42 protein-coding genes, 1 tRNA gene and 1 pseudogene (1 of these 44 running past the window's edge) are annotated in these 57,671 nt (G+C 72.2%); 14 read left to right on the forward strand and 30 right to left on the reverse strand.

What is annotated here, in order from left to right:
- The first annotated feature begins 281 nt into the window (after positions 1-281).
- Together IT293_08445 and IT293_08450 are read left to right on the forward strand one after the other, a co-directional pair.
- Positions 282-527 (forward strand): addiction module protein, encoded by a 246-nt coding sequence (locus IT293_08445; protein ID MCC6764678.1) that lies wholly within the window; start codon positions 282-284, stop codon positions 525-527.
- On the forward strand, positions 527-814 hold the full coding sequence (locus IT293_08450) for a type II toxin-antitoxin system RelE/ParE family toxin (GenBank protein MCC6764679.1): 288 nt from the start codon (positions 527-529) through the stop codon (positions 812-814). The genes IT293_08445 and IT293_08450 overlap by 1 nt, the downstream gene beginning before the upstream one ends.
- A 74-nt stretch (positions 815-888) precedes the next feature.
- On the opposite strand, the gene IT293_08455 is transcribed toward IT293_08450, so the two are convergent.
- From IT293_08455 to IT293_08465, 3 genes are all read right to left on the reverse strand, one after another.
- A tRNA-Glu gene (locus IT293_08455) sits at positions 889-963 on the reverse strand.
- A 121-nt stretch (positions 964-1,084) separates the two neighbouring features.
- Positions 1,085-1,264, reverse strand: coding sequence for a hypothetical protein (locus tag IT293_08460; GenBank protein ID MCC6764680.1), 180 nt, complete (start codon positions 1,262-1,264; stop codon positions 1,085-1,087).
- A gap of 187 nt (positions 1,265-1,451) precedes the next feature.
- Positions 1,452-2,219, reverse strand: coding sequence for an enoyl-CoA hydratase (locus tag IT293_08465; protein MCC6764681.1), 768 nt, complete (start codon positions 2,217-2,219; stop codon positions 1,452-1,454).
- Between the two features lie 111 nt (positions 2,220-2,330).
- Here IT293_08465 and IT293_08470 point away from each other — a divergent pair, with 111 nt between their 5' ends.
- The 3 genes from IT293_08470 to ltaE are packed head-to-tail and all read left to right on the forward strand — an operon-like array spanning position 2,331 to position 6,003.
- Positions 2,331-3,740 carry an OB-fold domain-containing protein gene (locus IT293_08470; protein MCC6764682.1) on the forward strand — a complete coding sequence of 470 codons (1,410 nt, stop codon included), beginning with the start codon at positions 2,331-2,333 and terminating at the stop codon, positions 3,738-3,740.
- Positions 3,741-3,750: 10 nt separating this feature from the next.
- Complete coding sequence (locus IT293_08475; GenBank protein ID MCC6764683.1) at positions 3,751-4,923, forward strand: acetyl-CoA acetyltransferase; 1,173 nt, start codon at positions 3,751-3,753, stop codon at positions 4,921-4,923.
- 39 nt (positions 4,924-4,962) lie between these two features.
- Positions 4,963-6,003, forward strand: a complete 1,041-nt coding sequence (ltaE, locus tag IT293_08480) for a low-specificity L-threonine aldolase (GenBank protein MCC6764684.1) — start codon at positions 4,963-4,965, stop codon at positions 6,001-6,003.
- An 8-nt stretch (positions 6,004-6,011) separates the two neighbouring features.
- On the opposite strand, the gene IT293_08485 is transcribed toward ltaE, so the two are convergent.
- Positions 6,012-7,340, reverse strand: a complete 1,329-nt coding sequence (locus IT293_08485; protein MCC6764685.1) for a hypothetical protein — start codon at positions 7,338-7,340, stop codon at positions 6,012-6,014.
- 81 nt (positions 7,341-7,421) lie between these two features.
- Between IT293_08485 and IT293_08490 the strand changes: the two genes are divergently transcribed.
- Positions 7,422-8,585 (forward strand): HEAT repeat domain-containing protein, encoded by a 1,164-nt coding sequence (locus IT293_08490; GenBank protein ID MCC6764686.1) that lies wholly within the window; start codon positions 7,422-7,424, stop codon positions 8,583-8,585.
- A gap of 16 nt (positions 8,586-8,601) precedes the next feature.
- Here the strand turns inward: IT293_08490 and IT293_08495 are convergent, their stop codons facing one another.
- The 12 genes from IT293_08495 to IT293_08550 all read right to left on the reverse strand — a co-directional run bounded on the left by IT293_08495 (position 8,602) and on the right by IT293_08550 (position 23,209).
- Positions 8,602-11,550, reverse strand: coding sequence for an Ig-like domain-containing protein (locus tag IT293_08495; GenBank protein ID MCC6764687.1), 2,949 nt, complete (start codon positions 11,548-11,550; stop codon positions 8,602-8,604).
- Positions 11,551-11,717: 167 nt separating this feature from the next.
- Positions 11,718-12,635 carry an Ig-like domain-containing protein gene (locus tag IT293_08500; GenBank protein ID MCC6764688.1) on the reverse strand — a complete coding sequence of 306 codons (918 nt, stop codon included), beginning with the start codon at positions 12,633-12,635 and terminating at the stop codon, positions 11,718-11,720.
- 99 nt (positions 12,636-12,734) lie between these two features.
- Positions 12,735-13,166 carry a CBS domain-containing protein gene (locus IT293_08505; GenBank protein MCC6764689.1) on the reverse strand — a complete coding sequence of 144 codons (432 nt, stop codon included), beginning with the start codon at positions 13,164-13,166 and terminating at the stop codon, positions 12,735-12,737.
- A gap of 63 nt (positions 13,167-13,229) precedes the next feature.
- A complete protein-coding gene (locus tag IT293_08510) occupies positions 13,230-14,423 on the reverse strand; it encodes an efflux RND transporter periplasmic adaptor subunit (protein ID MCC6764690.1) in 1,194 nt (397 codons plus the stop codon).
- 29 nt (positions 14,424-14,452) lie between these two features.
- On the reverse strand, positions 14,453-15,631 hold the full coding sequence (locus IT293_08515; protein ID MCC6764691.1) for an ABC transporter permease: 1,179 nt from the start codon (positions 15,629-15,631) through the stop codon (positions 14,453-14,455).
- On the reverse strand, positions 15,632-16,804 hold the full coding sequence (locus IT293_08520) for an ABC transporter permease (GenBank protein ID MCC6764692.1): 1,173 nt from the start codon (positions 16,802-16,804) through the stop codon (positions 15,632-15,634).
- Positions 16,801-17,532: an ABC transporter ATP-binding protein gene (locus IT293_08525; GenBank protein ID MCC6764693.1), complete on the reverse strand. Its 732-nt coding sequence runs from the start codon at positions 17,530-17,532 to the stop codon at positions 16,801-16,803. The genes IT293_08520 and IT293_08525 overlap by 4 nt, the downstream gene beginning before the upstream one ends.
- 80 nt (positions 17,533-17,612) lie before the next feature.
- Positions 17,613-18,794, reverse strand: a complete 1,182-nt coding sequence (locus tag IT293_08530) for a thiolase family protein (protein ID MCC6764694.1) — start codon at positions 18,792-18,794, stop codon at positions 17,613-17,615.
- An 83-nt stretch (positions 18,795-18,877) separates the two neighbouring features.
- On the reverse strand, positions 18,878-20,137 hold the full coding sequence (locus IT293_08535) for a DUF2142 domain-containing protein (GenBank protein MCC6764695.1): 1,260 nt from the start codon (positions 20,135-20,137) through the stop codon (positions 18,878-18,880).
- A gap of 5 nt (positions 20,138-20,142) precedes the next feature.
- Positions 20,143-20,934 carry a hypothetical protein gene (locus IT293_08540; GenBank protein MCC6764696.1) on the reverse strand — a complete coding sequence of 264 codons (792 nt, stop codon included), beginning with the start codon at positions 20,932-20,934 and terminating at the stop codon, positions 20,143-20,145.
- A gap of 36 nt (positions 20,935-20,970) precedes the next feature.
- Entirely contained in the window at positions 20,971-21,564 is a 594-nt protein-coding gene (locus IT293_08545) for a hypothetical protein (GenBank protein ID MCC6764697.1), read from the reverse strand.
- Positions 21,565-21,685: 121 nt separating this feature from the next.
- Positions 21,686-23,209: an aldehyde dehydrogenase family protein gene (locus IT293_08550; protein MCC6764698.1), complete on the reverse strand. Its 1,524-nt coding sequence runs from the start codon at positions 23,207-23,209 to the stop codon at positions 21,686-21,688.
- Positions 23,210-23,343: 134 nt separating this feature from the next.
- On the opposite strand from IT293_08550, the gene IT293_08555 reads away from it, so the two are divergent.
- The 4 genes from IT293_08555 to IT293_08570 all read left to right on the forward strand — a co-directional run bounded on the left by IT293_08555 (position 23,344) and on the right by IT293_08570 (position 29,466).
- Positions 23,344-24,201: a hypothetical protein gene (locus tag IT293_08555; protein ID MCC6764699.1), complete on the forward strand. Its 858-nt coding sequence runs from the start codon at positions 23,344-23,346 to the stop codon at positions 24,199-24,201.
- Positions 24,202-24,352: 151 nt separating this feature from the next.
- On the forward strand, positions 24,353-25,390 hold the full coding sequence (locus IT293_08560; protein ID MCC6764700.1) for a hypothetical protein: 1,038 nt from the start codon (positions 24,353-24,355) through the stop codon (positions 25,388-25,390).
- 11 nt (positions 25,391-25,401) lie between these two features.
- Positions 25,402-27,519 (forward strand): alpha-glucan family phosphorylase, encoded by a 2,118-nt coding sequence (glgP, locus tag IT293_08565; protein ID MCC6764701.1) that lies wholly within the window; start codon positions 25,402-25,404, stop codon positions 27,517-27,519.
- A gap of 114 nt (positions 27,520-27,633) precedes the next feature.
- Positions 27,634-29,466 (forward strand): PQQ-dependent sugar dehydrogenase, encoded by a 1,833-nt coding sequence (locus IT293_08570; protein MCC6764702.1) that lies wholly within the window; start codon positions 27,634-27,636, stop codon positions 29,464-29,466.
- Between the two features lie 358 nt (positions 29,467-29,824).
- Here the strand turns inward: IT293_08570 and ftsH are convergent, their stop codons facing one another.
- From ftsH to metH, 6 genes are all read right to left on the reverse strand, one after another.
- On the reverse strand, positions 29,825-31,780 hold the full coding sequence (gene ftsH, locus IT293_08575; GenBank protein MCC6764703.1) for an ATP-dependent zinc metalloprotease FtsH: 1,956 nt from the start codon (positions 31,778-31,780) through the stop codon (positions 29,825-29,827).
- Positions 31,781-31,853: 73 nt separating this feature from the next.
- Positions 31,854-32,537: a nitroreductase family protein gene (locus IT293_08580; protein ID MCC6764704.1), complete on the reverse strand. Its 684-nt coding sequence runs from the start codon at positions 32,535-32,537 to the stop codon at positions 31,854-31,856.
- A gap of 76 nt (positions 32,538-32,613) precedes the next feature.
- Positions 32,614-33,507 (reverse strand): DUF2889 domain-containing protein, encoded by an 894-nt coding sequence (locus IT293_08585; GenBank protein ID MCC6764705.1) that lies wholly within the window; start codon positions 33,505-33,507, stop codon positions 32,614-32,616.
- Positions 33,504-34,895 carry an FAD-binding protein gene (locus IT293_08590; protein ID MCC6764706.1) on the reverse strand — a complete coding sequence of 464 codons (1,392 nt, stop codon included), beginning with the start codon at positions 34,893-34,895 and terminating at the stop codon, positions 33,504-33,506. Before IT293_08590 ends, IT293_08585 begins: the two co-directional genes overlap by 4 nt.
- Complete coding sequence (locus tag IT293_08595) at positions 34,892-35,266, reverse strand: cytochrome c5 family protein (GenBank protein ID MCC6764707.1); 375 nt, start codon at positions 35,264-35,266, stop codon at positions 34,892-34,894. The genes IT293_08590 and IT293_08595 overlap by 4 nt, the downstream gene beginning before the upstream one ends.
- The gene (gene metH, locus IT293_08600) at positions 35,259-38,786 is read right to left on the reverse strand and encodes a methionine synthase (GenBank protein ID MCC6764708.1); all 3,528 of its coding nucleotides are present in this window, start codon (positions 38,784-38,786) and stop codon (positions 35,259-35,261) included. The genes IT293_08595 and metH overlap by 8 nt, the downstream gene beginning before the upstream one ends.
- A 195-nt stretch (positions 38,787-38,981) precedes the next feature.
- Here metH and IT293_08605 point away from each other — a divergent pair.
- Positions 38,982-40,232 (forward strand): annotated as a pseudogene (locus tag IT293_08605) (hypothetical protein).
- Between the two features lie 1,040 nt (positions 40,233-41,272).
- Here IT293_08605 and IT293_08610 read toward each other — a convergent pair.
- From IT293_08610 to IT293_08630, 5 genes are read right to left on the reverse strand one after another with little or no spacing between them, the layout of a single operon-like run.
- A complete protein-coding gene (locus IT293_08610) occupies positions 41,273-43,099 on the reverse strand; it encodes a polysaccharide deacetylase family protein (GenBank protein MCC6764709.1) in 1,827 nt (608 codons plus the stop codon).
- Between the two features lie 8 nt (positions 43,100-43,107).
- Complete coding sequence (locus tag IT293_08615) at positions 43,108-43,308, reverse strand: hypothetical protein (protein ID MCC6764710.1); 201 nt, start codon at positions 43,306-43,308, stop codon at positions 43,108-43,110.
- A 17-nt stretch (positions 43,309-43,325) separates the two neighbouring features.
- Positions 43,326-44,633, reverse strand: a complete 1,308-nt coding sequence (locus IT293_08620) for a glycosyltransferase family 2 protein (protein MCC6764711.1) — start codon at positions 44,631-44,633, stop codon at positions 43,326-43,328.
- 17 nt (positions 44,634-44,650) lie between these two features.
- Positions 44,651-46,804, reverse strand: a complete 2,154-nt coding sequence (locus IT293_08625; protein ID MCC6764712.1) for a tetratricopeptide repeat protein — start codon at positions 46,802-46,804, stop codon at positions 44,651-44,653.
- 21 nt (positions 46,805-46,825) lie between these two features.
- Entirely contained in the window at positions 46,826-48,496 is a 1,671-nt protein-coding gene (locus tag IT293_08630; GenBank protein ID MCC6764713.1) for a response regulator, read from the reverse strand.
- 146 nt (positions 48,497-48,642) lie between these two features.
- On the opposite strand from IT293_08630, the gene IT293_08635 reads away from it, so the two are divergent.
- A complete protein-coding gene (locus IT293_08635) occupies positions 48,643-49,200 on the forward strand; it encodes an alpha/beta hydrolase (GenBank protein MCC6764714.1) in 558 nt (185 codons plus the stop codon).
- Between the two features lie 2 nt (positions 49,201-49,202).
- Here IT293_08635 and IT293_08640 read toward each other — a convergent pair whose 3' ends face one another.
- Complete coding sequence (locus tag IT293_08640) at positions 49,203-50,297, reverse strand: PAS domain S-box protein (protein ID MCC6764715.1); 1,095 nt, start codon at positions 50,295-50,297, stop codon at positions 49,203-49,205.
- Between the two features lie 51 nt (positions 50,298-50,348).
- Positions 50,349-51,377 carry a PIG-L family deacetylase gene (locus IT293_08645; GenBank protein ID MCC6764716.1) on the reverse strand — a complete coding sequence of 343 codons (1,029 nt, stop codon included), beginning with the start codon at positions 51,375-51,377 and terminating at the stop codon, positions 50,349-50,351.
- Between the two features lie 113 nt (positions 51,378-51,490).
- Here IT293_08645 and IT293_08650 point away from each other — a divergent pair, with 113 nt between their 5' ends.
- Positions 51,491-53,731 (forward strand): molybdopterin-dependent oxidoreductase, encoded by a 2,241-nt coding sequence (locus tag IT293_08650; protein MCC6764717.1) that lies wholly within the window; start codon positions 51,491-51,493, stop codon positions 53,729-53,731.
- A 32-nt stretch (positions 53,732-53,763) separates the two neighbouring features.
- On the opposite strand, the gene IT293_08655 is transcribed toward IT293_08650, so the two are convergent.
- Positions 53,764-57,384 carry a hypothetical protein gene (locus IT293_08655; protein ID MCC6764718.1) on the reverse strand — a complete coding sequence of 1,207 codons (3,621 nt, stop codon included), beginning with the start codon at positions 57,382-57,384 and terminating at the stop codon, positions 53,764-53,766.
- Between the two features lie 163 nt (positions 57,385-57,547).
- Between IT293_08655 and IT293_08660 the strand changes: the two genes are divergently transcribed.
- On the forward strand, positions 57,548-57,671 hold the start of the coding sequence (locus IT293_08660; protein MCC6764719.1) for a sensor domain-containing diguanylate cyclase. The gene runs 881 nt beyond the window's last position; only the first 124 of its 1,005 coding nucleotides appear in the window; the start codon lies at positions 57,548-57,550; its stop codon lies off the right edge, out of view.

Below are 57,671 nucleotides of genomic sequence, written 5' to 3' on the forward strand. Positions count from 1 at the left end.
GCCTCGTCGATCGCTGGATCGACCTCGCCACCGAACGCTCCGACCTCCAACTCGCGCAACGCACCGAAGCAGCGAAGCCGATCAAGCGCCGCTGATCACACCCGAGAACCCGGCACTCTCCAGTACCTTATTATTCCCGCCCTTTCGCGTGATTGCGACCGCGAAGCGGGCAGCATGAGGCGCACGGACACGCAGGCTTGCACGTCGTCCGTGAAGCCACCTCGCCGACGGCTACGAGTTCCTCTTGGCTGAGAGAACCTACGCGCGATAGATTCTCGGACGTGACCCAGCCCAAGGAGATTCTCGAAGCCGCCCTCAAGCTCACGCCAACGGAACGCGCGGCCCTCGCTGCCGAGATCCTGGGGAGCCTCGACAGCAGCACCTACGGCGGGCTCGGCGCCGCCTGGGAGGAGGAGATCCAGCGCCGGCTGAATGAGTTCGAGGCTGGCCAGGCGGAACTGATCTCTTCCGAGGAAGTCTTCGCAGGGGTCGAAGCCGCACTTCGAGCGGATCGTGCCTCGCGATAGTGGCACGCGTTCGCTTCTCACGTCAGGCAAGAACAGATCTCAAACGCGCCGCCATTTGGTACGAGAGCCGTCGCTCGGGACTCGGCAAGGCCTTCGTCGACGCCGTGCACCTCGCCGTCGATCTGATCGCGGAGGGGCCTAAACGATGGCCGCTGAGGAACGGTACACACAGGTTCGTATTGCGCCGATTTCCCTACACCATCGCGTATCGAATCACTGACACCGAGGTCGTCGTCCTCGCCGTCGCACACCACCGCATCGATCCAGCGGCATGGGAGAGTCGCTGACTCACGACGAGATCGAACGCTACAGCTCGGCACGAAAGTAGTTGAGGCAACCGTGAGACACGGGAATTTACAAGCGTCCCCGACGGGATTTGAACCCGTGTTACCGACGTGAAAGGCCGGTGTCCTGGGCCGAGCTAGACGACGGGGACTCGGGGTGGAACGGCGACCGCGAGAGCGAGCGCTTGTATCAGCGGCCCCCCGCACCCGCAAGGCGCGCGGGATGATCGTCACGCGCACGGCGCGCCGTGTGCATGGTCGCGGCGATGGTCTCTATCTCTCGCTGACGCGGCAGACGGACGGCGGCTTCTCCGTTGCCGCGGTGACCAGTGCATCGGCCCAGGCGATCACCTGCCGCGGGTCGACCGCGGCGACGGGATCGAACGCGGCGGCCGCGGGGCTCCGACAGACGCCGGGGTCGCCCGGCACGTGCGGTCGCGCGGCGCGCGTCATCTCAGGCGCCTCCCCGTCGCCCGCACCGAGACGACGCAGCAGATACGGAATCCCGAACTCCCCGCTCCAGTCATACGGCTGGTGCGCCTCGCTCGGCGTGCCGACGGCCGCGCGCCGCTCGTTGGAATAGAGCGGATGATTCGTGCCGTCTTCGGCCGGCGCGCCTTGCCCGCCCCGGCGGGTGCGCTCAGCGATACACCGGCTTCCGCTTCTCGAAGAAGGACGCGATCGCCTCGCGGCCGTCCGGCGCGACGGCCGTCATCGCCATCACCTCCGAGGCGTACTCGTACGCGTGCGCCTGATCGAGATCGATCTGCGCGTAGAACGCGTGCTTGCCGGTCGCCTTCGACGCGGTGCTGCCGCGGCTCGCCGCGTGCGCGAGCTTCAGGGTCTCCTCGCGAAGCCGCTCCGCCGGGACGACGCGGTTCACGAGCCCCCATTCCGCCGCCGTCCGCGCCTCGATCGCTTCGCCGGTGAGCAGCATCTCGAGCGCGCGCTTGCGGCCGATGGCGCGGCTCACCGCGACCATCGGCGTCGAGCAGAACCACCCGCCGCGCCCGCCCGGCGTCGCGAAGCTCGCCCCCTCGGACGCGACCGCGAGATCGCAGGTCGCGACGAGCTGGCAGCCGGCGCCGGTCGCGATCCCCTGCACCGACGCGACCACCGGCTGCGGCAGCGCCTGCACGAGCCGCATCATGTCCGCGCAGCGCGCGAAGAGCTCGCGGAAGCCTTGGAGGTCGCGCTCGACCATGTCGCCGTAGTCGTGCCCGGCCGAGAAGACCGGGCCGTTGGCAGCGACGACGACCGCACGCGCATCGCTCTTGCCGATGTCGGCCAGCGCGTCGATCAGCTCTCCGATGTGCTCGCAGGAGAGCGCGTTCCGCCGCTCGGGACGGTTCATCGTGACCACCGCGACGGCACCATCGCGTTCGCGGAGAATGTGCCGGTAGCTCATCGGATCACCTCGTCGCTCGACCCTATGCGTGGCACGCCGCACGAGCAAGACGCACCGGCGGAAGGACCGCGTCGGTTGACCTGCCGGCGTGGACCGGCCAAGTAACCCGCCATGACCGTCGGCATTGCGTCCTATGGATCCTACGTGCCCTATCGGCGCCTGAAGCGGGCCGCGATCGCCGAGGTGCTCGGTATTCCCGCGGGCAAGGGCGAGCGCGCCGTCGCGAGTTTCGACGAGGACAGCGTGTCGATGGCGGTGGAAGCCGCGCGCGACGCGCTGCGGGCGGCGCCGGGTACGACCGTACGGACCCTGCTCTTCGCCACCACCACCCCGCCCTACGCCGAGAAATTGAACGCGGCGCTCGTCGGCGCGGCGGCCCAGCTGCCGCTCGAGATCCGCGCCGCCGATCTCACCGGCTCCCCGCGCGTCGGCCTCACCGCGCTCCTGCAGGCCGCCGACGCCGTCGGCGCGAACGGCGGGTCCGCGCTGGTCGCGATCGCCGACTGCCGCCTCGCCGCGCCCGAGGGCAAGGCCGAGCAAGCCGGCGGCGACGCGGGCGTCGCGTTCGTCGTCGGCGAGGACCCGATCGCCGAGATCGTCGCCTCGGCGTCGGTCACGCGCGAGTTCCTCGACACCTGGCGGGCGCCGGGCGAGCGCTTCGCCCACACCTGGGAGGAGCGCTTCGCGTTGACCCAGGCGTACGGACCGCTCCTCGGCGCCGCCGTGAAGCGCGTTCTCGAGCAGGCGCAGTGCGCGCCCTCGAGCCTCGCCAGAATCGTACTCGACGCCCCGAATCCGCGCGCCGCCGACGAGCTCGCCCGCGGCGCCAAGATCGCCCCCGAGCAGCTCGCCGACCCGCTCGCGTTGACGGTCGGCCAGACCGGCGCCGCGCACGCCCCGCTCGTGCTCGCGAGCGTGCTCGCGGCCGCGAAGCCGGGCGACCTGATCCTCGTCGCGAGCGCGGGCGACGGAGCCGACGCGCTGCTCCTGAAAGTCACGGCGCGCGCGGCGAGCTACACCCAGCCGCGCTCGGTCGGACGCCTCATCGAGTCGAAGGGGGACGTCGCCTACGCCCGTTACCTCAAGTGGCGCGAGATCCTGCCGACCGAGCCGCCGCGCCGCCCCGACCCCGATCGGCCCGCCGCGCCGCCGATGCTGCGCTCCGAGACCTGGAAGTTCGGCTTCGTCGGCTCCAGGTGTACCGCGTGCGGCACGCCGCAGCTTCCACCGCAGCGCATCTGCATCCGGTGTGGAACGCGCGACCGGATGACGCCCCATCCCTTCGCGGATCTTCCGGCGAAGGTCGCGACCTTCACCCTCGACCGCCTCGCCTACTCGCTGAACCCGCCGACGGTGAACGTCGTCGTCGACTTCGCGGGCGGCGGCCGCTTCCTCGGCGAGATGACCGACTGCGCGCCGGAGAAGGTGCAGATCGGCGACGAGGTCGAGATGACGTTTCGCCGCATGCACAGCGCGGGCGGCGTCCACAACTATTTCTGGAAGTGCCGCCCCCGGCGGTAGGAGAAGCGTCATGGCGAGCAATGGCATCCGAGACCGGGTCGCGATCGTCGGCATGGGCTGCACGCAGTTCGGCGAGCACTGGGACAAAGGCCCCGACGATCTCCTGATCGACGCCGCCTACCAGGCATACGAATCGGCGGGCGTCGCGCCGAACGACGTCGACGCCTACTGGCTCGGCACGATGGGGCAGCTCTCGGGCCTCACGCTCTCGGTCCCCCTCAAGATCGACTACAAGCCGGTGACGCACGTCGAGAACTTCTGCGCGACCGGCTCCGAAGCGCTCCGTCAGGCGTGCTACGCGGTCGCGTCCGGCGCTTACGATCTCGCGATGGCGATCGGCGTCGAGAAGCTCAAGGACTCGGGGTACTCCGGCCTCGTCGTCTCGAGCCCGGCGAACGACGGCACGCTCGGCAACATGAGCGCACCGGCGTCGTTCTCGCTGCTCGCCCCCGCCTACTTCAAGAAGTACGGCCTCGACCCCGCCAAGGGCAAAGAGGTACTCGCCCGCATCGCGTGGAAGAACCACCGCAACGGCGCCAAGAATCCGAGAGCGCAGTTCCGCAAGGAAGTTCCCATGGAGGCGATCCTCAACTCCCCGAAGGTCGCCGACCCGCTCGGCGTGATGGACTGCTCTGGCGTCGCCGACGGTTCGGCCGCGGCGATCGTCTGCCGCGCCGAGGACGCGCAGAAGTACACGCGCCACCCGATCTTCATCAAGGCGCTCTCCTTCGTGGCCGGCCCCGGCGAAGGCCCGCTCGCGCAAGACTACGACTTCACGACCTTCCGCGAGGTCGTGGCGTCGGCGAAGGATGCCTACACGCAGGCCGGCGTCAGCGACCCGCGCAAGGAGATCAGCATGGCCGAAGTCCACGACTGCTTCACGCCGACCGAGCTCGTGCTCTACGAGGATCTCGGTTTCAGCCCGCGCGGCACCGCGTGGCAGGACGTGATGAGCGGCTTCTTCGACCTCGACGGCGGGCTGCCGGTGAACCCCGACGGCGGCCTCAAATCCTTCGGCCATCCGATCGGCGCCTCGGGCCTCCGCATGATGTACGAGATGTGGCTCCAGCTGCGCGGCGAGGCGGGTCCGCGCCAGATCGAGCGACCGACCCTCGGCCTCACACACAACCTCGGCGGCGCGCCGGGCCGCTGCGTGAGCTTCGTGTCCATCGTCGGCCGCTGACGCGGCCCATCTCCTCGGCCGCCGATCTGAGCCGCCGCCATGCGCATCGTCGACCTGCGTAGCGACACGCTGACCAAGCCGACCGCGGCGATGCGCGTGGCCATGGCCGCGGCCGAGGTCGGCGACGACGTCTTCCACGAGGACCCGACGGTGAGCGCGCTCGAGGAGCGCGCGGCGACGCTCGCGGGCAAGGATGCCGCGCTCTTCGTGCCGAGCGGCACGATGGCGAACCTGATCGCGTGCAAGCTCCACACCCAGCCGGGCGACGAGGTGATCCTCGAGCGCACCTCCCACCTCTACCGCTACGAAGCGGGCGGCTTCGCGGCCTACGCCGGCGTGAGCACCGCGCTCCTCGACGGCGAGCGCGGGCTCCTCACGCCCGCACAGGTTGACGCCGCGATCCGCCTTCCCGACGTCCACCAGCCGCGCTCCCGGCTCCTCTGGCTCGAGAACACCCACAACGCCGGCGGCGGGAGCTGCTGGCCGCTCGATCGGCTCGCGGCGGTGGTCGCGGCGGGCCGGGCGCACGGGCTCGCGGTCCACCTCGACGGCGCGCGCGCCTGGAACGCCTGCGTCGCGCTCGGCGTCCCGCTCGCCACGATCGCCGCCCACGTCGACGCGCTCAGCTTCTGCTTCAGCAAGGGGCTCGGCTGTCCCGCCGGCTCGGTCCTGATCGGCGACCGGGACTTCGTGACCGAGGCGCGCCGGGTGCGCAAGCAGCTCGGCGGCGGCATGCGCCAGGCGGGCGTCCTCGCCGCCGCGGCCCTCCATGCCCTCGAGCACCACATCGACCGCCTCGCCGACGATCACGCCAACGCACGGCTCCTCGCCGACGGACTCGACGGGCTCGCCGGCCTCCGCGTCCGCCGCCCGGTCGAAACCAACATCGTGCTCCTCGACACGAGCGGCTCGCGGCGCGGACCGATGGAGGTCGTCGGCTTGCTGATCGGCGAGGGCGTGCGCTGCCTGCCGATGAACGCGACCACGGTCCGCCTCGTGACGCACCTCGACGTGTCGCGCGCGGACGTGGAGCACGCGGTGCGGGTCGCACGCGGCGTGCTACAGCCGGCCGATCGCTAACGCGTCGCCTATTCCGGCGTCGCGGTCACGGTCGGCGTCGGCGTCTCGGTCACCGTGGGCGTCGCCGTCTCGGTCGGCGTCGCCGTTTCCGTGGGCGTTGCCGTCTCCGTGGGCGTCGCCGTCTCGGTCGGCGTTGCCGTCTCCGTGGGCGTTGCCGTCTCCGTGGGCGTCGCCGTCTCGGTCGGCGTCGCCGTCTCCGTGGGCGTTGCCGTCTCCGTGGGCGTCGGGGTCTCTCCCGGAGTTTCGGTGGCGATCGGCGTCGCGGTGGCCGTCACGGTCGGCGTCGCGGTCTCTTCCGGCGTCGCCGTGACCGTCGGCGTCGCGGTCGGTGTCGGGAGCGGCGTCACGGTCGGCGTCGGTGTCGGCAGCGCGGCGTTGCACTCGGCCGGATACGAAGCGATGGCGGGTACGCCGGCCGCACCGAGGCAGTCCGCCTTGAAGCCGGTGACGCAGGTGACGCAGCTGATCAGGTCGGGCAGCGTGTCGATCGACGCGGCGCACGACGGCGGTAGGCCCGGCGGGTCGACCGCGGGGCAGCTCGCCGCGAAGCCGATCTCGCCGACGGTGAGGTCGTCGGGGGTGCCGCAGAGGTGATCGGGCCCGCCACAGTTCACGCACATCTTGGTGATCGCCTTGAACTCCGCGATCCGGATCCCGTACGCCGAGCGCGCGTCCGGGCACGGTCCCGCGTAGGAGCCCTTCAGGACGAGATCCTCGCACTTGCTGAGCAGCTGCGACTTCGTCTGGAACAAGGTGCTCATCGCCTTGCCGATCTCCCGCTGGCACTTCCGCGCGGCGTTGCTCGGGTTCGCCGCGAGCGACCCGTACGCCAGGTCGACCACCTGGTCGATCGCCGCGTTGTTGATGCAGAGCAGACAGGAGGAAACGTGCTGGCAGTGGGTGATCGTGTTGTTGCAGGAGCCGTCCTCGAAATTCGGGCACGTGCCGAGATCCCACCCGATGGACGGGAGCGGATCGTTGTCGCTCGTGACGCTGCACGTCTGATCGAGGCCGCCGCACCGGCGAGCGATGGAGCGCTGCAGCTTCGCCGCCGCCATCGAGATGCGCACCGCCGCCTTCGGATCGGGACACGGTCCGGGCTTCTTGCCCGCCACCACGTTGTCCCAGCACTTCTGGACGATCTTCATCTTGGCGCGGCTGAATCGCGCCTCGGAGCGCGCGATCTCGCGCTTGCAGGTCTCGGGCTCGGCGAGCGCGGGAACGGCGCGTCCGAACGTCAGGACGCTCGACATCACCGCGATCGCGGCGAGGCAGCCGCCGCGCCAGGCGCGCGGCGTGCATAGACCTCTCCATCCGGGTGCGGTCGCAGCAACCATGTGATGTCTCCCGACGGGTCGATGCGGGGTCAGGAAAGCCGGCACGGCCCCGCCCCGGAACCATGCGCCAGCGCCCGGCGGATGGCAACCCCGAATTTCGGGTGCTATGGCGGACGCGACGTGCCCCGGCGGAATCCGTCCTCGATTGCCGTGCTCGCGATCGTCGTCGCGCTCACGATGCCGGCCGGCCGGCTCGCGGCTGAGGGTGCCGACCTGCCCGCGAGCCTCCGCAGGCTCACCCTCGACGCGGACGCGGTCGTGCGCGCCCGCGTGGTCGCGACGAGCGCGACGATCGACGCGGGCAGCGTCACCTACCCCCTGGTCCACGTCGAGGTGCTCGCGACGCTGAAAGGCGCGGTCGCTCCGGGACCGCTCGCCTTCGCGAGCATCGGGGCGGGCGCCGCGCGTTACCTCGACGGCGAGAACGTCGTGGTCTTCCTGCAGCACAGTCAGCGCATACCGGCCCTTGCGGCAACGACCCTCCCGACGCGGCTCGCCTGGGTCGCCATCCCCAACGCCGGCGAGAAGCTGGGGAGCGACCCCGCGGTCCTCGACGCCGTCCGCCGCTACGTCGCGCTCGATGTTCTCCAGGATCCCGACGCCCGCGGCGACGCGCTCCGCGCCCTCTCGCTCCAGCTCCTGCAATCGGGCGAGCCGATCCTCGTCACCTCGGTGCTGCGCGACCTCACACCGGGCGGCGACGCCGGCGCGCTCACGCTCGCGGACCTGCCGGCGCTCGTCCCCGTGATCGAGAGCTCGCGCGTGCCGATCGGAACGCGCATCGCGCTCGTCGCCGAGCTCGAGCGCCGCGGCCTCGTGTTCGGTCCGGCGCGCTGGGTCCGACTGCTCCGCACCTCGCAGGGCAGCGACTTCCTCGCGGTGCTTCGCGCCGTCCGCGAACACCCGAGCGCCGGCGTAAACGCGCAACTGATCCCCCTCCTCGGCGACCGCGACCTCGAGGTCGCCACCGCCGCCGCAACCGCCCTCGGAGCGCCCGGCAACGTCGAAGCGGTGCATCCGCTGGCGGCGAGCCTCGCGCGTCCGGACGCGGAGCTGCGCCACGCGGCCCTCGCGAGCCTGACCCGGATCGGCACGCAGAGCGCCCGCCAGGCGCTGGAGCTCACGGCGGCCCGCCATCCCGATCCCGCCCTTCGCCGTCAGGCCACGATCGAAGCCATCGTCCTCGCACGCCGCCACGGCACGACGCTCGCGCCGCTCGTCGGCGTCCCGACCGCCCCCTTCTAGGGACGTTCTCGGGAACTCACGGGGGAGGACAGACGCCGTCGACGAGCGTGCGGCCGACCGCGTCGAGCATCGCCTCGGCGCGCGGCGACTCGAAGCGCACGAGCTCCGCCACGTCGCACTCGTGCTGGCGTACGAGACAGGCGACATAGTCGGCGACCGACTCCACCGCCGGGATGCCGTAGCCCGGACAGCGCGCGACCACGGCGTCGAGGTACGCGCCGGCCGGGTCGGTCAGCACCGCGAACGCGAGCGAGTCGCAGCGCTTGCTGACCGCGAGCGTCACCTTGCCGACCTCGCGTTGCGCCCTCCCGAACTCGCGCTCGCATTTCTGCGTCGCTTTCGCGAGGCAGGCGGCGTTCCCCGGATCGGCTTCGACGCAGAGGAAGACCGCGTCGACACAGCGCCCGATCGAACCGAGCCGCGTGCGCGCGAGTCCGGCGCCGCCCCGCACGAGGGCCTGCGCGCAGCGCTCGACGCCGCGGCCGAGGCCCTTCGGGTCGCCGAGGCCGGCGCCGCCGCCCTCGAAATCGGCGCGGCAGGCGCCGCCGTCGGGCGCGGCGCCGATGAGGCGCATGAACTCGCCGGCGCGCGGACGCTGCAACGCGAACAGCGTCTCGGCGCGGCACGAGTGCTCCGCGGTCAGGCACTGCGCGATGCTCGTGAGATCGGTGAGCGTGCGGTCGAACCGCACGCGGCAGCTCTCCGCGACGTCCTCGTAGGCGAGGCCGTCGCCGCCGAAGAGATCGGCATTGCTGAGGCCGGCGCACCGGCGCAGGATGGCGGCGACGAGCTTCGCCTCCTCGGTCGTGAGCTTGCCGAGCGCCGTCGCGCAGCGAACGCGCACCGCGGCAAGGCACGCCGGGTCGTTCGGCTTGCGCTGCACGCAGTTCCCGGCCGCGCTGCCGCACTTGTCGAGCGTCTTGAGCTTCTTGGCGACGTAGCTCCGCGCCGCGCGCCGGACGTCGCGCTGGCAGGTGGTCGTCGGATTGCCGATCTGGATCGGAAGCGGCGGCGTCGCCGTCACCCGCGGACTCGGCGAGCCGCTGCCCGCCACGACCGTGAAGGTCGCGTCGCCGCCGCTGTCGGTCGACGAGACGCCGCTCGCAGGGTCGAACGCCGAGATCGTCACCGTACCGGCCTCGAGCGGCACGATCCGGCCGCGGTTGCCGTCCTCGTTCGGCGCCTCGGCGACGGTCGGATCGCTCGAGACGTAGGTCACCTTCTGGGTGACGTTCTTCTCGTTGCCGTCCGAGAGCGTCGCCGTCGCGGTGAAGAACTGCGCGGTCCCGACCGGCTTCTGCGCCTCCCGCGGCTTCAGCGTGATCTTCACGATCACCGGCGTCGGGCTCGGCGACGGCGGCGGCGTCTCGGTGGGCGTACCGGTCGGCGCCGTCGAGGTCGGACCCGTGCGCGTCGGCGTCGGGCTCGGCGCCTCGGTCACGGTGAAGACGGCGCTCTCGGCGATCGGGGTGATGACGCCGCTCGCGGCGTCCCTGGCGCGGATCACGGCGACGCCGGGCGCCACCGCGAGGACCTTGCTCTTGCTGTTCGGATCGACGCCGGTCGCGGCGACGGCCGGATCGCTCGAGCTGTACTCGACCTTCTGGGTCAGATTCTTGGTGCTGCCGTCCGAATACGTGCCGTTGACGAGGAACGTCTGGGTCTGCCCCGCCGCCTTCTTCACGGTCGTCGGGGAGATGGCGAGCGACACGAGCTTCGGCGTCGCGGTCGGCGTCGGAGTCGGCGTCTTCGTGCGCGTCGGCGTGACGCCGGTGTTGGTGGGCGTCGGGGTCGGCGCGAGCACCACCTCGAAGGTCGCGTTGCCGCCCGACGCGGTCGTACCGATGCCGGTCGCGTCGTCGACCGCCGAGATCGTCGCCACGCCGACGCCGACGGCGATCACCCGTCCGCGGTTGGTCGGGTCGTTCGGCGCCGAGGCGACGTTCGCGTCGCTCGACGTGTAGGCGACGCGCTGGGTCAGGTTCTTCGTGCTGCCGTCCGAGAACGTGCCGGTCGCGACGAAGTTCTGCGCCGAGCCGATGCCGCGTTTGGTCGAGGTCGGCGAGAGCGCCAACGAGACCAGCACCGGCGTCGCCGTCACCGTCGGCGTGGGGCTGAGGGTGCGGGTCGGCGTGGCGCCCGTGCGCGTCGGCGTCGGCGTCGGGGCGACGGTCACGGTGAACTCGGCGTCGCCGCCGGTGTTCGTGGTGCTGACGCCGCCGAAGGTCGCGGAGATCATCGCCATGCCCGGCCCGACGGCGAGCGTGCGGCCCTTGTTGGTGGTCGTGTCGTTCGGCGCCTGGACGACGGCCGTGTTGCTGCTGACGTAGGTGGCCTGCTGCGTGAGGTTCTTCTCGCTGCCGTCCGAGTAGACGCCGACCACGGAGAAGTTCTGCGTCTCGCCGACCCTGCGCTTGGCGACGAGCGGTGACAGCCGCAGCGTCCCGAGGACCGGCGTAGCGGTCGCCGTCGGCCGCGGCGTCAGCGTGCGCGTCGGGGTCGGGTTCGTCGAGGTGGGCGTCGGGGTCGGCGCTTCCACGACCTCGACGATCGCGCTCTCGTCCGACGCGTTCGAGCTCACGCCGGTCGTCGGCTCGGTCGCCGAGATGGTCGCGATGCCGACGCCGACGGCTTCCACGCGCCCGCGATTGCCCTCGGTGTTCGGCGGGTAGACGGCGGCGAGGTTGCTCGAGCTGTAGACGACCTTCTGCGTGAAGTTCCGCTCGCTGCCGTCGGAGAAGTAGCCGAGGACCGTGAAGTTCTGGAATTGTCCGACCTGCCGCTTCGCCGTTCGCGGCGACACGGCGATCCGCACGAGCGCCGGCGTCGCCGTGACCGTCGGAAGCGGCGTCGCCGTCTGCGCCGCCGCCGGGTCGGCGAGCGTCGCCGTCACGCCGAAGAGGAGCGTCAGCGCGGCGAAGAGGCGGATCACGGCGCGGGGGAGCGTGAGGGGGGACGAGGACATGGATCTCGGGACGTCCAGGTCAGAGCAAACGCGTTGCCACGACGTGGCACGCAACCATCTGATCCTGCAGGAGATTCTCTACCGGAAGCACGCCGCCCCCCGGGCGCCGCTGCGAGAATCGCACCCGTGCAACGGCCCCCGGCGAGAGCGCCGGGGCGCTTGCCGCCTCAGGGACAGGCCAGGGAGCCGTCGAGGCCGGCCGCGAAGCGCAGGACGAGGACGCCGTCGGTCACCGTCACGGCGCCGCTGCCGTCGACGTCGCAGACCGCAGCCGTGCACCCCGTCGGCAGGTCCGCCGCCGCCGACAGCACCTCGACGCCGTCGGTCACGGTCACGGTGTTCGACGCGTTCGGGTCGCCGCACAGGGTCGGCGTCGCGCGCGGGGTCGGGGTCGGCGTCCGGCCGGTCGCGGTCGCGCCGGGCACGCGCACCGTGAGCGTGCCGCTGCCCTCGGCCTCGGTCGCGATGCTGGTCACGGGATCGGTCGCCGTGATGATCGCGGTGCCGACGCCCACCGCCTCCACCCGGCTCTTGTTGCCCTCGGCGTTTGGGCAGACCGCGACGCTCGTGTCGCTCGACGCGTACTCGACCTTCTGGGTCAGGTTCTTGGTGTTGCCGTCGCTCAGCTGCCCCGTCGCCGTGTAGGTCACCGCGTCGCCGACGACGGCGTTCTTGTCGAGCGGCTTCAACGTGATCGCGACGAGCGCCCCCTGCACCGTGAGCGTGCCGCTCACGCCGCCGGCGTCGGTGGTGCTCACGCCGGTCACCGCGTCGGCCGCGCTGATCGTGACGACGCCGGGCTTCAGCCCGTTCACGCGTCCCCGGTTGTCGGCGGCGTTCGGCGCCCCGGCGACGGTCGGGTCGCTCGACGTGTACTCGACCTTCTGGGTCATGTTCTTGCTGAGCCCCTGCGCGTCGAAGCCCGTCGCGGTGTAGTTCGCGAACTCGCCGACCGAGATGGTCTTCGTGACCGGCTTCAGCTCGAGACGCACGATCGTCCCGGGCGTCGGCGTGGAGGTGGGCACCTGCGCACCGGCGACGGCGGCCGAGAGCGCGACGAGGGGCAGGAACGACCAGCGGAGCATCGGCCCCTTCTCGCGCGCAGGCCGGTGGGCGTCAAGCCGCCCGAGCGCGTCGGAGCACGTCCGTCGCCCGGACTTGTCGGCCCGAGCGCATCGCGCCCCTCAGGCGACTTCGGGCGCGGGGTAGTGCTTGAGCAGGTGGCGGATCAGGTCGGAGGCGGTCACGAGGCCGACGAGCCGCCCCTCGCGCGTCACCGGCAAGTGCCGGATGAGCGCGTTCCGCAACACGTCGATCGCCTCCTCCGCGGTCGCGAACTCGTCGATCGACGGCGGCTCCGCGGTCATCGCGTCACGGACGGTCTTGCGCTCGAGCCCCTCGCCCGCCTGGAGGATCGCGACGAGGTCGTTCGTGCTCACGAGCCCGAGCAGGCGCTGGCTCTCGTCCACCACCGGCACCGCGCCGATCCCGTGGGCCGCGAGCTCGCGGGCGACGTCGAGAAGCGGCGCGTCGGGGCCGACCGTGACCAGCTGGCCGTGCATGAGCGTCCGGATGTGCGCCTGCAGAAGCTCGCGTCCGCCCGTCGACCCGCGCATGGAGCGGAACGCTACGAGAACGCCGTTTCGTTGGCAAGTCGGCGGCGCGCGCGGGACCCGCGCTCAATGCCCGCCGGCCGGCTCCGCGGCGCGCCTCACCTCGGCGCCGTCGGCGAGCCCGGCGGCGTCGCCGACCACCAGGGACTCGCCGCCGGCAAGCCCGTCCGCGATCTGCACCTGCTCGCCGAGCTCGGTGCCGACCGCGACCGCGCGCCGCCGCACCCGCGCGCCGTCGACCCACCACACGTACGCGCCACGCTCGTCGCGCCGGAGCGCCGCGCGCGGGACGAGCACGACCGGAGCGCCCGGGCCCGGCGTCGCCTCGGCGAGGAAGTTCACCCGTACGCTCATGTCGGGCAGGAGCCGGTCGTCCGGGCTCGTCACCCGCACCTCCACCTTGAGCGTCCCCTTCTGACGGTTCACCTGCGGATAGCGCTTCACGACCGTCGCCGGGTAGCGCGCGTCGGGATACGCGTCGGGGATGACCTCGGCGGCCTGACCGAGGCGCACCCGCGTGAGATCCGACTCGTTGACGTCGACCTCGGCCCGCATGTCGTCGAGGTTCGCCATCCGGATGAGGTCGCCCGAGCCCGAGAAGCCGCCCGGCACCGCGATCTCCCCCACCTCTTTCAGCTTGGCGAGGATCACACCGTCCCGGGGCGCGCGCAGCACCGTATAATCGAGCTCGACGCGCGCGAGCGCGGCGTCGGCCTCGAGCTCCGCGATGCGCGCGCGGTCGACGGCAACGAGGTTCTGGTTCCGTTCGAGATCCTGCGCCGCGATGATGCCGTCGCGGTGCAGCCGCTCCGCCCGCACGAGCTCGCGCGCGTGCAACGCCAGATCGGCGCGCGCCGTCGCGGCCGCCGCCTCCGCCCGGTCCAGCCGCGCGCGATAGTCGCGGTCGTCGATGGCGACCAGCGGATCACCCGCCTGCACCGACTGACCCTCGTCGACGTAGTAGCGCTCGATCCGCCCGGCGACCCGCACGCCGATCGCGATGTACTTCTCGCCGGTCACGACGTAGCCCGTGCCCGCGAGCACGGCGCCGCGCACCGGCGCGCCCCCCTCGTGCGCCACCGCGGGGGCGACCTGCACCTCGGACACGCGCGGACCGAAGGCGCGCAGCCCGAGCCAGGCGGCGAGCCCGGCGACGATCGCCGCCGCCACCCACCGCCACGGTCGGCGGCGCGGGCGGGCGAGCTCGTCGTCGCCGCGGTCGATGCGGAGGGCGCGGAGGTCGGCGGCTTTGCTCGTCACGGGTCGTCGGTCCTTATCCGCTCCGCGCTTCAGGCCTTGCGAAGCGCCTCGACCGGCCGGAGCCGGGCAGCGCGCCACGCGGGCAGCAGCCCCCCGATGATGCCGATCGCGGCGGCGAACAGGAAGGCCGCCCCGAGATCGCCCGCGCCGACCCGCAGCGCCACGACGTTGGTGGTGAAGGTCGCGGCGGTGAACCCGATCCCGCCGAGCGCCGCCCCGATCACCGCGGCGAGCGCGACCGTGCCGAGGGCGCCGACCACGAACCCGACCATCGCGACCCCGAAAGACTCGAGCAGGAACGCCCGCAGGATCGTCCCGCGCGAGAAGCCGAGCGCGCGCAGCGTGCCGATCTCGACCGTGCGTGCCTGCACCGCGGCGAACATCGTGTTCGCGGCGCCGAGGCCCGCGGCGATTCCCACCGGCGCGGCCAGCACCACGAGCAGGACGTAGAGCGAGCGCGAGCTCTTCGCCTGGTCCGCGTAGTAGTCGGTCTCGGGCTTCGCCTCGAGCGCGTAGCGCGGGTCGTCCTCGATCCGCCGGATCAGCGCCTCGCGGTCGGCTCCCGGCGCGACGCGCAACCGGACCCCCGAGAACGGGAACGGACGGTTGGCGTCGTTCGCGAGCTCGCGGACGTCGACCCACACCTCGCTCTCGAACGACGACCCGGCCGCTTCCATGATGCCGACGACCCGCCAGCGCCGCCGGCCGAACGGCATCTCCTCGCCGAGCCGCGCCCCCTCGTAGCGACCGACGGTCCCCACGCCGAGCACCACCTCGCCGCTGCTCGGCCGGAACATCCGGCCGGCGACGATGCGCACCTGGTCGTGCACGCGAAGCGCCACCGGCTCCACCCCGCGCGCGAGCACGTTCTCGCGCGTGCCGCGCGTCGTCCAGACGGTCGGCTGCACGACCATCTCCGGCGACGCGAGCGGCTGCCCGGCGGCGTCGCGGGCGATGCCGTCGAAGAAGCGGATCGCCTGGTACGCTTCCAGCGTCAGCATGCTGGAGCCGTCGTTGTCCGACCCCTTGCGCAGCACGACCAGGTTCTCGGGCGAGCCGGTCGAGACGAGCGTCCGCTGCAGGCTCGAGATGAGGGCCAGGAAGACCGCGGACGCCACGACCGCGAGCGCGATCACCGCGATCGTGAGCGCGGTGCGCCGCAGGCGGATCCGCACGTTTCGCACGCTGTAGGAGAGCGGCAGGCTCATTCAGAAGACCTCGCGCAGCGTCTCGGCGACGGGCCGGCGGGCGGCGCCCCACGCCGGCGCGATCCCCGCGACGAGGCCGACCACGACCGACAGAGCGATGCCCCGAGCGACGATGTCGCGCGTGACCAGGAACCCGGTGAGCGCACCGAGCTCGTTGCCGCCCATGCTGGCCCCCGAGAGCGCCCGGATCATCGCGCTGAACCCGTAGGTGAGGAGCGCGCCCACGCCTCCCGCCAGGGTGGCGAGCAGCGTCGACTCGGCGACGAGCGTGCCGAAGATGACGCTGCGCCCGAAGCCGATCGCGCGCAGGACCGCGATCTCCCGGCCGCGCTCACGCACCGCCATGCTCGCCGTGTTCGCCGCGATGCAGAGAACGCAGAGCGCCACGAGTCCGGTCACGACGAGGATGATCTGCACGAACGACTGGAGGGAGCCGAAGAAGCTCGCGAAGAACGACTTCTCGGTCTCGGCGTTCACCTCGGCCGGGCTGTTCCGGAACATCGCGACCGCCCGGGTCATCACGTCGTTCACGAGGGCCGGGTCGGCGACGCGCACCCAGATCGTGCCGACCGTATCGAGTTGCCGGCCTTGCGCCTCCATGGCCTGCGCGAGGTATTCGCGCTGGATCCAGAAGTGCGGCGCGCGGTCGTTCGGGATCTCCCCGACGATCCGGAACGTCAGCGTCACCGGCCAGACCGTGCTCACGAGGCTGACTTGCTGCCCGATCCGCCAGCGGTACTTCTTCATCGTCTCGCGGCCGACGATCGCCGCGTCGCGCTGACGCCGGAACTTCTCGAGGGCGAGCGGCTCGATGTCGTAGTCCGGCCACACGTTCCCGACCGCGTCCGGGTCGAGGGCGAAGCTCGGGAAGGTCACCATGCCCTCCTGCTCGTAGGCCCCCCCGAACCACACCTCGGGATTCACGGCGGTCACGCCCGGGATGCTCCGGACGCGCTGCACGTACGCGTACGGCATGTCGTAGACCACGCCGCCCTTGTTGTGGACCGACACGCGGACGTTGCTGGTGACCTCGGAGAGCAGCCGGTCGATGCCGCCCGGCATCGTCAGGAAGAAACAGACGAGCAGGATCGCGAGCCCGATCGCGCCGCCGGTGAGGGCGGTGCGAAGCTTGTTGCGCAGCAGGTTCCGCACGACGAACGGCAGGTACTTCACGGCAGCCCCCCCGTCGGCGCCGCATGGGCCTTCCCCGCTCCGCCCGCGAACGTCTCCTTGAGCACGCCCTTCTCCAGGTGGAAGACGAGATCCACCCACTCGCTCGCGCGCGGGTCGTGCGTCACCATCACGACCGTCTTCTCCAGCTCGTGCGAGAGCTCGAGGAGGATGCGCAGGATCTCGTCGGCATTGCGGGCGTCGAGGTCGCCGGTCGGCTCGTCGGCGATGATCAGGTCAGGGTCGGTGACGATGGCGCGGGCGATCGCGACCCGCTGCTGCTCGCCGCCGGAGAGCTCGGCCGGCACGTGCCGCGCGCGCGCGGCGAGCCCGACGACGGCAAGGGCGAGCCGCGCCCGCGCGAGGCGCTCGCGCCGGTCGAGCGACGTCAGCAGGAGCGGCAGCTCCACGTTCTCGAGCGCGGAGAGCACCGGGATCAGGTTGTAGAACTGGAAGATCAGCCCGACGTGCCGCGAGCGCCAGCGCGCGAGCTCGTCCTCGGAGAGCTCGTTCAGCCGCTTGCCCGCGACGATCACGTCCCCGCCGCTCGGCCGGTCGATGCCGGAGAGCAGATTCAAGAGCGTCGACTTCCCCGAGCCCGACGGGCCCATGAGCGCCACGAAGAGCCCGCCGGCGATCGTCAGCGACACGTGCTCGAGCGCGTGCACGTCGTCGGCGCCGCGCCGGTAGACGCGCGAGACGTCGCGGAGGGTGATCAGCGGCTCGGCCATGCGTCCGGCCCAGATACACGAACGCCCGCCGCCAGCGAAGACGGCGGGCGTTTCCGCACCGGACCGAAAGGCCGCGCGGCTTACAGCGCCTCGAACAGGCCCGCCATGCCCATGCCGCCGCCGACGCACATCGTGACGATGCCGAGCCGCTTGCCCTCGCGCTTCATGTGGCGGAGCAGCTGGCCGGTCATGCGCGAGCCGGTCATGCCGTAGGGATGGCCGATCGAGATCGAGCCGCCCATCGGGTTCAGCTTCCCGTCGGGGATGCCGAGCTCCCGCTGGCAGTAGAGGAGCTGCGACGCGAAGGCCTCGTTCAGCTCGACGACGTCGATGTCGGCGAGCGTGAGGCCATGGCGCTTCAAGAGCTTCGGGACCGCGAAGACGGGACCGATGCCCATCTCCTCGGGACGGCAGCCCGCGACTGCGAAGCCGAGGAACTTGCCGAGCGGCTTGATGCCGAGCGCTTTCGCGCGGTCGCTCGACATGACGATCGTCGCCGAGGCGCCGTCCGAGAGCTGCGAGGCGTTGCCGGCGGTCACGGTGCCGTCGTCCTTGAACGAGGGCTTCAGCTTCCGCAGGCCCTCGATCGTGGTGTCGGCGCGGTTGCACTCGTCGCGCTCGATCGTCACCTCCTCCATGCTGACGTTGCCGTCGGCGTCCTTCACGGCCTTCTTCGTCTTCAGGGGGACGATCTCGTCCTTGTACCACCCCTCGGCCTGGGCCTTGGCGACGCGCTGCTGGCTCTTGAGCGCGTACTGGTCCTGGTCCTCGCGCGAGACCTTGTAGCGCTCGGCCACGATCTCGGCCGTCTGGCCCATGCCCATGTAGATGCCCGGCCACCGCTCGTAGAGCTCGGGGTTTACCAGGTTGTTCATGTTCATCTGGCCCTGCACCATCGAGATCGACTCGGTGCCGGCGCCGATCGCGATGGTCGCGCCCTCGTGCAGGATGTGGTGCGACGCCATGGCGATCGCCTGGAGGCCCGAGGAGCAGAAGCGATTGACCGTGGTGGCGGAGACCGTTTCCGGCAGCCCGGCGACCAGCGCCGCCACGCGCGCCACGTTCGTGCCCTGCGGACCCTCCGGTACGCCGCAGCCGCAGATCACGTCCTCGATCTCCTTCGGATCGACCTGCGGGACCTGCGCCAAGGCTCCTTTGATGGCGTGCGCGGCCATGACGTCGGGGCGCGTGGCGTTCATCGACCCGCGGAACGACTTGCCGAGCGGGGTACGGGCATTGGCGACGATCCAGGCTTCGGGCATGAGGCGATCTCCTCGTTGGTGGGATGGGGTGATTCGAACGCGCGAGGGTATGCGACCGGCGGGCGTATTGGAAGAGCGCGCCCTCAGAGGCAGGGGTGCGCGTGGATCAGCACGAGCGCCCTCGTCGTGGCCGCCGCCAGGAAGAGCAGCCACCCCGCCAGCAGGACGGGGCGCGCGGACACGCCGCCGAGGGCGCACGTGATCGCCGCCCAGAGCGGCACGAGCGTCGGCAGGAGGTAGCGTCCCTGCGGCTGCGCGTCGACCGTCCAGCCGTTCCAGAGCACGAGCGCGAGGGCGGTCGTCACGGCGGCGGCGAGCCACCCCGCGGCGCGCACCCGCGGCGCGCCCGCCGCCGCGACCGCCCCCGCCGGGCGGAGCGCCCTCAGGCCGGCCGCGACGCCGGCGACGAAGAAGCACGCCGCGCCGACGTAGTACGCCGGCGGCATCGGCAGATCGGCGCGACCGAACACGCCGAACGACGAGCGCGCGAGCTCGCGCAGGAAGGGCAGCGCCGCCGTCGCCGGGTGCGTCGTATACTCGGTCGCGACGAGTTCGCGGTACTTCGCGAGGCCGAGGCAGTCGCCCGCGTTGCGGACCGCGTTCACCGCGAGCGCCGGCGCCGCAACGGCGCTCGCAGCGAACGCCGCCCGCCCGAGCGCCCGCGCATCGAGGCGTCCGCGTCGATGTGCGTCGAGCAGCCACACGGCCGTCGGCGGGAGCGCCGCGTAGCCCGTCGGCTTTCCGAGCGCGACCGCCCCGACCGCCGCGCCGACCCAGCCGATGCCGGTCCGGCCCTCGCCCGCTGCCGCCCAGCGCGCCAGCGCCGCCGCCAGCGCGGCGACGGCCGCGACCGTGAACGAGTCGGCGTTCACGTACCCGTTCACGAACACGAGCTGCGGAAAGAGCGCGACCGCGGCGCCGCTCGCGAGCGCGAGGCGGCGCGAGCCGCTCCACGCCTCCGCGGCGAGCGCCGCGAGGACCGCCGTGAGACACCCGAGCAACACGCCGCCGAGGCGGGCGGTCGCGTAGTGGCGGAGCCGCCACCACCGCGAGGGGAAGCGCTCGGACGCCGCGTCGTCGGTCAGGAGCCGGCCGAGCGCGAGCGCCGCCGCGTGCGGAAGGTAGGGGACCGGCGGGTACGCGCTGTAGATCGAGCCGCTCGCGGGCCAGGTCGCGAAGTCGCCGCCGGCGTAGCGCATCACCGTCCAGTACTGGAGCCCTTCGTCGGGCGCGCACTCGCGCGCCGCCGGTGGCCCCGCGAGCGGCAGCTCCCAGGCGACGAAGAGCCGCGGCGCCGCCGCGAGCGCCGCCACGCAACACACGGTCCAGGCCCGGCCGCGCATCGCGGTTACGACGGCCGGCCCGGAAACGCCGCCAGGCGCTCCTCGATCCGGCGATAGAGATCCGCCGTGAACGGCAGCCCCGGGACCGGCACGAGCGGAATGCCGCCGCGCGGATCGTACGGCGCCAGGACCACCTGCACCCGATCGAGGCCGACCTCGGCGACGAGCACGAAGAGGTCCTCGATCGCCCGGTCGCCGAGCGCGAGGCAGCCGATCGAGCGGGCGCCGCCGTGGAGGAAGATGTCGCCGCCGAGGTCCAGCCGCCCGTCGACCGCCGCGACCGCGAGATCGTCGGCGTTCGGATAGTCGATCATCAGGGAGAGATGGAAGCGGCTCCGCGGGTTGAACGCCACGACCCGATAGAGGCCCTCGGGCACCTGCAAGTCGCCGCGGCGGAGCTTCGGTCCGCCGAGGCCGCTCGCCGCGAGGACCGGCAGCGTATCGATCCTCGCCCAGGGCCCGGCCGGATCGTCGCGCCCCCACACCTCGAGGCGCCGCTCGCGCTTGAAGCCGAGGAGCACGAGCTCGGCCGGCGGATACGCGACCCCCGCCGCCCCGAGGAGCGGCTTCCAATGCGCCCGCACGCGCGCGCCGAGCGCGGCGACGACCTCGTCGACGGCGGGGTCGCGGCCGGCCGGCGGTGCCGGCGGCCCGAACACGACGGCGGGCTCCGGCAGCGGCGGCAGCGGCGGCACCCGTCGCGACGGCGTACACCCGCCCCCCAGCGCGACGACCATACCCACGAGCACCACCGCACATCGGCCCCGGCCGACGAACGGCGCTGCGTGCCTCGTCACGCCGGCACGCGCGGCCGGTCGGCGCACCCTACGCGCTCAGCTGCACCCGGCACCGCCGCTGATGCACAGCGAAAAGTCGAACTTGCAGGTGAACGTGCTACACGAGAGGCTTCCGCCGGGCGGACTGCATCCGCGCGTTCCGCACGTTTCATTGCCGACGCCCCCGTCGCACTCCTCGGTGCCCTCGACCGTCCCGTTCCCACAACTCTGCTGGACCGTCGCCGTCGGCGCGGGCGTCGGCGTGAACGTCGGCGCCGGGCCCGGCGTGCCGCCGGGCCGCGAGTCGTCGCAGCGAAACTGGTAGTCGACGTCGGCGCCGCCGGGCGCGAGCGGGTAGCAGCGGCGTTGACCGCTGTCGACCTTGCGGCGGCAGGTGAGCTGGACCACGCACGTTCCCGTGTCGGGATCGACCGTCTGCGTGCACTGCGGCTGGCCGGCGCCCGGGCTGATCGTGACGCTCGGAACGCACGGACCGTCCGGGCTCTCACCGCACTGATCGCACAACCCGCCGTCGGAGCCGCCCCCGCCGCCCCCGCAGCTCGTGATCACCCCCACCGCCAGCACCGCCATCACGAGCAACGCTGCCCCGAGCGAGCGGTACGCCTCGATTCCCCCCGACGTGCGAGCCATGCGGCTTCCTGGCACGGGGCCGGCGCGAATTCAAACCCGGTGCGCGCTGCGCCTCAGGGCCAGACGGGCCGCGCCGACGCGATCGTCGGCGCGGCCCGTCGCGACCCGAGCCCGCCCCGGCTCAGTGCGGTCCGAGGTCGGTCCAGACGGTCTTGATCTGGGTGTAGAGCTCGAGGGCGGCCTTGCCCATCTCGCGGCCGAACCCGCTCTGCTTGTAGCCGCCGAAGGGCGCGGCGGCGTCGAAGACGTTGAAGCAGTTGATCCAGACCGTCCCGGCCTTGAGGGTCCGCGCGAGGCGGTTGGCCTTGGTGATGTCCTTCGTCCAGACCGCGGCGGCGAGGCCGTACGTGGTGTCGTTGCCGGCCTTCGCGACCTCGTCGACGTCCTTGAACGGGATCGTGCAGACGACCGGGCCGAAGATCTCTTCCTTCAGGATCCTCGCATCGGGCTTCACGTCGGTGAACACGGTCGGCTCGACGAAATAGCCCTTGGCGAGGCTCTTCGGACGACCGCCGCCCGACGCCGCCTTGCCGCCCCCCTTCTTCCCGGACTCGAGGAAGCCGGTCACGCGCTCGTACTGCTCGGGCGAGACGAGCGGGCCCATCTCGGTCGCGAGATCCATGCCGGGACCGAGCTTGATCTTCTCGGAGTACTCGACGAGCTTCGGCATGACCTTGTCGTAGGCCTTCGACTCGATGAAGAGCCGCGACCCGGCGCAGCAGCACTGCCCGTGGTTGAAGAAGATCGCGTTGGCGGCGCCGATCGCAGCCGAGTCGAGGTCGGCATCGGCGAAGATGATGTTCGGCGACTTGCCGCCGAGCTCGAGCGAGACGCGCTTCAGGTTCCCCGAGGCGGCGCGCATGATGATCTTGCCGACCTCGGTCGAGCCCGTGAACGCGACCTTGTCGACGTCGGGGTGCTCGACGAGCGCGGCGCCGGCGGTCTCGCCGTAGCCGGTCACGATGTTGACGACCCCGGGCGGGATGCCGGCCTCGTCGAGCAGCTCGCCGAGGCGGAGCGCCGAGAGCGGGGTCTGCTCGGCGGGCTTCAGCACGACGGTGTTGCCGCACGCGAGCGCGACGCCGAGCTTCCACGCCGCCATCAAGAGCGGGAAGTTCCACGGGATGATCTGTCCGACGACGCCGACCGGCTCGCGCAGCGTGTAGGCGAGCATCTGCTGGCCCGGAATCGAAACCGGGATGGTCTCGCCTTCGACCTTCGTCGCCCAGCCCGCGTAGTAGCGGAAGTGGTCGACGACGAGCGGCACGTCGGCGACGCGCGAGACCGCGAGCGGCTTCCCGTTGTCGAGGGTCTCGAGCTGCGCGAACTCCTCGGCGTGCTTCTCGATGAGGTCGGCGAGCTTCCAGATGGCGCGGCCGCGCTCGGACGCGGTCATGCGACGCCAGGGGCCGGACTCGAATGCCCTGCGGGCCGCCTTCACGGCGCGGTCGATGTCCTCCTTCTCACCCGCCGGCACCTCGGCCAGCGGCTCCTCGGTCGCCGGATCGTAGGAGGTGAGCGTCTTCCCGGACGCGGCCTCGACCCGTTTCCCGTCGATCAACATCTTCCGCGTCCGTCCGCCGATGAAGTCTCGCACGCCGGGGGCGACGGCGGGATAGTCCGACTGCAATCTCGGTTGTGCCATTGGTTCGCTCCTTTTCATGCCGCGCCGATGGGGAGTTCACGGCCGATCTTAGTCGAGCCTCGCGCAAATTTGCCACCGAAAAAACCCCGGTTCGGCATTCGACCGCCGCCGTGCGCTCGCGCTACAGACGGCGCATGCTCTCCCGAGTCGACCGCGTACAGCTCGCCGTCCCGGACCGGCGTGCCGCCGCCCTGCCCTTCGCCCGCCTCCTCGACGCCGCCGTGACCGGCGAGGATGCCGTGGCGCCGCTCGCCGCGCGCCGCACCACGCTCGCCGCCGGCCGCGCGGTGCTCGAGCTGCTCGAGCCCGACGGCGCCGGCCCCGTCGCCGATCACCTCGCGAGCACCGGCCCGGGACTCTTCGCGGCCGGCGTCGCGACCCACGAGCTCGACGCGCTCCGCCACCGTTTCGTCGCGCGGCGCGTCGACTTCGCGGACGCCGACGGCCAGCTCTTTCTGGCGCCCGCCGCGACCGGTGGCACGGGGCTCCGCTGCGTGGTGTCGGCGCTGCGCGACACGCCGGCCGCCCCCGGCCTGGTGTCGCATCTCTACGAGGTCACCAACCTGGTCGCCGATTGGGAAGACGCCGCCCGCCGCATCGCCGCGCTCTTCGACCTCGAAGCCGAGCGCTTCTGTCCGATCACGAGCGAGGAGTACGGGTATCGCGGCACGCTCACGATGTTCGACCCGCGCGACCGCCTCGATCGGCTCGAGGTGATCACGCCCGTCGACCTCGGGAAGACGATGGGGCGCTTCATGACCAAGCGCGGACCGAGCCTCTACATGTGCTTCGCCGAGGCTCCGGACCTCGCGCTGGTCCGCGCGCGCTTGCGGGAGCACGCGCCGCACGACTGGACCGGGCCCGCCGACGCCCCGGTTCCCGACACGCTCTTCATCCACCCGAAGGCCCTCGGCGGCCTGATGATGGGGGTGAGCCGGACGAGCGTCGGCTGGACCTGGTCGGGGCACCCCGAGCGGGTCGTCCCGGGCTGAGAGAGCGGCCCCCGCTGTGCCGTCCTGACACGCCGGCCGTGCCGCGGGCGCGCACCTGGCCCGGCACGGCACGCGCAAACCCCCGGCGGACCGAGCGAACGCGCTGGCCCTCGCCTTGCTCCACCCTCCTGCGATGCCCGGAGGTCGAGCCATGCCGAACGTCCACGTCCCCCTCATCCCCGACGCCGCTCGGCGCCTTTCCGCCGCGGCCTTCATCGCGTCCGCGGTCGCGACGATCGCGCTCACCGCGCTCACCGCGCTCGGCGCACGGAGCTGGATCGACCAGCCGTTCGCCGGCTTCTTCCTGCGCGCCGACCGGACGGTCGCGGCGGTCGGACGGAACGCCTGGACCGACGTCGCCGCCCGCGACCTCTACGACCGGACGCTCCTCGCCGTCGACGGGCGCCGGATCGCCGACGCCGACGCGCTCCACCGGCGGGTCGCCGCGAAGCCGATCGGCAGCCCGCTCACCTACACCGTGACCGACGGCACCACCGTCGAGACCGTGACCGTCCGCTCGCGTCGCTTCTCGGCGGCCGACTACTGGGCGGTCTTCGGCGCGTACGCCGGCACCGGCCTCTGCTGGCTGCTCCTCGCGATCGCGGCGGCCTGGACGCTCCCGAGCGAGCGCATCGGGCGGGCGCTCCTGCTGCTCGGGGGCGTCGGCGGCGTCTACATGCTGACGGCGGCCGACCTCTATCCGCCGGCCGGGTCGCTGCGCATGCACGTGCTCGCGGCGGCGCTCCTGCCCGCCGCCCTCCTCCAGTTCGCGCTCGCCGTCGGCGACGCCCGCGGGCGCTTCGCCGCCGGCACGCTGCCGGTCGTGTGGGCCGCCTCGCTCGCGGCCGCCGCTTCGCTGCAGCTCGCGATCGGCGATCCCGCCGCGACCCGCGTGGCGCACGCGACGTGCGACGCTGCCCTCGGGCTCGCGCTCGTCTCGGCGACCATCGGCCTCGCGGCCCGCGTCCGCCTCGCGAAGCCTGGCGCGCCGCTCGTCGCCGCCACCGCGCTCGTGGGCCTCGGCCTGCCCGCGGTCGTCTTTCTCCTCGCGGGCATCGTCGGCAACGTGCCGCACAACGCGAGCGCCACGCTGGCGTTCCTCTTCCCGCTCGGGATGAGCGCCGCACTCTGGCGCCGTGACCTCCCACTCGCCGCGCGCGACGTTGCGCGCTCCCACCGATCACTCTAGGGTCCGACGCCATGTCCGAAATCGTCCCGCCGCTCTTTCGCGAGCTCCGCGAGCTCGCCGACAACTACTGGTGGAGCTGGCAGCTCGATGGTCCCGAGGTCTTCCGCGACATCTCGCGCAGCCTGTGGGAAACCTGCGGACACAATCCGAAGAAGCTGCTCGACGAGACGATCGCGACCCGCCGCACCGAGCTCGACATCGACCCGCACTACCGCACCCGGGCGCAGGACCTGGTCACGCGCTTCCGCGCCGCCACCCAGCCGCCGCGCGAGGCGCTCCCCGGGATCGACCCGCGCCTGAGCGCCGAGCGCCCGATCGCGTACTTCTCGGCGGAGTTCGCGATCCACGAGTCGCTGCCGATCTACGCAGGCGGCCTCGGCGTGCTCGCGGGCGATCATCTGAAGTCGGCCTCCGACGTCGGCCTGCCGCTGGTCGGCGTCGGGCTGCTGTACCGCCAGGGCTACTTCCTCCAGGACATGGACCGCTCCAACTGGCAGCGCGAGCGCTACGTCGACCTCGATGTCCCGTCCCTGCCGATCGAGCGCGTCACGTCCCCCGACGGCCGCCCGCTCTCGGTCACCGTGATCATCCATCGCCGTCCCGTGCACGTCAGCATCTGGCGCGTGCGCGTCGGCCGGGTTCCCCTCTACCTCCTCGACACCAACCGCGACGACAACGAGGAGCGCGACCGCTGGATCACCGGCCACCTCTATGGCGGCAACCAGGACACGCGCCTCGTGCAGGAGCTGACCCTCGGCTTCGGCGGAGTGCGCGCGCTGCGGGCGATCGGGCTCAAGCCGAGCGTGTTCCACATGAACGAGGGCCATTCGGCGTTTCTCACGCTCGAGCTGCTGCGCGAGGAGCTCGCGCAGGGCACGCCGCTCGTCGAGGCGAAGACGCACGTGAAAGCGCAGTGCGTCTTCACGACCCACACGCCGGTCACCGCGGGCCACGACGTCTTCGGCGTCGAGTTCATGGACACCCACCTCGCCGCCTACTGGAACGAGCTCGGACTCACTCGCGACCAGTTCCTCGCCTTCGGGCGGCGCCGGCCGGACGATCACTGGGAGCCCTTCGGGATGACGCCGCTCGCGATGCGCTTCGCGCGCTCGGTGAACGGCGTGAGCCGCAAGCACGGCGAGGTGTGCCGCGAGATGTTCCGCGACTTCACCCCCGAGCGCGAGCCCGCCGCGGTCCCGATCCGCCACGTGACGAACGGCATCCACGTCCCGACCTGGGCCGCGCCCGTCGCGCGCTCGCTCCTCGCGCACCATCTCGGACCGGGGTGGGAAGCGCGCCTCGGGGACTCCCGCACGATCGCGCGCGTCGACGACATCCCGGACGCCGAGCTGTGGGAGATGCGCAACCAGCTGCGCCGCTATCTCGTCGCCGCCGTCCGGGCGCGCGCCCACGAGAGCCGCACCCGCAACGGCGAGGACGAGGATTTCATCGCCGCCGCCGACCACCTGCTCGACCCCGACGTCCTGACGATCGGCTTCGCGCGCCGCATGGCGACCTACAAGCGGATGAGCCTCATCATCCACGACCAGGATCGCACCGCGCGGCTGCTCACCAACGACGAGCGCCCCGTCCAGTTCGTGCTCGCCGGCAAGGCGCATCCCTTCGACAACGAGGCCAAGCGCAACTTCCAGGAGCTCGCGCGCTGGAAGCGGCCGATCGAGCACCTCGGGCGCATCGTGTACCTCGAGAACTACGACGTCTCGCTCGCGCGCTTCCTCGTCCAGGGCTGCGACGTGTGGCTGAACCTGCCGCGCCGGCCGCTCGAAGCGAGCGGCACGAGCGGCCAGAAGGTGATCGCCAACGGCGGCCTGAATTGCAGCATCCTCGACGGCTGGTGGTGCGAAGGCTTCGCGAACGACAACGGCTGGGCGATCGGCGCCGAGCTCGACGACGGCGACCCCGAAGCGCAGGACGACGCCGATGCCGAGGCCCTCTACCGCGTGCTCGAGGACGAGGTCGTCCCGCTCTTCTACGAACGCGACGAACGCGGCATCCCGCTCGGCTGGCTGGCGCGGGTGCGCGCGTCGATGCGCTCGCTGCTGCCGATGTTCAACACCGACCGCATGGTGCTCGAATACGCCCGCGAGGTGTACGGTCCGCCCGCCTGAGCCCTCGTCGCATTGCATGACAGGGCGCACGCGCTCTGACGACCGATTCCGCCGGCGGAAACACGTTGTACCGGAACGCTCCAGCCGCTAGACCTTCCGGCGGGAGGATCGTTCATGCCGTGCCGTCTCCGTTCCCTCGCCCTGGGCATTGCCGCGCTCGCCGCGTCGACCGTCATCGCCGCCGACCATCCGATCGGCGGCGACTACCTGCTGTTGAAGGATCCTCCCGGCAAGCCGGAGAAGCGCTCGGTCAACTTCAAGGCGCTGAAGGATCTCGCGATCGACCCCGGCCAGGCGGGCGACCCGCGGACGCTCGGCGCGACGATCGAGCTCAGCGGAGCGGGCGGCGGCGGCGCGACGGGACCGATCGCGCTCGCGCCGGGCTTCTGGAAGGGCCTCGGCAATCCTCCCGGCAGCAAGGGGTACAAGTACTTCGACAAGGCGCGCGCGACGGGCGTCAAGCAGGTGCTCTTCAAGCCCGGCAGCAAGGGCGGGCAGCTGCAAGTGACCGGCGGCGGCGCGGCCTGGCCGTACGCCGTCACGCAGATGCAGAGCGCGGTCGCGGTGCGGTTCCAGATCGGCGGCGAGACCTATTGCGGCAACTTCACCTCCTTCACCAAGAACGAGGCGGGGCGCGTGCAGGCGAAGAACGCCGTCGCGCCGGCGAACTGCACGCCGCCCGTCTGCGGCGACGGCCTCGCGGCGGGGACCGAGGAGTGCGACGATGGCGGCACGACACCCGGCGACGGGTGCTCGGCGAGCTGCCAGCTCGAGGACACGTCGGCGCTCTGCGCCGGCGTACCGGCCACCGGAGGCACCGCCATTCACTCCGTGCGCGTCGCCTCCGGACTCCAGGCGCCGGTCTTCGTGACCGCCCCGCCGCTCGACCCGAACCGCATCTTCGTGCTCGAGCAGGCCGGCCGCATCCGCGTCATCAAGAACGGCGTGCTCCTGCCGACGCCGTTCCTCGACATCGACGCGATCGCCAACGGCGGTCCCGGCAGCGAGCAGGGCCTCCTCGGGCTCGCGTTCCATCCGAACTACGAGCAGAATGGCCGCTTCTTCGTGAGCTACACGCGCAGCGGCGGCGGCGCCGCCGGCCACAGCGAGGTCGCCGAGTACACGGTGAGCGGCAATCCCGACATCGCGAACGCGTCGGGCACCGTGATCGTGACCGGCGCCGACGATCCGTTCGGGAACCACAACGGCGGCATGATCGCGTTCGGACCGGACGGCTTCCTCTATTACGGAATGGGCGACAGCGGCGCGGGCGACGATCCGAACGACGCCGCGCAGGACGACGCCAGCTTCTTCGGCAAGATGTACCGCATCGACGTCGACGACCCGCCGGCGAACCCGCTCGACGACGTCTTCTCCAAGGGCCTGCGCAACCCGTGGCGCTTCAGTTTCGATCGCTTGAACGGCGACCTCTACATCGGCGACGTCGGTCAGAACGAATTCGAGGAGATCGACTACCAGGCGGCGCCGCTCGCGGCCGGTATCAACTGGGGCTGGGACTTCATCGAGGGCCGCCACTGCCACGCCGAAACCGGCGACCCGGCCTGCCCGCCGGGACCCGCTGGCATGACGGAGCCGGTGTTGGAGTACTGCCACAGCCTCGGCAACGACCCAGGAGTCTGCGGCAATCACGCCCTCGGCAACTCGGTGACGGGCGGCTACGTGTACCGCGGCTGCGCCATGTCGGGCATGCAGGGCGTGTACTTCTACGGAGACTTCAGCGGCTTCATCAACACCTTCCAGGGTGTGAGCGGGGGCGACGCGCAGAACGTCCAGAGCCGCACGAGCGATCTCGATCCCGCGACGGGCGGCTTCTCGATCGGCGGCGTCTCGTCGTTCGGCGAGGACGCGCGCGGCGAGATCTACATCGTCGACTACGGCTCGGGCAGCTTCGACGGAGAAGTCTTCAAGATCGTCCCCGGTCCGTAGCGTCGACGACGCGGTGATCCGCGGGGCGTGGACGGAGGGGCCCGCCGCCGCTCGAAGCAATAAGAGATCTCGCCGCGGCGGGCCCCTCCGTCCACGCCCCGGGCAGCTGCGATCGCCCACGACCAGTGACCAGGCGACGCGCTCGCCGCCGTCACCGTGCGCCGCCCGAGCCGCCTCGGACTCCGGCTGAGAGTGACCGCATGCTCGGACCTGCGTGGCGACGCCTCTGTCATCGCGCAGTGTCGCCGCGAGGGCGGCGTGGGGCGCCGTCTCCCTGCGAGATCTCTTACTTCTTCGAGCCGGGAGGCGGCGCCCCACGCCGCCATGGCACCGGCGCCCCGTGCGAGATGATCAGCAGCTACGACGACGCCGCGCGTGGAGCGGTCACGGGCTCCGGCGTCGACTCGCGGGTGGCGTCGTCGAGGGCGGCGGCGAGCTCCTCGCCGTCGAGCGTCTCCTTCTCGCGCAGACGCACCGCCAGCCGCTCGAGACCCGCGCGGTGGCTCCGCAGGAGCTCGCCGGCGCGCTCGTGGGCGCGCCGGATGAAGCCTGTCACCTCGGCGTCGAGGAGCTCCGCGGTCGCTTCGCTGACCGGGATACCCCGTCCGCCGAAGGCGTCGTTCGGCATCAGATACCGGTTGCCGCCCGGCGCCAGGTAGCTCACCGGCCCGAGCCGCTCGCTCATACCGAGCTCGTAGACCATGTGGCGCGCGATCTGCGAGGCGCGCTCGATGTCGTTGTGCGCGCCGGTCGTGACCTGGCCGAAGATCAGCTCCTCCGCGGCGCGCCCGCCGAGCAGCACGGCGAGCCGGTCCTCGAGCTCGGGCTTGCTCTGCAGCACCCTGTCCTCGAGCGGGAGCTGCATGGTGAAGCCGAGCGCGCCCATGGAGCGCGGGATGATCGTGATCTTGTGAACCGGATCGGCGTGCGGCACGAGCGCGGCGACGAGCGCATGTCCCCCTTCGTGGTGCGCGACGACGTTCTTCTCCTCGGGTGAGAGCACGCGGCTCCGCCGCTCGATACCGGCCGTGAGGCGATCCGCGGCTTCCTCGAAATCCGCCAGCTCGACCTGCTGGTGGTCATGGCGCGCCGCGAGCAGCGCCGCCTCGTTCACGAGATTCGCCAGGTCGGCGCCGGAGAAGCCGGGGGTGCGCGCGGCGATGCGATCGAGCTCGAGCCCGGGCGCGTAGCGGATCTTCTTCAGGTGCACCTGGAGGATCTTCACGCGCCCCCGGACGTCGGGCAGCTCGACGACGATACGGCGGTCGAAGCGCCCCGCGCGCAGCAGCGCCGGATCCAGCACCTCGGGACGGTTGGTCGCGGCGAGCAGCACGACGCCCTTCGACGTGTCGAAGCCGTCCATCTCGACGAGCAGCTGGTTCAAGGTCTGCTCCTGCTCGTCGTGCCGGCCGAAGCCCGCCGGCCCGGCGCTCCGCGACTTCCCGACGGCGTCGAGCTCGTCGATGAAGATGATGCAGGGAGCCTTGGTCTTGGCCTGCTCGAAGAGGTCGCGGACGCGCGCCGCGCCGACGCCGACGAACATCTCGACGAACTCCGAGCCGCTGATCGAGAAGAACGGCACGCCGGCCTCGCCGGCGATGGCGCGCGCGAGCAGCGTCTTGCCGGTGCCCGGCGGACCGACCAGCAGCACGCCCTTCGGAATCTGGCCGCCGAGGCGCTGATAACGCTCCGGCGTCTTCAAGAACCGCACGACCTCGAGAAGCTCGCTCTTCGCCTCCTCGATGCCGGCCACGTCGTCGAAGCGGACCTTGATGTCCTGCTCGCTGTAGATGCGGGCGCGGTTCTTCCCGATCGTGAGCGCCTGGCCGATCCCGCCCTGCATCAAGCGGCGCGACGCGAAGCCCCAGATCAGCATCATGACGCCGATCGGCAGGATCCAGCCGAGCAGCACGTCGCGCCAGAAGGTGCTCTCGATGCGGCCGGCGAAGACGACGCCCTTCCGGATGAGCTCCTCGAGCAGCATCTTGTCGTCGACGCCGGGGATGCGGGTCACCTCGAAGAGGCGCTCGGGCTCCGCGCCGGTCCAGCGCGCGGCGAGGGGCTGGTTCTGCTTGATCGCCTTCTGCTCGTCCTCGGTGAGCGCGGCGCCGGGCTTCACGAGCAGCTGGATGCGGTCGACGCCGATCAGCGCCTCCTTGATCTGCCCCTGGTCGAGCAGCTCGTGGAAGCGGTTGTAGGTCTGGGCGACCGGCCGCGGCCGCAACAAGAGCCCCTGCAGGAGGAAGAGCACCGCCATCGCCATCGCGACGTAGGTGAACGAGAACTGCATCTGCTTCTTCGGGACCCGCGGCATGCGGGGTCGAGTGTGCGCACGCCGCGCGCCGGGCGCAAGGGGGCGGCGTACAGGGTCCGGGGACGCGCTCGGGTCAGCGCGAGCGCGCGGCCCCCCAACGGTCCCAATACGTCAAGGTCTCGACGGAAGCGCGCGCGACGGGGCCGAAGCGGCCTACCGGCCAGCCGATCGGCAGCAGGGCGACGGTCTCGATCTCGGCCGGGATGCCGAGCCGTTCCTTGATCGCATCCTCGTAGTGGAGGTGCAGCGTGGTGAGGGTCGCGCCGAGGCCGCACGCGCGGCACGCGAGGAGCACGTTCTGCACCGCGGGGAAGATCGATGCGTAGAGCGCGGCGGGGCTCGGCGGCCGGCTCTCGGGATCGGGCGACAATTCCATCCGCCGCGGCGCCATGCACACGAGCAGCAGCACGGGCGCCTCGTGGAGGTGCTCGGCGAGATGGCTCGCGGCCGCGACCATCTTCATGCGCGCCGCCGCCGCCTCGGTCATCGGCACCGCCGCCGTCGCGGCGGCCTGCATGCTGGCGACGAGGTAGCGGTCCCAGCCGCGCTTGTAGCGCTCCTGGATGAAACGCTTCGTCTCCGCGTCGCGGACCACCAGGAAGCGCCACGGCTGCACGTTGCCACCGCTCGGCGCCCGCACCCCCGCATCGAGCACCTTCCAGATCAACTCGTCCGGCACCGGATCCGCCTTCAACCGCCGCATCGACCGCAGCGAGTACATGATCTCGAACACACCCGGTTCTTGGTTCGCGCTCATCGGGAAACTCTTTCACGCTACGGCTGTACGTTGAGCAAGCGGTCGAGAAGGGCCGAGCAACGCAGCAGATCGGTCCTTATCGGCCGCTTGCGTCGAGCAGTTTCAACACGTCTCCGGTGAGGTCGAAGAGCTGCGCGCACCCGAGCGTGCCCCCGAGCAGCGCGCCGCTGCGCTTGCGCAGGAGCGCGTCCACCTTCTCCCCGACCATCGACCGCACCCGCGCCTGCGGCTCGTCGCAGAGGCCGAGATACGGCAAGCGCGAGGTCGTCGAGTCGGCGGCGACGATCGTGTCGGTCGCGAGGTCGATCTCGTAGTGGACGTCGAAGCCGTGCACGTCGTCGTGCATCGACGAGAAGAGATGCAGCCGCTCCCCCGTCCGGACCAGGCGCGCGAGCTTGCGGCGCACGAAGACGCGCTCGGCCCCGGCGGTCTGGCTGTAGAAGGCCGGCGGCAGTATCGGCACGACCCGGCGGCTGGCGAGGAGCTTCCCGCCCTCGTCGCTGTACGTGAAGCACGAGTCCGAGAGGTCGGCCCAGCCGCTCATGTCGAGTTGCCGGCACGCGGCCGCGTCGTCGGGCGCGATCGCCGCGGTGACCGCCGCCGGTACCTTCGCCACCTGGCGCGCAAGCCGCGCGACCTCGAAGACCGCGTCGGCGACGAGCGCGGCGCCGGCATGCTCGCCCAGCACGTCGCCGAGCCGCCGCCCGAGCCCGGCGATCATGCGCACGCCCGCGAGGCGCGGCACCGCCGCGCACACCGCGGGCGCGAGCTCGCCGGCGAGCACCCGCACCTCGGCGGCGCGGATCTCGTAGCCGGGCGCGAGGGTGCACGTGGCGCGCAGCTCGATCCCGCCCGCGTCGTCCTCCAACCGGACCGTGTGCGTGAAGCACTCGCCCGGAGCGTCGTCCGACCAACCGACCATGCGGCGCTCGTAGCGACCGCGCGCGTCGAGAACGGCCGGCGGGTTCATGCGCCGAACACCTCGCGGAGATAGCCGTTCAGCATGCGGCCGGCCGGGTCGACGCTCGCGCGCACGCGGCGGGCATCCTCGAACTTCGGATAGAGCGCCGCCAGGTCGGCGGCCTTCAAGGAGTGCATCTTCCCCCAGTGGGGCCGCCCGTCGTAGCGGCGGAGGATCGGCTCCACGAGGTCGAAGAAGAACCGGTGGTCGTCCTTGTAGTAGGCGTGCACCGCGATCGAGCCCGAGAGCCGGCCGTAGAACGGCGAGAGCCAGGCGTCGTCGGCCGCGATGACCCGCGCCTCGACCGGAAAGAACACGTCCGGACAGTGCGCCTCGATCGCGGCCACGACCTCGCGGAGCGCCAGCACCTGCACCTCGAACGGCACGTGGTACTCCATCTCGTTGAAGCGGATCGGCCGCTCGTTGGAGAGGAGCTTCCATCCCTCGTCGACGGCCTCCGTCGGGTGGATGCCGGCGGCGAGCACCTTCTGGGCGATCCCGCGCCGGACGGACGGTAGCCACGACGTCCAGTCGCGCAGGCGCTTCAGCTCCATGAGGATGCCGGCGTCCTCGTCGCGCCCGCGCGGCCGCACCGCCTCGGTCACCTCGTCGACGGTGATGGTGGCGGCGATGCCGGTGAACGGGACCGCGAAGAACTCGACGTTGCGGTGCTTGGCGACGAGGGCAGGCCACTCCTCGAGCACGTCGGCGAGCGGGCGCGGCTCGACCCGCTTCTTCACGCGCGTGAGCGCCGCGTTCTGCAGCGTCACCTGGGTCAACACGCCGAAGGCCCCGAGTCCGACGCGCGCGGCCTGGAAGAGCTCGGGGTTGCGGGTGGCGTCGCAGTCGACGAGCCCGCCGGCCGGCGTCGCGATCCGGAACGCGACCGCGTCGCCGTGCAGCGCCTTGTAGGCGCGTCCCGTGCCGTGCGTCGCGGTCGAGAGCGCGCCGGCGAGCGACTGCTTGTTGACGTCGGGGAGATTCGGCATCTCCTGCCCCAGCGCCGCGAGCGCCGACCCGAGATCGCCGAGACGCGTGCCGGCGCGCACCGTCGCCCGCAGACGTTGCGCGTCGTGCGCGACCACCCCGGTGAGCCCGTCGAGCGTGACGAGCGTCCCCTCGGTCGGCACGAGCGGCGTGAACGAGTGCCCCGCGCCGACCGGGCGAATCGGCGTCGGCGCCCTGCGGAGAAGCTCGGCGACGGCTTCCTCGCTCGCCGGCGCGGACCGTTCGGCGGGATACGAGTGCAGGTGTCCCGACCAGTTGCGCCAGACGAGGTGTCCGGCCGCGTCCTGGACGGGCGGGCTCGGCGGCTCCGCCTCGCCGGCGCACCCCTGCAACGCGAGGCCCGCGCCCGCCGCGACGGCGCCCTTCAAGACGGTGCGGCGGGCGATCATGCCTGCTCGCGGCCGGCGAGGAACCGGATGAGGGCCTCGTAGTCCGCGGGCGTGCACGCGAAGCACTGACCGCCCGCCGGCATGCCGTTCAGGCCGCCGACCGTGCTCTGCACGAGCGCGGGCAGCCCCTTCGCCCAGCGCGCCTCCCACGCCGCGCGGTCGCCCGCGAGCGGCGCGCCGGTGTCCGCCACCGTGTGGCAGGCCTTGCACGACTGCGCGTAGAGCCCCGCGAGCCGCCCGTCCTTCGGCGCGAGCGTCTGCGCGCGCGCGAGCGCGTCGCCGCTCAGGTCCGCCAACGGCGCGCCTCCCGACTGACACCCCGCGACGACGCACGCGAGCGCCGTCGCCAGCACCGTTCGCCCCTCACGCACCGACGGCGCCCTCCCCCGCGCGCACCGCGCGCTCCAGTTGCTCCGCGTCCTGCTCGGTCAGACCGAAGTAGCGCGCCTCGGGATGGTGGAACACGAGCGCCGTCACCGACCCCTCGGGCTCCATCATGAAGCCGTCGGTGAGGTGGACGCCGATCGACTTCTCGACGTCGAGGAGGCGGAAGAGCGGCTCCTGGTCTTCCAGCCGCGGACACGCCGGATAGCCGAACGACACCCGCACGCCGCGATAGTGCGCCTTGAAGAGCTCCTGCTTGGTGATCCCGGCGGGATCGGTGAAGCCCCACATCTCGCGGATCTTCTGGTGTAGCAGCTCGGCAAACGCCTCGGCGCCCTCGAGCGCGAGCACCTGGAGGATGTGCGACTTCAGGTAATCGCCGGCGGCCTTCCACGCGTCGGCGAGCGCGCGGACGCCGGGGCCGATGGTCGTCGCGAGCATGGCGACGTAGTCGACGCGGCCGGAGTCGCGCGCCGCCGTGAAGTCGGCGAGACAGAGCCCGCCGTCCTTCGCCTGCCGGCCGAACGCGAAGCGCTCCTTCACGTGATCGCCCTCCGGACAGGTGACCACGAGGCTCTCGCCGTCGCCGTAGGCGCGGAAGAACTTGTAGACCGCGCTCGCGCGGATGTCGTCGCGCCGGAGCATCTCGTCCTCGACCCGCTCCACCTGGGCGCGCAGCTCGCGCGCCTTCGGATCGCCCGCCGCGAGCGCGTCGGCGAACCTGCCCTTGAACCCGAGGTGGCGCGTGTAGAGCATCACCGGGTTGATGTACGGGAAGATCGCGTCGAGGTCGTAGTCCTCGAGCACGTGCAGCTTCAAGTCCGGCGGCTGCGGGATCGGAAAATCATGCCGCAGCTTCGCCTTCGCGAACGTCCGGCCGGGTTCGATCGGCGCCGCGGCGGCGCCGCCGCCCCCGACGAGCGCCGCCGCCTCCTTCGCGAGCCGGGCCGAGAGATCGGCGCGCTTCCCCTCGTCCTGTAGCTGGTTCGCGAGGTCGAGGCCGTTCATCGCGTCCTTGGCGTACACCACGAGCCCCTCGTACTCGGGCGCGATCCGCGTGCGGGTGAACTTGTTGGTGAGCGCCGCGCCGCCGACGAGGATCGGGCAGGCGACGCCGGCGGTCTTCAGGTCTTGCGCGGTCACGACCATCATCTGCGCCGACTTGACCAGGAGGCCCGAGAGGCCGATCGCGTCCGGCGCGTGCGCCCGGTAGGCGCGCACCAGCTCCTCGGGCGGCACCTTGATGCCGAGGTTCACGACCCGGTAGCCGTTGTTCCCGAGGATGATCTCGACGAGGTTCTTGCCGATGTCGTGGACGTCGCCCTTCACGGTCGCGAGCACGATCGTGCCCTTCGTCGACGACTCGCTCTTCTCCATGTGCGGCTCGAGGTGCGCGACCGCGGCCTTCATGGCTTCCGCCGACTGCAGCACCTCGGCGACGATGAGCTCGTTCCGGTTGAAGAGCCGGCCGACCTCGTCCATGCCCGCCATGAGCGGGCCGTTGATGATCGCGAGGGGCTTGCGCTCGCGGAGCGCTTCGTCGAGGTCCGCGTAGAGCCCCTCCTTCGAGCCGACCAGGATGTAGCGCGCCAGGCGCTCGTCGAGCGGCAGCGCCTTCCAGTCCTCGACCGACTGCTTGCTCTTGCGGTCCCGGAAGTGGGCCGCGAAGGCGGCGATCGGATCCTCGCCGCGCGCCCAGATGAGGTCCTCGGCGAGCCTGCGCTCCTCCTCGGGAATCTCGGCGTAGCGTTCGAGCTTCTCCGAGTTGACGATCGCCATGTCGAGGCCCGCCTGCACGCAGTGGTACAGGAACACGGAGTTCAGGACCTCGCGGCCCGCGGCCGGGAGCCCGAACGAGACGTTGGAGACCCCGAGGATCGTCTTGCAGCGCGGCAGCTTCTGCTTGATGAGCCGGATGCCCTCGATCGTCTCGACTCCCGAGCCGACGTAGTTCTGATCTCCGGTGCCGACCGGGAAGACGAGCGCGTCGAAGATGATGTCCTCGGGCTCGACCCCGTAGGTCTTCGTCAGGATCTCGTGCGAGCGTTCGGCGATCGCGAGCTTGCGCACGCGCGTGACGGCTTGCGCTTGCGCCTTGTCCTCGTCGATGCAGCCGACGACGAGCGCGGCGCCGAACGTGCGTGCGAGCGGCACGACCTTCTGGAAGCGCTCCTCGCCGTCTTCGAGGTTGATGGAGTTGATGAGCGACTTCCCCTGCGTGCGCTTGAGCGACTCGTGCAGGACGTTGGCGTCGGTCGAGTCGAGCATGATGGGCACCTTGACCTTCTTCACCACCATCTCGAGGAACCGCGTCATGTCTTCGACCTCGGGGCGGTCGGGGTCCTGGAGACACACGTCGAGCACGTGGGCGCCGCGCCGCACCTGGGCGCGGCCGATCTCGCTCGCCTCCTCGATCCTGCCGGCCGCGATCAACTCCTTGAACTTCCGGCTGCCGAGCACGTTGGTGCGCTCGCCGACGATCACCGGCCGCGTGTCGTCGTCGATGACCAGCGTCTCGATGCCGGAGACGACCGAACGGCGGACGCCGGACAGCGCGCGCGGCGCCTTCCCGGCGGCGCCTTCCGCGAGGCGCCGGATGTGCTCGGGCACCGTGCCGCAGCAGCCGCCGACGAGGTTCACCCAGCCCTGCGCGACGAAGCGGCCGACCTTCTCGGCCACCATCGCGGGCGTCTCGTTGTACTTGCCGTTCTCGTCGGGGAGCCCGGCGTTCGGCACGCACGCGACCGGGAAGCGGGAGATCGCCGCGAGCGTGCGGAGGTGGTCGGTCATGAAATCCGGGCCGGTCGCGCAGTTGAGACCGATCCACAGGAGGTCGCGGTGCGCCAGCGAGACGTAGAACGACTCGATGTCCTGGCCCGCGAGCAGCGTGCCCATGACCTCGATGCTGCACGAGACCGCGATCGGCAGCTCCGTGCCGAGCTCGGCCTGGGCGCGGTCGACGCCGATCAGACCCGCCTTCAGGTTGAGCGTGTCCTGGGTCGTCTCGAGGAGGAGGCAGTCGACGCCACCCGCGATCAGCCCGAGCGCCTGCCGCCGGTAGTGCTCGGCGAGCTCGTCCCACGTGACCCCGCCGGTGACCGCAATGGTCTTGGTGGTCGGGCCCATCGAGCCGGCGACGAAGCGTGGCTTCTCGGGGGTGGAGTACGCGTCCGCGGCCGCGCGCGCGATCCCCGCCGCCGCCACGTTGATCTCGTGCGTCTTGTCTTGCAGGCCGTACTCGGCGAGCACGAGCGGCGTCGAGCCGAACGTGTCGGTCTCCAGGATGTCGGCGCCGGCGGCGAGGAAGCGCTCGTGGACGCCCCGGATCACGTCGGGGCGCGTGAGGACGAGGTTCTCGTTGCAGCCTTCGAGGTCGGGGCCGCCAAAATCCCCGGGACCGAGGTCGAGGGCCTGGATGGACGTGCCCATCGCCCCGTCGAGCACGAGGATCCGCTCGGCGAGCAGGCGCTTCAAGAGTGCTGTGCGGGTCGACCGGTCGTTGCTCATGCGTGCGGACACCTCATGGTGGACCCCATCTTTTAAGGGGCACCCCGCGGCGGTTCAACCGTCCTCCCTCCCGCCGCGACGCACCTTTTCGTTTGACCCTGGCCGCATGCCGACGGTAGCGTTTCCCGTCGGGAGTCGGAGGTGGCGGTGGTGTCGAGGAAAAGCGGTTCGATGCGGAGCCCGTGCGGGCCCGTGATGCGTCCGCACGGCGGCGGATGGGCGGTGGCCCTGGGGGCGACGGCGCTCGGGCTCCTGCTCGCCGGGATCGTGCTCGCGGCCCCGGGCGACCTCGACCGGAGCTTCGGCGACGGCGGCGTGGTCACGACGGCGGTCGGCGGCGTGCCGAACGCCGGCTACGCGCTGGTCGTCCGTCCCGACGGCGCCATCGTGGTCGCCGGCACGACCGGCACCGACGTCGACCCGAATGACCTCGACGTCGCCCTGGTGCGCTACACGAGCGTCGGCGCTCTCGACCCGAGCTTCGGCGCCGGCGGCATCGTCCGCACGTTCGGTCCGTTCGAGGACACCCTCCGCGCGCTCGCGCTCGGCCCCGACGACACGCTGGTCGCCGCCGGCACGGTGACCGACGGCGCGAGCGCCGAGCAGCAGATCGCTCTCTACCGCTATCGCGCCGACGGGACGCTCGACCCGGGCTTCGGCACCGGCGGCCGCGTCGCCACGACCGTGAGCCCCGGCGCCGACCACGCCGAGGCGGTCGCGGTCCAGCCCGACGGCCGCATCGTCGCGGCCGGCGCCACCGAGGGGCGCGGCGATTTCGCGGTCGCGCGCTACGAGGCGGACGGCGATCTCGACCCGACCTTCGGCCGCGGAGGCACCGTCGCGACCGACATCGCCGGCGGGAGCGACGTGGCCTACGCGGTCCTCGTCGCGCCCGACGGCGCGATCGTCGTCGCCGGCACGGCGCAGCTCGGAAACGGCGGCGCGAACGCGTTCGCGCTCGTCCGCTACGACGCCGACGGCGATCTCGACGAGGATTTCGGCGATGGCGGCATCGTCGTCACGAGCTTCGGCCCGTTCGACGAGGCCCGCGCGCTCGTCCGCGACCCCGACGGAAAGCTCGTCGCCGCGGGGTCGTCCTTCACGGGTGAGTCCTTCGAGGTCGCGCTCGCGCGCTACACGGCCGACGGCGCGCTCGATCCGGCGTTCGGCGACGGCGGGCGCGTGACGACGCCGATCGGCGCCGGCCGGGCGCTCGCGCGCCAGGCGGACGGCGCCTACGTCGTCGCCGGCGAGGGCACGCGCGACGGCATCCCCGCGGTGGCGCTCGCCCGCTACGGCGCGGACGGAGCGCTCGACGCCGGCTTCGGCGACGGCGGCGTGGTGACCACCGCCGGCGGACGCGCCGCCGCCGTCGCCGTGCAGGCCGACGGCAATCTCCTCGTCGCCGGCACCACCGTACTCGACGACTTCGTCGTCGCGCGCTACGAGGTCGGAACGGTCCGCCGCTGCGCCGACGCGAACCGCGACGGGGCGATCAGCGTCACCGACGGCGTGCTCGTGTTGCGCGCCGCCGCCGGGTTGCCGAGCGAGTGCGTGACGCTCGTCTGCGACCTCGACGGCAGCGGCGCCGTGTCGGTGAGCGACGGGGTCAACACGCTGCGGGCCGCCGCCGAGCTCGCGGCCACCATCGCCTGCCCGGTGCCCGCCGTCGACCTCGTGCGCGGCGTCGCCGGTCCGGACGGCGTCGCCGCCGCCCTCGCCGTCGAGAAGCCGCCCGTCCCCGCGAGCGGCGCCGCGCACCTCGTCACCAACCTCGCCGGCAACACCACCGCCGACACCGGCGCCACGGCGAGCGTCACCGCGTTCCTCGCGCCCGACACCGTCGCCGCCGCGGCGGCCGGTGAGGCCGTGCTCGTGATCGCGACCCGGGTCGCCGGCGAGTCCTGGACCGGCTACTGGCAGGTCCCGCTCGCCACCGACGCGACCGAGGCGACCGTGCGGGTCCAGTATCCGTCGAGCTTCGCGGCCGAGACGTTCGACCTGCTCTTCGCCGTCCGTCGGGGCGGCGTCCTCGGCGCATACGCGAGCCTCACGCAGCACACGCGGGTGATCGGCACGCCGACGCGCACCGCGACCCCGCGCGCGACTGCGACGCTGCAGCCGCCGACGCCGACCAACACCGGCTCACCCGTGAAGACCGCGACGCCGACGCGCACCGCGACCGAGACCCCGTCACGGACGCCGACCCCGACGCGCACGCGCACCGTCACGCCCACCCGCTCCCCGACCCCGACCCGGACCGCGACCACGACGCCCACCCGCACCGCGACGCCGACAGCAACCCGCACCGCCACGCCGTCCCGGACCCCGACGCCCACGCCAACGCGCACGGCGACCGCGACCCGGACCCCGACGGCCACCCCGACGCGCACGGCGACCCCGACGCGCACCCGCACGCCGACGCCGACCCCGACGAGCTAGGGAATCTCGGGAAGCGCGGCGCTTTCGGTCGTGCGGCGGACGCGTCAGCCGCGGACGAGGCGGACGAGCCGGCGTTCGCCGGCCGCGAGGTCGCGGAACACGAGCCGCAGGCGGCCGTCGGCGCCTCCGAGCGACGCCACCGCGGGGGGCGCGCCCCGCACCGCTTCGACCGACCAGGCCGCGCTCACGTCCGCGAGGTAGACCACGACGGCGAGCTCGGAGGCGGCGGCGCCGCTCGCGAGCTCGACCGTGACCGCACCCTCACCCGCCGCGACGACGCGCGTCGCCGCCCGCGAACGCACCCGCCACCATGCCGCCACCTCGCCGACCGTCGCCAGCCACACGCCCGGGAGGTTGCGGAGACCCGTCAGGTGCCGGACCCCGCCGCGAATCGCCGGCGCGTTCCAGAATTGCGTGTGGAAATCGAAGAAGTAGAAGCCGCCGAATCGCCGCACCTGCTGGAGGTCGCTCCGCATGGCGGTCCAGGCGCCGGCGACGTCCGCACCGTCGCGCCGCACCACGTACTCGAAGTCGTCGTGGGGAATGCGCGGGAGCACGACGACCGCCTTGCCGCCGCTCTCGAGCATCCACGGCTCGGCGCGGTCCTTGTCTCGCCAGCCGACGACCCAGTGGTAGCCCGTGGCGGCGAGCGCGGCGAGGGTATCGCCGTTCGTCTGCTCCTCCGGCGGGCGGAGGCCGATCACGGTGCGGCCCGTGCGCTCCCTCAGGATCTCCCGGCTCTCGACGAGCTGGGCGCGCTGCTGGTCCTCGTCCTGCTCGCTCAGCGGCCGGTGGTCGTGGGTGTGCGAGGCGATCTCGCTCGCCGCGGCGAGCGCCCGCAACGTGTCGGGGTGGTCGCCCGCGACCTTGCTGAGGACGAAGCTCGTGAAGGGCACGTTCGACGCCGCGAGGCGCGCGGCGATCGGCGTGCCCGCGGCGAACTCGTGCTCGGCGTCGAGGCCGATGGCCGCCGCGGCGCGCGCGCCCCGCGGCCACGTCTCCAGGTCGCCGAGCGGACGCCCGCCGGCCCAGGCGAGCGCATTCGCGACCAGACGATCGACACGCGCCGTCCCGGCGCCGCCGCCGACCACCGCCTCCGGCTCGAAGTTGAGCCACACCACCCGTCCCCGGCCGCGGACGGCCCGCGCCACGGCCGTCTGCGGCGGCCCCGCGCCTGCGTCGCGCGCGAGCATCGACCAGTCCACGAACTCCCCGACGGCCGTGTCGCTCGTGAGCGGCAGAGGCCGGTCGTACGGCTGGATCTCGACCCGCGCGCCGGCCGGGATCCCCGCCGTGACGCTCGTTTGCCCGTGCAGGGCGAGGTAGCGAGGCGCGGCGCCACCGTCGGCGTCGGCGAGCACGCGCGCTCCGACGAGCGCGCCGAGCGGCGCGTAGCCGCGCCAGGCGCCGTCGGCGCCGTACACGCCGTACGTCCAGGTCGCGACGAGGCCGGCGCCGCGCTCGACCGCCGCGGCGAGCCGCGCCACGGTGTCGTCGTGGAGCGCCGCGGCCGACGGCGCCACGACGACCGCCGCGGGAGCGAGCGCGGTCGCGAGCGCGGTCTCGTCGACCACGCGCACGCGCCCGCCCGCGGTCTCGATCCGGCGGCGCCAGGCCTCGATGCGGCGGTCGTACGCCTCGGGATCGGCGCCCGACACGCTCGCGAAGTGGCGCGCGGTCGCTTCGGCGCGCAGCAGCAGCACCGCCGCCCCCCCGCCCGCGTCGTCGGCCGTCGACAGCGTGGGCGGCGGCAGCGCCGCGACGACGTTCTCCTCGTCGCGTCCGTGCGTGATCAGCACGAACACCAGCAGCGCCGCGCTCACCACGGCGACCGTGACGGCGACCGCGAACAATGCGCGCAGGAACCGCATGCGCCGGCTCAGCTCCGCGGGAAGGCCGCCGAGCTCGGGGTCTCGGGAAGGACGAGACGCACGAAGAACACCTTGCGCGCCGGCTCCTGCATCGCGTGCGGGTGCCGCTTCTCACGGGCGCGGAAGGCCAGATACGAGAGCACTCCGAGCACGAGCGTCGACAGCGTCGCGATCAGCACGATGGTTGCGAGAATCGGTACGAGGTCCATGGCGTCTTTCTCTCCGACTAGGTCGACAAGCGTCCGAGACGCTCGAGCTTTCCCCACCCCATGCGCACCCCGGCGATCTCCTCGAAGGTGGCCAGCACTTTGCAAATGTCGATCAGGAGGATGTAGCTCATGCGGTACACGAGCGAGCACGGCACGAGCCGCAGATCCTCCTTCTCCGCGGCCGCGCTGAAGAGCGCGCCGATCGCGTCGAGCAGCGTCAGCTGCATCCACCAGAGCGCCAGGAGGCGCGTGGTCCCGTAGCGGACCGCGACCAGCAGGAAGAACGCGTTGGCGAAGACGTTCATCGCCGGCCACAGGATCGCCTCGAACATCATGTAGGCGATCGTCACGCGCGTTCCGAGACGCGGCCCCGATGCGCCGAGCAGGCCGACGTGCTTGCGCAGCGCCTGCAGGATGCCGCGCGTCCAGCGGTAGCGCTGCTTGAGGAGCGGCATGAGCCGCTCGGGCGCTTCGGTGTAGGCGATGGCGCGCGGCTCGTACTTGATCTTCCAGCCTTCCCCCAGGAGCTGGAGCGTCAGGTCGCAATCCTCGGCGAAAGTGGCGGTCGAGTATCCCCCGGCCGCCAGCACGGCGTCGCGGCGGAAGATCCCGAGCGGCCCGGGCACGATGTTGACCGTCCGGAAGAACGCCTGCGCGCTTCGCATCAGGTTCAGGCCTTCGACGTACTCGAGCGCCTGCAGCCACGTGAGCAGGTTGCGGCGGTTCACCACCTTCACGTTGCCCGCCACCGCGACGACGTGGGGATCGGCGAAGTGCCGCATGCCGGCGCGCAGGCTCATCGGCGCCACGTGCGAGTCGCCGTCGACGCACATGACGAAGCCGCCGCGCGCCTCGCGGAGACCGCGGTTCAACGCCGCCGCCTTGCCGCCGTTCGGCTGCGAGAAGACCCGCACCTCGACCCGGCGCGTCCGTTGCGCCTCGTCGAGCGCGCGCCCGTACGTGTCGTCGGTCGAGCCGTCGTCCACGACGACGATCTCGAGATTCGGGTAGTCGAGCGCCGCCAGGGAGCGGATCGAGCTCTCGATGCAGACCGACTCGTTGAAGGCCGGCACCAGCACCGAGACCAGCGGCGCCGCGGGATCCATCTCCGGGTCGCTCAGGCTCTCGAGGTGGCCGAGGAACGCGAACCACAGCATGGCGAAGTAGCGGATGATCAGGAGGACGAGGAAGCAGAGCAGCGCCGTCACGGACAAGTTCACGATCGCGTTGTCGATCGCGTAGTCCTCGCGCAGTACGGAGACGTAGAGCGCGATGGCGCCGATCAACACGCCGACGCACGCCGCCACGAAGAGCAGCGGGAACATCCCGGAGCGCTGCCGGCTCATGACGCTCCGAAGCGGTACCGGACCGCGATCGTGCCGCTGTGGGCGACGTAGCCGCCGCCGTTGCCGCCGCCGACGCTGCCGACGCGGCCCGTCTCTCCGTAGCGATAGCCAAACTCGGCGGTCAGGCCGCCGACCTCGGCGAGCGCGAGGCCGGCGCCGAAGCTGCGCTCGAGCGAGCCCTGTCCCTCCTCCTGTCCGTAGCCGACGCGCGCGTCGACCTGCAGCGCCACCTTGGGGGCGATCTCCTGGCGGACGATCGCGCTCAACCCCTGGGTCAGATAGCGCGCCGGATCCCAGTAGAGGTCGCTACGGTCCGCGTAGTCGAGGTACCCGGCGTCGAGTTTCACCGTGACCCCCGGCTTCCGCAACACGCGCCGCGCGAGCGACGCCTGCAGCGCGACGAGGCGGTTGCCGTCGCTGTACCCGGCGACGCTGCCGGTGCCCGCGAGCTCGAGGCGCCCCGGCAGCACGTGCCGTCCTTGCACCCGCAGCCGATCGCCGTTCAGAATGCGGCGGTCGGCCGACGCGACGGTGAGCACCTCGTCGATGAGGTCGTAGTGGTCGTAGGCGACGGCGACCTGGCTCTCCGGCCCGAGGACGCGCGTCAGCTCGACGGTCGCGCCGTGGCTCGTCCGCTCCTCGTCGTAGACCGTCGGCGCCCAGACCGCCGTGAGCCGCCAGCGGTCGTCGAGGTCGCGCAGCAGGCTGAAGCGGCCGCGATCGGCGCGCAGGCTCGCGCCGTGCTGCTCGTAGTCGGTGTGGACGATCGCGACGGCGACCTCGGTCGCGAGGTCGTGGCGCTGCCGCGCCTCGACCGTCACGCGCCGCTGCCGAAAGCCGTCGGAGTCCTGCACAGCCGTGAAGGTCGGGAGCCCCTCGGCGACGCCGCTCTCCGCGGCGAGAGCCTGCTCCGCCGCCCGCGCGTCCGCATCGTCGCCGCCGAGCCGCGTCGCCGCCCGGTAGTGGCGCGCCGCCGCCGCGCGCGCCCCCCCCCAGCGATACACGTCGCCGAGCATGCGCTCGGCGCGCGCCGGCGCCGTACCGCGCGCCGCCGCGATCTCCCGGGCGCTCTCGTCGAGCTGGCCGTCCCAGGCGAGGACGCTCGCGCGCTCGAGGCGGAGATCGAGGTCGGCGGGCGCCGCGGCGACGAGCGCGTCGTACACAGCGAGCGCCCGTCCGTAGCGCCCCTCCCAGGAGAGCGTGCGCGCGAGCTGCCGCCGCGTCGTCGCGTCGTCCGGGCGGCGGCGGAGCTGCTCGTCGTAGAGCGCGACCGCCTCGGCGAAATCGCCCCGCTCGGCGAGCGCCGCCGCGAGCCCCGTCCGGGCGTCGGCGTCGTCCGGGCTCGCCGCCAGCCTGGCGCGCGCGGCGGCGACGCGCTCCGCGCTCCGCGTCCGGCGCTCGGCGCGCAGCGTCGCCTCGCGGCTCCGGAAGCGGCGGTCGCGCGGCCAACGCCGCCGCGCGCTCGCGAGCAGCGTGTCGGCGAGCGTGAACTGCTCGGCGGCGGCCGCCGCGTCGACCGCGAGCGCCCAGCGCCCGGCGTCGTCGGGATGCGCGCGCCGCTCCGCGTCGGCGGCGAGCGCGCGATGCGAGGGCGACGCGAGGAGGGCCGCGAGCGCCCGCTCGGCCTCGGCGCGCTGCGGATCGGCCGCGAGCGCGGCGCGGAGCGCCGTCTCCGCGTCTCCGAGGCGGCCGCTCCATTGCAGCGCGAGACCGAGCCCGAGAAGCGCGCCGGCGTCGCCCGCGTCGGCGGCGACGAGCGCCTCGTACTCCGCGATCGCCGGCGCGAGCTCGCCGCGCCAGGCGCGGACGTCGGCGCGCGCCTTGTGGAGAGCTCGGCGATCGGTGTCGGTCCCGCCACCCGCGAGCAACCGGCCGTACTCGGCCTCCGCACCGGCGAGGTCGTTCGTCTCCGTCAGCAGGTGCGCGAGCTCGACGCGCACCGCGCGGTCGTCGGAGTGGACCGCGAGCCACGCGCGGTAGAGCGCGACCGCGTCCGGCAGGCGGCGCGCCAGGTAGCACGCGCTCGCGCGCGCCAGCGTCGTCTGGCGGTCGCGGAGCGGCGGCCTCGGATCGCAGGGCGCGCTCGCGACCGCGGGATCACGCCACGAGACGAGCGCCAGGACGATCCACGTCCCGGCCAGACAGCGCATCGATGCTCGCACGGGACGCTGCTAGGCGACGGCCTGCTTCGCCGCCCCCTCCTCCCGCCCGAGCGCGCGCGCCAGACTCTCCAGCAGCTCGTCGATCGTCCCGCCGTCGCTCGGATAGGCAGCGGTCGCGGCGCGGAAGCCCGCCAGCACCTGCCCGGCGCCGCGCCCGCGCTCGGCGAGCCAGCCCTGCAGGCGCTCCGCGAGCGCCGTCACGTCGTCGCCGCCGGCGCCGAGCGCCACGACCGCGATCTCGGTCGGATGCAGCCAGCAGAGGATCTCCTGTCCCGCCAGCGCTTCCGGAAAGTCGTGCGGGGCGAGCGCGACCGGCCCGCCGGCGACCATCTCGCCGCTCGGCTCGAACCCGAAGCGGGCGACGAGCAGCGCGCAGCGCTCGGTCGCCTTCAACGCGGCGGCGACGCAGTCGCGCAGGAAGAGCGCGAAGGGGTCGCGCAGGCGGAGTCCGCCGCCGGCGGTCGTCACGAGCCCGGTCACCTCGTCCTCGGCGCTCGCCATCTCCACCGCGACGTGGCGACGCAGCTCCTCGAGCTCGTCGTACACATGCGGCGCCGCTGCGGGGTCGACGGTCACGAGGCCGGTGCCGAAGGCGACGCGGAACGGCCGACCCTCCGCCGGCGGCGTCACCCCGTGCATGCGTTCGAGCTTCAGCACGCCGGTCTGCCGGCCGCTCGCCTCGGAACCGAGGACGATCGTGCCGAACGAGGAGCGCTTCAAGTAGGCGTTGGCGAGCTCCTCCTGCGGCGTGACGGGGTCGTCGGAGAGGACGAGCGTCGTCGCGCCGGTGCGCTCGAGCCCGTCGACGAGATCCGTCATGAGCGGCGCCGACAGCACCAACCGCGGCGCCGAGCAGAGAATGGTCAGGATCGAGTTGATGACGATGCGCGACGCCTGACACTCGGCGGCGTAGCTCGCGATCTCGGCGGCGAGCGCCACGACGTCGTTGCGCGTCTCGAGCGCGTACTCGAAGCGCTCGGCGAGCCCCACCACCACGAGCTTTCCGGAGCGCACATGCGGCCGGAGATCGAGCCCGACGCTGCTGCCGACGTAGAGCACGGTGTCGACGCGGTCGGTCGTGACGAGCACCGCCCCCTCCCCGCGCTCGAGCGCGCGGTGCAGGAACTGGACGGCGAAGACGCCCTTGACTCCGCCCCCGGCGCCCTGCCCGAGATAGACGCGGCCGCGGCAGAGGCCTCCGACCTGTTCGTCGAGCGGCGCGATGCCCGTCGTCTCGAAGTCGAGGGGCCGCGGCCCTTCGGTGCTCTGCGCCGCCTGTTGCTCGATCACCCGGACCCGGCGGAGCTCGGCGTAGCGGCGCAGCGTGCCGCTCACCGTCGCGAGGAGCTGCTTGGCGGTGAACGGCTTCACGAGATAGTGCTCGACGCCGAGCCGATTGCCGCGCTCGAGGCTCGTCGCGTCGCCGAGCGCCGACAGGAAGATGACCGGCACGGCGAGGAGCCGCGGGTCCTCACGCAGGCGCTCCAGCAGGCGGTAGCCGTCGACCTCGGGCATCATGATGTCCGAAACGACCAGATCCGGGACGAAGGTCTGCAGCCGTTCGAGCGCGCTCACGCCGGAATCGGCGGCCGTCACCTGATAGCCCTCGCGCTCGAGAATACGCGACGCGAGGAGTCTCACCTCATCGGAGTCGTCGACGACGAGAATGTGGGGACGCATGCACGCTCCTCTCCGGCGTCTGTATCGGCACTCGCCGTCGCACCCTTGAGAAACAGGCGACCCGAAATGGCGCACACGCGATTCGCCATGCGACGTCGCACGCGCTCGCTTGACAGTCGCGGAGCGGCAAGGACGAATGCCCGCCCATGATCGTGGTCGTGTACGGCTATGAAGGATCGGGCGAGGGGCACTGGCAGCGGTGGGCGGCGGCGGCGCTCGCGGCGGGCGGCGTCCGCGTCGCCTTTCCGGAGCTCTCGTCGCCCGCCGCGCCGCGGAAGGACGTGTGGGTCGCGGAGCTCGCCGCCGTCCTCGACGACGCGCGCCGGCGCCGCGACCCCGTGACGTTCCTCTGCCACTCGCTCGGGTGCTGGGCGCTCGACCACCTCCTGACCGAGCACGGCACGGCGGGCGTCCACGCGGCGCTTCTCGTCGCCCCGCCCTCGCCCTTCCTCGCCTTCGAGCCCGTCGACACCTTTCTGCCGCCGCCGCGCCGCGCCGACGTGTGGGCGCCGCTCGCGTCCCGGACCCTCCTCGTCGGCAGCGACAACGACGACTACGCCGGCCCCGAGGAGTTCGCGGAGATCGCGCGCACGCTCGACATCGCGTTCCGCGCCATGCCCGGCGCCGGCCACATCAACGTCGCCGCCGGGTACGGACCGTGGCCGTTCGTGCTCGAATGGGTCGCCGAGGTGGGCGCGCGCTGACGCTAGAGCGGCAGCCGGGCGCGGACCACCGTGCCCGCGCCGACCGCGGAGGTCAGCTCCAGCGCGCCGCCGATCAGCTCGGCGCGCTCGCGCATACCGAGCAGTCCCATGCCGGTGGCGCGCGGGCTCGCCGCCTCGGCCCGGACGTCGAACCCCCGTCCGTCGTCGCACACCGTCAGCACCAGCATGCCGAGCTCGAGCGCGACGCGGACCTCCACGTGCCTCGGCGCCGCGTGCGCGATGGCGTTGCGCACCGCCTCCTGCGCGATGCGGAACGCCGCCGTCTCGACGTGCTCGGGAAGCCTCCGCTCGATCGTGCCCCGCACCGAGACCGCGCATCCCGAGCGCACCTCCTGACGCCGCGCGTGCGAGCGCAACGCGGCCTCCAGGCCGAGGTCGTCGAGCATGCTCGGCCGGAGAGCGAGTGAAGCGTCGGCGATCTGCCCGATCGTGTGGTCGAGGATCTCGAGCGAATCGACGAGGCGCGCGTCGCCGGCCATGACGGCGTGGCGCGCGCGCAGCGCCTCGAGATTCAGCTTCAGCGCTGCGAGCTGCTGGCCGATCTCGTCGTGCAGCTCGCGCGCGAGCGTGCGCCGCTCCTCCTCCTGCACGGTCAGCAGGCGCCGCGAGAGGGTCTCGAGCCGCGCCGAAGACTCCAGGATCGTCCGCTCCGAGAGCTTCGCGGCCGTGATGTCCTTCACGACCGACACGAAGTCGGTCGGGGCGCCGGCGGCGTCGCGCACGAGGGCGACGTGCAGCGCGGCCCAGACCGTCGTGCCGTCGGGTCGTACGTAGCGCTTCTCCATCGCGTAGGATCCGGCGGCGCCGGCCAGCAAGCGCTCGACGTGCGCCAGGTCCGCCTCGAGGTCGTCGGGATGGGTGATCTGCTGGAAGTCGCCCGCCAGCAGGCGCGCCCGGGGATACCCGACGATCTCGCAGAAGCGATCGTTCACCTCGAGGAAGCGCCCCTCCGGGGCGACGCGGGCGATGCCGACCGCGGCCTGCTCGAACACCGCCCGGTACCAGGCCTCGCCGTTCGCAGCTGCCCGCGGCGCGCGGCGCGCGCGGAGCCCTCGCGGCGTCCGGGCGGTGCCCATGGTGCCTACCGGATATCAGCCTTGCCGGCCCGAACAAATCCTCGGCCGGCCTCACCCCCGGCCGGGCGGAGTCGGCGCCGGATGCGACGCGCGCGACGGGAGCTCGGGGCCGCAGGCGGGCGTCCCGGGCTTCAGGCCGGCGAGCTGCTCCCGCTCGAGAACCGCGAACAGCTCGTTCGGCCGCGCGAACGACCGGAACAACGCCTCCATGACGGCCGCCTGCGTCCGATGCGTCTCGAGCGCGTCGAGCTTCGCGCGCACCTCGGCCTCGTCGAGGGGCAGCGAGAACCAGCGCCCGGGAGCGAAGAGCGCGGCCGGCTCCGGCAACGGCCCGGGCTGGTCGGGCGGTGGAGGCCAACCGCGCGCCGTGTGCACCAGATACGTCAGCAGGCGGTCGGGCGCCTTGTCCGCCCCGCCCGGCTCGCCGCTGAGCGCCTGCAGCGCCGCGAGCACGAAGGTGAAGCTCGCACAGTGGTCGGAGTGGTTGTCGAGCGGGGTCGGCAGCACGATCCAGTCCGGAGCGGAGCGCGCCACCATGCGCGCGATCAGGCGGATCAGATCGCGGCTCACGTAGCGTGCGCCCGCCTCGAACGCGTGCGGATACGGTGGAGTGTCCTCGCGGGTGTAGGGCGACTCGTAGGGCGGCTCGCGCTCGCCGCGTCGCCAGATCTCGGCGAGGCCGCCGTCGGGAAATCCGAGGAACGTGACCGACGGCGGCAGCACGCGGTAGCGCTCGAGCGCGACGAGCGCCTCGGCACGTCGCAGCTCGCCGAAGGCGCGATAGTCGCTCGCCGACGGTTCGCGATGACCCGTCGCCGCCTCGACCGCCTCGGGATAGCCGTCGCCGTTCGTCAGGAAGAGCACGTCGACGCGCCCGCCCGCGGCGACCACCTCCTGCATCAATCCCCCGGCTCCGAGCGACTCGTCGTCCGGATGCGGCGCCACCACCAGCACGCGGACGCGCGGCGGGACGACGAGCGTCTCGGCGGCGCGCGCCGCGGGCGCGGCGGAGAGCGCGAGCACGGCAACGAGCGCGGCAGCCGCCGTGCGGGGGTCAGGGGCGAACGGTGATCGCGCCACGGCGGGACCTCGTAGCATCGCGCCGCCGACCCGGCCACCGCCAACCGCGCACGGCGCGCCCTCCCGCCGCGTGCGCGTCTATGCTAGGCCGCCGGAACGAAGGGAGAGCCGTCATGCCGACCACGACGAGCCACGTGACCTGCCCGCTCTGCGAAGCGACCTGCGGCCTCAGCATCACGACGAACGGCCGCGCCATCGAGGACCTCCGCGGTGATCGCGACGACGTCTTCAGCGCCGGCTACCTCTGCCCGAAGGCCTACGCGCTGAAGGATCTCGAGGCCGATCCGGACCGTTTGCGTACGCCGCTCGTCCGCCACGACGGACGCCTCGTACCCGCCACCTGGGACGAGGCCTGGGCCGAGATCGAGCGCGGGCTCGGCACGGTGCTGCGTGACCACGGACGCGATGCCGTCGCCGTCTACGTCGGCAACCCGAACGCCCACCACCTCTCCGGGCTCTACGTGCCGGCGCTCATCAAAGCGATCGGCACCCGCAACGTCTTCTCCGCGAGCACGATCGACCAGATGCCGAAGCAGGTCTCCGCGGGCCTCATGTTCGGCGGCGCGCTCTCGATCCCCGTTCCCGACGTGGACCGCACCGACCATCTCCTGGTGCTCGGCGCCAACCCCCTCGCCTCGAACGGCAGCCTGATGACCGCGCCCGACATGAAGGGCCGCCTCCGGGCGCTGCGCGCGCGCGGCGGCACGCTCGTCGTGATCGATCCGCGCCGCAGCCTGACGGCGCTCGAAGCGGACGCGCATCATTACATCCGCCCCGGGACCGACGCCCACCTGCTCTTCGCGCTCGTCCACGTGCTCATCGCCGAGGACCGCGTCGCGCTCGGCCGGCTCGCGGAGCACACGGCCGGACTCGGCGACGTCGAGCGCCTCGCCCGTCCGTTCACTCCGGAGGCCGTCGCGAACATCACCGGGCTCGCGGCCGCCGTCATCCGGGGCATCGCGCGCGACCTCGCGGGGGCGCGCCGCGCCGCCGTCTACGGCCGCATCGGCACCTGCACGCAGGAGTTCGGCACGCTGGCGAGCTGGCTCGTCGACGTCCTGAACGTCCTCACCGGCAACCTCGACCGCGATGGCGGCGCCATGTTCCCGAAGGCGGCCGCCGGGGCCAAGAACGCGACCGGCACCCCGGGCGTCGGACGCGGCGTTCGTTTCGGACGCTTCGCGAGCCGCGTGCGCGGGCTGCCGGAGGTGTACGGCGAGCTCCCGGCGGCGACGCTCGCCGAGGAGATCGACACGCCCGGCGACGGACGGATTCGCGCCCTCGTCACGGTCGCCGGCAATCCCGTCCTCAGCACGCCGAACGCGGGCCGCCTGCGCGCCGCGCTCGCCACGCTCGACTTCCTGGTGAGCGTCGACATCTACCTGAACGAGACCACGCGGCACGCCCACGTCGTCCTGCCGGCTCCGTCCGCGCTCGAGCGCTCGCACTACGACGTCGCGCTCTACCAGCTCGCGGTGCGCAACGTCGCGAACTACTCGGCGCCCGTCTTCCCGGTCCCCGACGGCATGCTCGAGGAGTGGGAGATCCTGCTCAAGCTCGGCGCCATCGCGACCGGCATGGGCCACGGCGCCGACGTCGCCGCGCTCGACGACTTCCTGATCGGGCAGGTCGCGGCGCGCGAGGTCGCGACGCCGGGCTCCCCCGTCGAAGGACGCGATCCCGCCGAACTCATCACCGCGCTCGGTGCGCGCCGCGGGCCGGACCGCCTCCTCGACTTCCTCCTCCGGAGCGGCGCGTACGGCGACGCGTTCGGGCGTCGCGAGGGTGGCCTCGGCCTCGACGTGCTCGCGCGCCACCCGCACGGCATCGATCTCGGCCCCCTCCGACCGCGCGTCCCGGAAATCCTCCGCACCCCGAGCGGCAAGATCGAGCTGGCGCCACCCCCGCTCGTCGCCGACGTCGCGCGCCTCGCAGCCACCCTCGCGCGCGCGACCGCGCCGCTCGTGCTCGTCGGGCGGCGCACGCTCCGGTCCAACAACTCGTGGATGCACAACCTCGACGTGCTCGTGAAGGGCCGCCCGACCTGCACCCTGCACGTGCACCCCGACGACGCCCGCCGCTTCGGCCTCGTCGACGGCGGCGCGGCCCGCGTCCGCTCGCGCGTCGGCGCGCTCGAGATCCCGGTCGAGGTGACCGACGGCATCATGCCGGGCGTCGTCAGCATCCCGCACGGCTGGGGTCACGACGATCCGGCGAGCAGCCTTCGCGTCGCGGCGGCGCACGCCGGCGCCAACTCGAACCTGCTGGCGGACGACGCCGCCATCGACCCACTCTCGGGCAACGCCGTACTGAACGGCATCCCCGTCGAGGTGGAGCCGGCGCCGGCCGCCTAGACCGCCGCGTCGCGCGCCGCGCCCCCGCCGATCTACTTGCAGGTCAGCTTCGACGCCCCCGCCGCGCACGACGGCGCCGACGGCGGGACGAGGAAGCGCGCCTCGCCGCACTGGTCGGTCCCCGGCATGGCGCCCGGCGGGTTGCCCGTGTCGTTGAGCTCGATCGCCACCGTGATCGGCGACTGACCGGGCGCGAGCGGATAGCTGCCGCGGTCGCCGGAGATCGAGAACGTGACGAGGCCCGGAACCTTGGCCGTCTTGTCCGTCACCACCACCTTCTTGATGCCGTTCTGCGACGGCGGCGCGGAGACCTTGTCCTGGTAGGTGAACTTGTTCGGCGGCGACCCGGACACCTTCCAGCCGACGGGATTCGCGGCGGTGTAGATCCCTGCGGGCACGTGCTGGTCGACGACGAGCGCGCCGGTCGGCCCGAGCACGCGGACGTGGAGGCCGCGCGCCTGGGGCGCGATCGGCGAGCCGCCGGTCGGGATGGTGACGGCGCCCGAGATCTTCACCTTCTGGAGCCCCGGAGCCTGGTCGAGCTTGGTGAACACGACCTTCGGCTTGATCCAGTCGCCGGCCGTACCGAGGCGCGAGCACGGATCGCCGCCGCCGATCGCGGGCGGGCGCGCGAGCGCGCCGATGCAGTAGCCGTCGTCGTCGCTGTCGTTGTCGGCGTCCGCAGGACAGCGGTCCTGCGCCGTGCAGAGCCCGTCGCCGTCCGGATCGACGAGTCGGCAGAGCGTCGTGCAGCACTCGTCGGTGCCGTTCGCGGCGCCGGCGTCGCACTCCTCGCCGCTGTTCTGGATGCCGTTGCCACAGGCTTCGAGCCGGCACAGCTGATCGCAGCCGTCGCCCGGAACGACGCCGCCGTCGTCACACTGCTCGCCCGGGTCGCGGAAGCCGTCGCCGCAGGTCGGCGGGGCGTCGCGCGTCGAGGGCACGCAGAGGAGCGTCGCCTTCTGCGCCTGCAGCGTTTCGTCCGCGAACTCGTTCGCCGCCTGGAGCGTGCGCTTCTCGAAGGCCGTCTGCCCGGACGCCTGCCGGATCTTGTAGCAATGGATCTGCGCCGCCGGACTGATCGCCGGAACGCCGTCGACGTCGGTCGTGTTGCAGACGCTCTCGGGCTGCAGCACCGTGGAGAGCTTCTCCTCGAAGACATCCTGCAGGTGCATGTCCGCCGCGACGAGCTTCGGCGCGCCCGACGGCGTCTTCGCCGTGTAGCACTTGAAGCGATCGAGCCCCGGCGCGGCGGGGATGCCGCCGCTCCCGGCCGGCACGCAGAGGCGCTTCGCCTTCTTCAACGTGAGTTGCTGACCGTTGCCGAGCTCGTTGTCGACCGTCTCCGTGCTCGAGGCGAAGCGCGCTTGGCCGGGCGCGTCCTTGATCTGGTAGCACTGGAGGTGGGCGTCGGGATTCTGGATGCCCTGCCCGTCCTTGTCGACCGCGTTGCAGAACTCGGTCGTCTTGATGACGCGGGTGACCTTGGTCTCGACGCCGTCGACGAGCGTGACGCTGCGCTCGACGAATGCGGTCGCGCCGGAGGCTTTGCCGGCCTTGTAGCACTTGTAGTGATCCACGACGGCCGAGGCCGGCGTCGGCGTCGCGGTCGGCGTGACGGATGGCGTCGGGGTGACCGTCGCCGTGCGGGTCGGTGTGGGCGTACGGGTCGCGGTCGCGGTGGCGAGCGGGGTCGGCGTCGCGGTGGCGAACGGGGTCGGGGTCTCCGCCGTACTCGTCGGCAGGACGGGCGTCGCCGTCCGCGTGCCGAGCGGGGTCGCCGTGCGGCTCGGGGTCGGCGTCCGGGTCGGGCTCAGCGTCGGCGTCGCGGTCACCGTCGGGCAGAGGAACTGCGAGCAGGTCGCGTTGCAGCACGCGCCGTCGGCGGCCGCGCCCATGTCGCACGTCTCCCCGAACTGGCGGACGCCGTCGCCGCACACGGGGCAGTTCGGGAACGGCCCGTTCGCGAGGGGATTGTCGATGCGCGCCGGATTGAAGACGACGCCGGCGCCGATCACCGGGTTCACGCCGGGGAGATGCGTGGTCGTGACCGTGCCTCCCGGCGGCGCGACGTACTGCGAGCCGCCGCCGAGCTGCATCGCCCGCCGCGAGACGAGCTCGATGTCGGACCCGCCCGGCAGGCTCGTGACCGGGTTCACGCCGCCAGTGCCGTCGATCTTGACACTCGCCGCGACGCTCACGCCGCACCCCACGAGCGAGATGCTCTGTCCGCTGGCGTGCCCGGTTCCGCTCGTGGCGACGATGTTCTTCTGCACGGACAGGTTTCCGCTCCCGCCCTCGTCGCTCGCGAGCCCGGCCGCGACCTCGACGAAGCCGCCTTCGCCGTCGGCGCTCGTGCCGCGCGTCGTGACCACGCCGTTCACCGTCGCCGCGCGCCCCGCCGCCATGAGGACGTCGCCGCCGGCGTCGGTGCCGCTGTTGTCGAGCGCCGCGGTGAAGAACAGGTCCCGGCCGGCGCTGATGTCGAAGCTGCCGCCGTCGCCGCCGATGCCGCCGCTGTTCATCGAGATGGTGCCGCCGATCTCGAGGTCGCCGTCGAGCGGTCCGAGGACGTTCGGGTTGATGTCGCCGCTGTCGATCGTGATCGCGCCGCCGGAGCCGTCGAAGTTGGTCGCGGCGTCGACCCGCACGACCATGCCGGCGCCGAAGAACCGGATGCGGCCGGCGGCGAGGACGTCGAGCTCGCCGCCGTCGCCGCCGAACGTGTCGGTCGCGCTGCCGCGCATCAGCAGCGACGCGCCGTTCACGTCGATGCCGCCGCCGAGCACGCTGCCGCCGAGGAAGTCCTCGCCGGCATCGAGGGCGATGTAGCCGCCGAAGCCGCCGCCGACCGTGCTGTCGGCGTAGACGCCGCCGTTCACGATCGAGATGTCGTCGCCAACGGTGGCGCTGAACTCGCCGCCGTCGCCGCCGCCGCCGTTCACGTTGATCGGCCGGGTGACGATCAGGCTGCCGCCCGCCGTGAAATCGCAGACGCCGCCGGTCCCGGCGTTCTGGGCGGAAAGGTTGATGTCGCCGCCGATGGTGATGCTGCCGGCCTGGGCGGCGACGTCGAGCTCGCCGCCGTCGGTGAAGCGATCCCCGAGGTCCGCGAAACTGCTCATGCCGGGCCCGTCGAGCACCGCCCCGGGCTGCAGGACGACGTTCTGCGCCGCCACCAGGCGGATCGTGCCGGCCGAGTCGCCGGCCACGTCGATGTTGCCGTCGATGTCGATCGAGCCCGAGCTCGTGAGCGACACGACGCCGCCGGCGATGATGTAGCCGTTCGGCTTCACGAAGTCGCCGCGCGCCTTCAGCTTGCCGGTCGACGTGAGCGTGATGTGGCCCGCGTTGATCACCCGGATGAAGCCGAGCCCCGTCATCTGGAAGGTCTTCTCGATGCTGAGGGCGCGGCCGCCGAGGTCGAACTCGCACCCGCCGGCCGTGACGTCGATCGCCGTGGTCATCCGCACCAGCGTGGCGGAGCAGACGCCGGTCCCGCAGAACACGTCGGCGGTGTTGGCGAGCGCGTCGGGACCGCACGTCTTCACGACGGCGAACGCGCGGGTCGGCGCGGCGAAGACCGCGGCCGCGACGGCGGCGAGCAGCAACAGCGCGGGGCTCCCGAACGATCGGGGCTCGTGGGGATTCACGACATACACTCCTTCCCGAAAACGCGAAGACTGCGATGCAGGGCGGCCAGAGCGCGGATTATGCGGGCATGGCGAATGCCGGGTCAAATAGAAATCTGCGGCGGCCTCGGCGGCTTGAGCGGTCGGAGCGGCGCGCGTATGAGCGGTAGCGCGAGCCGGGACCGTGGGAAGCGCACCGAAGCCAGATTTTCGCATCGTTCTCCGGGCCGCCAGCCTCCTGAACTCGTCGCTCGACGTCGGCGTCGTCCTGCGCGAGCTCCTCGACGGCCTCGACCGCCTCCTCTGCC

Source organism: Deltaproteobacteria bacterium, assembly GCA_020848745.1.
In the GTDB taxonomy this organism is placed as follows: domain Bacteria; phylum Desulfobacterota; class Binatia; order UTPRO1; family UTPRO1; genus UTPRO1.

Coding starts and splice junctions, on each gene's coding strand:
- IT293_08460 (MCC6764680.1), bottom strand. CDS start 1,264: ATGACGCGCGCCGCGCGACCGCACGTGCCGGGCGACCCCGGCGTCTGT.
- IT293_08465 (MCC6764681.1), bottom strand. CDS start 2,219: ATGAGCTACCGGCACATTCTCCGCGAACGCGATGGTGCCGTCGCGGTG.
- IT293_08470 (MCC6764682.1), top strand. CDS start 2,331: ATGACCGTCGGCATTGCGTCCTATGGATCCTACGTGCCCTATCGGCGC.
- IT293_08475 (MCC6764683.1), top strand. CDS start 3,751: ATGGCGAGCAATGGCATCCGAGACCGGGTCGCGATCGTCGGCATGGGC.
- ltaE (MCC6764684.1), top strand. CDS start 4,963: ATGCGCATCGTCGACCTGCGTAGCGACACGCTGACCAAGCCGACCGCG.
- IT293_08485 (MCC6764685.1), bottom strand. CDS start 7,340: ATGGTTGCTGCGACCGCACCCGGATGGAGAGGTCTATGCACGCCGCGC.
- IT293_08490 (MCC6764686.1), top strand. CDS start 7,422: ATGGCAACCCCGAATTTCGGGTGCTATGGCGGACGCGACGTGCCCCGG.
- IT293_08495 (MCC6764687.1), bottom strand. CDS start 11,550: ATGTCCTCGTCCCCCCTCACGCTCCCCCGCGCCGTGATCCGCCTCTTC.
- IT293_08500 (MCC6764688.1), bottom strand. CDS start 12,635: ATGCTCCGCTGGTCGTTCCTGCCCCTCGTCGCGCTCTCGGCCGCCGTC.
- IT293_08505 (MCC6764689.1), bottom strand. CDS start 13,166: ATGCGCGGGTCGACGGGCGGACGCGAGCTTCTGCAGGCGCACATCCGG.
- IT293_08515 (MCC6764691.1), bottom strand. CDS start 15,631: ATGAGCCTGCCGCTCTCCTACAGCGTGCGAAACGTGCGGATCCGCCTG.
- IT293_08525 (MCC6764693.1), bottom strand. CDS start 17,532: ATGGCCGAGCCGCTGATCACCCTCCGCGACGTCTCGCGCGTCTACCGG.
- IT293_08530 (MCC6764694.1), bottom strand. CDS start 18,794: ATGCCCGAAGCCTGGATCGTCGCCAATGCCCGTACCCCGCTCGGCAAG.
- IT293_08535 (MCC6764695.1), bottom strand. CDS start 20,137: ATGCGCGGCCGGGCCTGGACCGTGTGTTGCGTGGCGGCGCTCGCGGCG.
- IT293_08545 (MCC6764697.1), bottom strand. CDS start 21,564: ATGGCTCGCACGTCGGGGGGAATCGAGGCGTACCGCTCGCTCGGGGCA.
- IT293_08550 (MCC6764698.1), bottom strand. CDS start 23,209: ATGGCACAACCGAGATTGCAGTCGGACTATCCCGCCGTCGCCCCCGGC.
- IT293_08555 (MCC6764699.1), top strand. CDS start 23,344: ATGCTCTCCCGAGTCGACCGCGTACAGCTCGCCGTCCCGGACCGGCGT.
- IT293_08560 (MCC6764700.1), top strand. CDS start 24,353: ATGCCGAACGTCCACGTCCCCCTCATCCCCGACGCCGCTCGGCGCCTT.
- glgP (MCC6764701.1), top strand. CDS start 25,402: ATGTCCGAAATCGTCCCGCCGCTCTTTCGCGAGCTCCGCGAGCTCGCC.
- IT293_08570 (MCC6764702.1), top strand. CDS start 27,634: ATGCCGTGCCGTCTCCGTTCCCTCGCCCTGGGCATTGCCGCGCTCGCC.
- ftsH (MCC6764703.1), bottom strand. CDS start 31,780: ATGCCGCGGGTCCCGAAGAAGCAGATGCAGTTCTCGTTCACCTACGTC.
- IT293_08580 (MCC6764704.1), bottom strand. CDS start 32,537: ATGAGCGCGAACCAAGAACCGGGTGTGTTCGAGATCATGTACTCGCTG.
- IT293_08585 (MCC6764705.1), bottom strand. CDS start 33,507: ATGAACCCGCCGGCCGTTCTCGACGCGCGCGGTCGCTACGAGCGCCGC.
- IT293_08590 (MCC6764706.1), bottom strand. CDS start 34,895: ATGATCGCCCGCCGCACCGTCTTGAAGGGCGCCGTCGCGGCGGGCGCG.
- metH (MCC6764708.1), bottom strand. CDS start 38,786: ATGAGCAACGACCGGTCGACCCGCACAGCACTCTTGAAGCGCCTGCTC.
- IT293_08610 (MCC6764709.1), bottom strand. CDS start 43,099: ATGCGGTTCCTGCGCGCATTGTTCGCGGTCGCCGTCACGGTCGCCGTG.
- IT293_08615 (MCC6764710.1), bottom strand. CDS start 43,308: ATGGACCTCGTACCGATTCTCGCAACCATCGTGCTGATCGCGACGCTG.
- IT293_08620 (MCC6764711.1), bottom strand. CDS start 44,633: ATGTTCCCGCTGCTCTTCGTGGCGGCGTGCGTCGGCGTGTTGATCGGC.
- IT293_08625 (MCC6764712.1), bottom strand. CDS start 46,804: ATGCGCTGTCTGGCCGGGACGTGGATCGTCCTGGCGCTCGTCTCGTGG.
- IT293_08630 (MCC6764713.1), bottom strand. CDS start 48,496: ATGCGTCCCCACATTCTCGTCGTCGACGACTCCGATGAGGTGAGACTC.
- IT293_08635 (MCC6764714.1), top strand. CDS start 48,643: ATGATCGTGGTCGTGTACGGCTATGAAGGATCGGGCGAGGGGCACTGG.
- IT293_08640 (MCC6764715.1), bottom strand. CDS start 50,297: ATGGGCACCGCCCGGACGCCGCGAGGGCTCCGCGCGCGCCGCGCGCCG.
- IT293_08650 (MCC6764717.1), top strand. CDS start 51,491: ATGCCGACCACGACGAGCCACGTGACCTGCCCGCTCTGCGAAGCGACC.